The sequence below is a fragment of the Stenotrophomonas sp. LMG 10879 genome (assembly GCF_002750935.1).
GTDB lineage: Bacteria > Pseudomonadota > Gammaproteobacteria > Xanthomonadales > Xanthomonadaceae > Stenotrophomonas > Stenotrophomonas lactitubi_B.
Genome location: NZ_PEJT01000004.1, coordinates 284463 through 341296, shown reverse-complemented (window position 1 = coordinate 341296; position 56834 = coordinate 284463). Strand labels below are relative to the sequence as shown.

Sequence of the window (56834 nt, the reverse complement as noted above, 5' to 3'; positions counted from 1 at the left end):
TTGCTGGCCGGCGGTGCATTCGCCCTGTTCGGCCGCGCGCCCACCGTGGAAGTGGACACCGCGCCGGCCGTGGCCATCCAGCAGGGCAGCGCCAGCAGTTCGGTGCTCGATGCCAGCGGCTACGTCGTCGCCCGGCGCATGGCCACGGTGTCGGCCAAGATCACCGGCAAGGTGCGCGAGGTGATGATCGAAGAAGGCATGCGGGTGGAACAGGGGCAGGTCATGGCCACCCTGGACCCGATCGATGCCGACGCGCAGCGCAGCCTGTATGCCTCGCAGCTGCAGGCCGCACGCAGCCAGGTGGTTGGCCTGGAAGCCCAGCAGAAGCAAGCCGCCGCCGAGGCCAGCCGCCTGCAGGCACTGGTCGGCCAGCAACTGGTCTCGCGTTCGCAGTACGACCAGGCCGTGGCCCAGCGTGACAGCCTGCGTGCGCAGTTGGAAACCGCACGGCGCAACGTCAAGGTGGCCAACGACCAGCTGTCCATCGCCGATCTCGGCGTGGACAACAACATCGTGCGCGCGCCGTTCTCCGGTGTGGTCACCGCCAAGGCCGCGCAGCCCGGTGAAATCGTCTCGCCGCTGTCGGCCGGCGGCGGCTTCACCCGTACCGGCATCGGCACCATCGTCGACATGGAATCGCTGGAGATCGAAGTCGAGGTCGGCGAAGCGTTCATTGGCCGCGTGCAGCCGAAGATGCCGGTGGAAGCCACGCTCAACGCCTATCCGGACTGGAAGATCCCGGCCGAGGTGATTGCCATCATTCCCACCGCTGACCGCGGCAAGGCCACGGTGAAGGTGCGGGTGGCGCTGAAAGTGAAAGACCCGCGCATCGTGCCGGAGATGGGCGTGCGGGTCAGCTTCCTGGAACAGGCGCAGCCGCAGGCGGCCAGCAAGCCACAAGGCGTTCGCGTGCCGGGCGGTGCCGTGGTCCAGCGCGAGGGCGTCTCGGTGGCTTTCGTGCTGGGTGACCAGAACCGCGTGCAGCAGCGCACGGTCGAGGCCGGCCAGGCGATGGGCAAGGACCGCCAGATCCTCAAGGGCGTGAGCGCGGGGGAGTCGGTGGTGGTCAACCCGCCGGACACCCTGCGCGATGGCGCCAAGGTGCAACAGAAACAAGCGCAGTAACGGTCTGGCGCCCACGGGCGCCGCCGGCAGCACCGCTCGACGCACGCCTGCGGCCTCCGCCGGTGCGCTTCCCCGTTTCCCGCCTTCCGTGGAGAACCACCCATGTCGACCCTGGTTTCACTGCGCAACATCACCAAGACCTACCAGCGTGGCCCCGAGAAAGTGCAGGTGCTGCACGGCATCGACCTGGATATCGCCAGCGGCGATTTCGTCGCGCTGATGGGCCCGTCCGGTTCCGGCAAGACCACCCTGCTCAACCTGATCGGCGGGCTGGACAACCCCACGGGCGGCGAGATCAGCATCGAAGGCGAGCGCATCGACCAGATGAGCGGCGGCCAGCTGTCGACGTGGCGCAGCCATCACGTCGGCTTCGTATTCCAGTTCTACAACCTGATGCCGATGCTGACCGCGCAGAAGAACGTGGAACTGCCATTGCTGCTGACCCACCTCAGCGCGGCGCAGCGCAAGCGCAACGCGGAGATCGCGCTGACCCTGGTCGGCCTGGCCGACCGCCGCAGCCATCGCCCCAACGAATTGTCCGGCGGCCAGCAGCAGCGCGTGGCGATCGCCCGCGCGATCGTCTCCGACCCGACCTTCCTGATCTGCGACGAACCGACCGGCGACCTCGACCGCCAGTCCGCCGAAGAGATCCTGGGCCTGCTGCAGCAGCTCAACCGCGAACACGGCAAGACCATCATCATGGTCACCCATGACCCGAAGGCCGCCGAGTACGCCACCCACACGGTGCACCTGGACAAGGGCGAGCTGGCCGACGCCCCGCTGGCCCACTGACGGAGGCCACAGCGATGAAATACTTCTCGTTGGTATGGGCGCAGCTGTTCCGCAGCCGCACCCGCACCCTGTTGACCCTGTTGTCGGTGGTGGCCGCGTTCCTGCTGTTCGGCATGCTCGACTCGGTCCGCGTGGCGTTCTCGTCCGGTGGCAGTGTGGAAGGTGCCAACCGGCTGGTGACAGCCTCGCGCCTGTCGATCACCCAGTCGCTGCCGATCCGCCTGGAAGCGCAGATCCGCCAGGTCAGTGGCGTGCGCGATGTCACCTACGGCATGTGGTTCGGCGGCATCTACCAGGACCCGAAGAACTTCTTCCCCAACTTCTCCGTGGCGCCGAACTACTTCGATGTCTACCGCGAACTGCAGATCGACCCGGCGCAGCTGCAGGACTGGCAGCAGACCCGCACCGGTGCGATCGTCGGCGAGACGCTGGCCAAGCAGTTCGGCTGGAAGGTCGGTGACACCATCCCGCTGCAGGCCACCATCTTCCCGCGTGGCGGCAGCAACGACTGGCCGCTGGAACTGAAGGGCATCTACCGCTCGAAGGATCGCGCGTTGGCGGCCAATGAAGAACGCCAGTTGATGATGAACTGGAAGTACTTCGATGAATCCAACGACTACATCAAGAACCAGGTGAGCTGGTACACGGTGACGCTGGACAACCCGGATCAGTCGTCGCGGGTGGCGCAGGCCATCGATGCGATCTCGGCCAACTCCGACCACGAAACCAAGACCCAGACCGAGTCGGCGTTCCAGCAGGCCTTCGTCAAGCAGTTCGCCGACATCGGCATGATCGTCACCTCGATCATGGGTGCGGTGTTCTTCACCCTGCTGCTGTTGACCGGCAACACCATGGCCCAGGCGGTGCGCGAGCGTATTCCGGAACTGGCCACGCTGAAGACGCTGGGCTTCAAGGACAGCACCGTGCTGACCCTGGTGATGGTCGAATCGGTGCTGCTGATCGGCCTCGGTGGACTGCTCGGCATGGGCCTGGCGGCGTTGATCCTGCCGGCCATCAGCCCCAAGAGCATGGGCATGCTGCCACCGCACGTTCCCACGCCGACCTGGCTGGTGGGCATCGTCCTGATCGTGGTGATCGGCATCGTGGTCGGGCTGCTGCCCGCACTGCGTGCCAAGCGCCTGAAGATCGTCGACGCGCTCGCCGGCCGCTGAAGAGGACACCGACATGAACAAGCTCAAGAAGTGGCTGGGAAACGCGGTGACCGTGCTGTTGCTGGCCGTCGGCCTGGCCGTGTGGATCGGCCTGCCGTGGATCGGCGTGCTGGCCATCGCGGTGCTGGTGGGGTTGTGGCTGGCGCTCACCCGCAGTGGACGGCTGGCGCTGGCCGCCACCCGCATCGGCATTGCCAGCCTGCCGCAGCGCTGGGGTGCGTCCTCGGTGATCGTGGTCGGCATCGCCGGCGTCGTCGGCGTGCTGGTGGCGATGCTGGCGATGGGCGAAGGCTTCCAGGCCACGCTCAACAACACCGGCGATGACACCACCGCGATCGTGCTGCGCGGCGGTTCGCAGGCCGAGACCAACTCGGTCATCACCCGCGAACAGGTCCCTACGCTGTCCACGCTGCCCGGCATCACCCGCGATGCGCGGGGGCGACCGCTGCTGTCGCCGGAGCTGTCGCAGGTGGTCAACCTGGTGTCCAAGGCCGATGGTACCGACGTCAACGCGCAGTTCCGCGGCGTCGGCCCGCAGGCCTGGGCCGTGCATGACAAGGTCAAGATCGTCGAAGGCCGCCGGTTCGCCGCCGGCCTGCGCGAGATCGTGGTCGGCCAGGGTGCCAAAAGCCAGTTCCGCGACATGGACGTTGGCAAGACGCTCACCCTGGGCAACCAGACCTGGACGGTCGTGGGTGTGTTCGCCACCGGCGATGCGCATGATTCGGAACTGTGGACCGACGCCGACACGCTGGCCACCACCTATCAGCGCAGTGCCTGGCAGTCGATCAGCGTGCGCACCGATGGCAAGGCCGGCTTCGAGCAGTTCAAGGCCGCGGTCGCCGCCGATCCGCGCCTGAAGCTGGACGTGGAAACCACGCGTGTCTACTACAGCAAGCAGGGTGGCGGGTTAACCAAACTGATCGACATCCTCGGCAAGGTGATCGGCACCATCATGGCCGTAGGCGCCGTGTTCGGCGCGCTCAACACCATGTATGCCGCCGTGGCCACGCGCGCGCGCGAGATCGCCACCATGCGTGCGATCGGCTTCCGCGGCCTGCCGGTGGTGACTGCGGTGATGCTGGAAACCATGCTGTTGGCGCTGCTGGGTGGCCTGTTGGGGTGTGCGGTGGCGTGGTTGTTGTTCAACGGCTACAGCGTGTCCACCATCGGCAGCAACTTCAGCGCGGTGGTGTTCAAGTTCCATGTTTCGCCGGAACTGCTGTGGAGCGGGCTGAAGTGGGCGCTGGGCATCGGCCTGGTGGGTGGATTGTTCCCGGCGCTGCGTGCGGCACGGCTGCCGATCACCACGGCACTGCGCGAGACCTGAGCACCACGCATTGATGGAATGAGCGTTGCGCAGGGGACGGAGCGAAGGCTCCGTCCCTTTTTCGTTTTGCGCGCCATCCACGTATGGCGTGGATCTACTGCGCGGCTATCCACGCATGGCGTGGATCTACTGCGCGGCTATCCACGCATGGCGTGGATCTACTGCGCGGCTATCCACGCATGGCGTGGATCTACTGCGCGGCTATCCACGCATGGCGTGGATCTACTGTGGGCTATCCACGCATGGCGTGGATCTACTGCGCGGCTATCCACGCATGGCGTGGATCTACCGATGTGGCGCGTGCGGGATCCAGTAGATCCACGCCATGCGTGGATGGATGCATGCCCACTCGCATCGCTACAGATTGCGCAAACACCGCCGCTATCGATGCCTCTGCCCATCGCAGACACAACGCGCGTGACGTTGCGCACAGTGCACCTGTGGATTGTTGGTTGCGATTCATTTTCGCGGCGTTACAGCGCGCGCGGACAAACAGTTACCGATGAAAACACTCTAGAATCCGGCCCCCACGTTGGTTTGCAGCACCCCACGCGTCCATAGAACGGACGCATGTTTTTTCTGAAACACGAGATTTCACGGATGTCCCTGAAGACCACCCCGCTGCGCAACGCGATCGTCATCGCGCTGGCCGCCAGCTGCACCACGCCCGCCTTCGCACAGGAAGCCGGCGATACCCCCACCAACCTCGACCGCATCGAGATCACCGGCTCGCGCATCCGCCAGGCCAGTGTCGAGACCGCGCAGCCGGTGGTGGCACTCAACCGCGCCGACATCGAGAAGAAGGGCTACGTCAACGTTGCCGACATCCTGCAGGACGTCACTGCAGCCGGCGCACCGAGCCTGAGCCGTTCGTCCTCGCTGAGCTCCTCGCGCGATTTCGGCGGCATGTATGTCAGCCTGCGCAACCTCGGCCCGGAACGCAGCCTGGTGCTGATCGACGGCCGCCGCATGGGCGTCAGCGCCGGCGGCTACTCCGACCTGGCCTCGATTCCGTCCGCCATCGTCGAGCGCGTGGAAGTGCTAACCGACGGCGCTTCGGCACTGTACGGCTCGGACGCCATCGCCGGCGTGGTCAACATCATCACCCGCAAGAACTTCGACGGTGGCGAAGCCAGCGTCTATGTCGGCCAGTACGGTGAAGGCGACGGCCAGAAGCGCTCCTACAGCGCCACCTTCGGCAAGACCTTCGACCGCGGCTGGTTCAGCGTCGGTGCCGAGCGCACCAAGGAAGACGAAATCCTCGGCGATGCGCGCGAGTTCAGCCGTTACCCGGGTGGCCCGCGCCACGCCGACGACGTCGACGCGCTGAGCCCGACCACCCAGTGGGGCACCGTCACCGTCGGTGGCAAGCCGCTGACCGTTGGCCCGGGCGGCGACCCGAGCAGCGCTGGCAACTTCCACACGCCGAACCCGGCCGACGGCGCCAACGCCAAGACCAACATGAGCCTGCTGAGCGGCCTGGAGCGCACCTCGGTGTTCGCCAACGGCGGCTTCTCGATCACCGACAACCTGCGCATCGTCGCCGACGCGCTGTACAGCAAGCGCGAGTCGACCAAGCACCTGGCCGGCTACCCGTACTCGGTCTCGGCTGCGCAGTCGCGCAACGGCACCCGCGCTGCGCTGTCCAAGGACAGCACCTTCAACAAGTGGGGCCAGGACGTGCTGTTCTCGCACCGCACCGAAGAGCTGCCGCGCGGTACCGAGAACACGCTGGAAACCAAGCGTGCCAGCCTCGGCCTGGAAGGCAGCTTCGAAACCGGTTCGCGTTACTGGGACTGGAACGTCAGCTACATGTACAACCGCAATGAAGGCGAGCGCGTCGGCACCGGCAGCATGTACCAGCCGCACGTCAACCTGGCCGTCGGCCCGTCCTTCATGGACGGCGACGTTGCCCGCTGCGGTACGCCGGGTGCGGTGATCGCCGGCTGCGTGCCGTGGAATCCGGCCGCGCCGATGGGCTACACCGGCCCGGGCTCGCTGGGCAACCAGGATGTGCAGGACTACCTGTTCACCCGCTTCGTCGACAAGATGCGCAGCACCACCAAGGTCGCCAGCGCCAACATCTCCGGCTCGCTGTTCACCCTGCCGGCCGGTGACATCATGGGCGCGATGGGCTTCGAGCACCGCAGCGAAGAAGCCAGCTACACCCCGGACCTGATGGTGCAGAAGGGCCAGATCGCCGGCACCACCGGCCAGCCGACCCGTGGCGATTACTCGCTCAACGAGGTCTACCTGGAAATGCAGGTGCCGCTGCTGGCCGACATGGCGTTCGCCCGCGAGCTGTCGCTGGACCTGGCCGGTCGCTACACCGACTACAACACCTTCGGTTCGACCACCAACAGCAAGTTCGGCCTGAAGTGGAAGCCGATCGACAGCCTGCTGGTGCGCGCCACCTACGGCACCGGCTTCCGTGCACCGACCGTGGACGATCTCTACGGCGGCGCAGTGTCCAGCCGCGATTCGTTCACCGATCCGTGTGATACGAAGTTCGGCATCGCCGCCAGCAGCCCGACCGTGGCGGCACGTTGCCAGGCGCTGAACGTGCCCGCCAACTTCCGTCAGCAGACCGGTTCGGACGGCAACCTTGCCAACCGCCCGGGCCAGCAGGCCACCTCCGATTTCAACTCCGGTTCCAACCCGGAACTGAAGCCGGAAACCGCCAAGACCTGGACCGTCGGCCTGGTCTACAGCCCGGAATTCGTGCAGGGCCTGGACGTCAGCCTGGACTGGTGGAAGATCCGCATCGACAACGCCATCGTCGGCGAGTCGGCCACCGACATCCTCAACCAGTGCTACGTGCAGGGTGTGGATTCGGCATGCGGTCGCTTCACCCGTTCCACCGCTGCGGCCACCCGTGGCCAGGTCTCGGCACTGGATCGCTCGCTGGTCAACGCCGGCTACCGCGAAACCGCCGGCTATGACATCGGTGTGCGTTACCGCCTGCCGGAAACCGCGTACGGCAAGTTCGCCATCAACTGGAACACCACCTACACCGACTACCTGGAGCAGCGCAACGACAGCGCCGCCACCACGCCGGTGGAACAGCGCGTGGGCTGGGCCGGCGACTTCCGCGTGCGTTCGACCTTCAACCTGGATTGGCAGTACGGCAACCTGGGCATCGGCTGGACCGCCCGTTACTACTCGGGCATGAAGGAAGCCTGCTCGTACGATCTGGGCGGTGGCCCGGACTGCAACATGGCCGACTTCGTCTCGCCGTATACCGACGCACAGCCGAGCCGCAAGGTGGGTTCCAACACCTTCCACGACCTGCAGGTGCGTTACAGCCTGCCGTGGGATGGCACCGTGTCGCTGGGCCTGAACAACGTGTTCGACCACCAGGGTCCGATCATGTACAGCCAGCCGAACAGCAGCTTCACCTACTACGGTGGCTTCGACATCGGTCGTTTCATGTACATGAAGTACCAGCAGCGCTTCTAAGCCTGCAACCGCGTTCCCGCCACCGCCATCTCTCTCCTGGCGGTGGATGGAAGCAGAACGGCGCCCCTCGGGGCGCCGTTCTTTTTTTGCGGGGTCGGATCCCTGCGCATCGCGAAGGGCTCTGACCCCATCGCTTTTCCAGGGTTCCGGGGTCAGAGCGCTCCGCGTTGCGCAGGGATCCGAGCCCGCGCCGCGCGCATCGTGCGGATGTTGTCGGCGACGAACAGGATCAACCCGGTCCAGATCGCCGCAAAACCAATCGCCTTGCCGGTGTCGAAGGCCTCGTGGAAGAAGAACACACCCAGCAGCAGCTGCAGGCTCGGCGCGATGTACTGCAGGATGCCGACCAGCGACAGTGGAATGCGCTTCACCCCGTAGGCGAAACCGATCAGCGGCACCGCCGTGACCACGCCACCGAAGATCAACAGCAGATCGTTGCCCCAGCCCCAGCCACCGAAGAAGCCGCCGCCATGGCCGTTCTCGGCCCACAACGCAAAGCCCAGCGCCGGCAGGAACAGATACAAGCTTTCCACCCCCAGCCCCGCCACCGGGTCGACCGACACCAGTTTGCGCAGCAGGCCGTACAGGCCGAACGAGCAGGCCAGGCCCAGGGCGATCCACGGCGGCGTTCCCGCATCGATGGTCAACCAGGCCACGCCCACCGCAGCGATGGCCACGGCCACCCATTGCACGCGGCGCAGGCGCTCTTTCAGCACCAGCACGCCCAGCAGCACGTTCACCAGCGGGTTGATGAAGTAGCCCAGGCTGGTCTCGATCACGTGACCGGCGTTGACCGCCCAGATGTACAGGCCCCAGTTGAAGGCGATGGTCAGGCTCGATACCGCCAGGATCGGCAGCGCGCGCGGTTGTGCGGCGATCTTCTTCCACCAGCCCAGCCGCGAGGCGATCAGCAGCCAGGCCACCACCAGCACGGTGCTCCAGATGATGCGGTGGGCGATGATCTGGAACGACGGCACCTCATTCAGCAGGTGCCAGTAGACCGGTACCAGCCCCCACAGCACGAAGGTGGATGCGGTGACCAGCAGGCCCCGGCGTTGTTCTTTCTCGTCCATGCTCATCGCTTGCGTGTCCTTGCCATCGTCAGTACCACCACACCCAGAAGTATCACTGCCATGGCCAGGAAGTCGCGCCAGCCGAAACGTTCGCCGTTCAACGCCGCACCCAGCAGCACCGCAATCACCGGATTGACGTAGGCATAGCTGCCGGCCAACGCCGGGCGCACGTTCTGCAGCAGCCAGACGTAAGCGGTGAACGCCACGATCGAACCGAACACGCACAGGTAGGCCATCGCCAGCAGGCCACCGGTATCGGGCAAGGTGGTGGGGCGCTCACCGACGACCAGGCCGATCAGCACCAGCAGCGCGCCACCGCAGATCATCTGCCCGGCGGCCGTCATGAACGGACCCGGCAGGTCCTGCCCGCGTGCCCACACCGAGCCGAACGCCCAGCCGACCGGTGCGATCAGCAGCAGCACCAGCCCGGTGGGCGATGCGGTCAGGCTGCTGCCGGCGTTGAGCCAGACCACGCCGACGAAGCCAACGGCGATGCCCAGCCATTCGCCCCTGCTGGCGTGCTGGCCGCGCAGGGCCGAGAACAACGCCATCCACAGCGGCACCGAGGCCACCGCCGTGGCGGCCAGGCCGGATGACACCTCGCGCTCGGCCAGCACCACCATGCCGTTGCCCAGTACCAGCATGGTCACGCCCATGATGGCCAGGTTGCGCCACTGCCGCAGGCTCGGCCGCGGCATCTTCCAGAACAGGCGCAGCGCCAGGTACATCACGCCGCCGGCAATGATGAACCGGCTGCCGGAGACCATCGTCAGCGGCAGCGCGCCGCCATGCAGGGCCTTGGCGATACCCAGGTAGGTCGAGCCCCAGACCACGTAGACCAGCAGTAATGCCAGCACGACAAGGCCGCCCCGTGGGGCAGCCGCAGACGGAACGGGGGGAGCCGACATGACACACCAGGGAGCCGGGGGAAGACGGATTTTAGGACGTTTTGGTTATGGTCCGGCAGCCCATGTGGTGGCACGCTGTCATCCATCCATGTCCCGCCCGCCCTTCCGGCACCCGGCGTTGACGTGGGATGCAGTACTCAGGAGGCTGGCCGGCAGCGCACTGCGCGCCCCTGGCACCGATCTTTCCCGCATGGACGCACCGCATCGAGGAATTCCACCCAGATGAGCACCACGTCCCAACCCGCCGTACCCGCCAGCGATGGCGCCGCCCTGCGGCGTTCCATCTCCAACACTCTCAAAGGCTCCGCCGGCAACCTGGTGGAGTGGTACGACGTCTACGTGTACTCGGTGTTCGCCGTGTACTTCGAATCGCAGTTCTTCTCGCCTGAAGACAAGAACTCCACCATGTACGTGTGGGCGATCTTCGCCGCGACCTTCCTGATGCGCCCGATCGGCGCATGGTTCTTCGGCCGCTTCGCCGACCGTCATGGCCGTCGCCTGGCGTTGACCGTGTCGGTCACGCTGATGGCCTTCTGCTCGTTCATCATCGCCATCACCCCCACTGCTGCCAGCATCGGCATCTGGGCGGCGATCATCCTGCTGTTCGCGCGCCTGCTGCAGGGCTTCGCCACCGGTGGCGAGTACGGTGCCAGCGCCACGTACATGTCCGAGGCCGCCATTCCCGGCCGCCGCGGCTTCCTGTCCTCGTTCCACTACGTCACCCTGGTGGGCGGCCATGTGCTGGCCCAGCTGACCCTGTTCGTGATGCTGACGTTCTGGGCCAAGCCGGAAATCTCCGAGTGGGGCTGGCGCATCGCCTTCGGCATCGGTGGCATCGCCGCGGTAGTGGTGTTCTGGCTACGCCGTGGCATGGACGAGTCGCTGTCGGAATCCTCCATCGAAGCCGCACGCGAGGGCAAGGACAAGAAGTCCGGCTCGATGTACGAACTGTTCGTGCACCAGTGGCGTCCGCTGCTGCTGTGCTTCCTGATCACCGCCGGTGGCACCATCGCCTTCTACACCTACTCGGTGAACGGCCCGAAGATGATCCAGAGCGCGTTCGCCGGCAACGATCCGATGACCGGCACGCTGATCAACCTGGGTGTGCTGGCCTTCCTGATGGTGTTGCAGCCGGTAGGCGGTTGGCTGTCGGACATCATCGGCCGCAAGAGCCTGCTGGTGTTCTTCGGCGTGGGTGGTGTGCTGTACAGCTGGTACCTGATCACCCAGCTGCCGCACCAGCACGATGCCACCCTCGCCTTCCTCACCCTGGCACTGGGCTTTGTCATCCTCACCGGCTACACCTCCATCAATGCCGTGGTGAAGGCAGAGCTGTTCCCCACCCACATCCGTGCGCTGGGCGTGGGCTTCGGCTATGCGTTGGCCAACTCGCTGTTCGGCGGCACCGCGCCGCTGTTGTACCAGGGCGCATTGAAGACCGGCCACGTGGACTGGTTTGCCATCTACGTCACCGCGACGATCGCGGTATCGTTGGTGGTCTATGTGTTCTTCCTCACCAACAAGGGCCCTAACTGGCTCGACGGCACCCGCAAGTAAGCGCGCCGTAGTGATCGCGGCCACCGGTGCAATGCCGGTGGCCGCCGCTTTTCCTGCCACGCCGCTGGTGTGGCTCGCACTGGGTCTGGGCGCAGCAACCCTGCTGGCATGGCTGATCCGCCGGCCCGGCGCCCAGGCGAGTTGGCCACGTATCGGCTTCGGCATTGCCCTGCTGGCGTTCTGCGCCGCACTGCTGCTGCAGCTGGCAGCGGATCTGGGCAGCGGTGCCAGCTCACTGCATCTGCGTCTGAGCCGGGGTAGCAACCCGGCTCCGGTGGCCGGCCTGCGCACGATGGTGGCCTGCTATCTGGCCGCGCTTGTGGTTGCCGGCTGGGGCGCCTGGAAGCTGCTGCGGAAGACGTGATGGTGCCGGCCGCTGGCCGGCATCTGCGCGTCACTTCGGAAGATTCATGAGGTTGCCGGCCAGCGGCCGGCACTGCCGTGCGTTTACCGGCGGGCGGCTTCGCTCTTCTCGCGGGCGCCGTGGAATTCCGATTCCTTCTCCCACTGCGGCCAGCGACGGCTGTTGGCCAGCTCCGCGCCCAGGTCGTAGACCAGCAGGGTATCGGCTGCGTGACCGGCCGGATCCCAGCTCGGCGTCCACGCATCGCAGGCCTGGTGATAGCAGTCGGCAAAGTACTTCTCGCGCAGCGCGCGGCCAGCCTCGACACCGCCGTCCAGCTTGTCCAGGCCCGGGCCGATGGTGATCGCCGGCACGCCCAGGCGGGCGAAGGCGAAGTGGTCGGCACGGTAGAAGAAGCCGGCTTCCAGATTCGGGTCCGGGCTGTAGCTACGGCCACGGGCCTTGGCCACGCGTTCCAGGTCGCCTTCCAGCGACACCCGGCCCTTGCCCCACGACGCGATGTCACGGGTGGCACCATCCGGGCTGAACATCTCGATGTTCAGTACCGCAGCGGTCTTGTCCAGCGGCGCCAGCGGGTGCGCAGCGTAGTAGCTGGCGCCCAGCAGGCCCTTCTCTTCGGCGGTCAGGGCGACGAAGTACAGGGTGCGCTGCGGCTGCGGGCCGGCGGCGAACACCCGGCCCAGTTCCAGCACGGTGGCCACGCCGGTGGCGTTGTCGATCGCACCGCGGCGGATGCGGTCGCCCTTGGCGTCGGCCTGGCCGATGCCGAAGGCATCCCAGTGCGCCGAGAAGATCACCGCCTCATCGGCGTGCTCGCCGCCGGGCAGTTTGGCCACTACGTTGCGGGTCACCACCTGCTCGCGCTTGAGCGCGAAATCGACGCTCAGCCTGGCGTTGTCCAGCGCAACCGGACGGAAGTCCGCGCTCATCGCCCTGCGCTTCTCGGCATCGAAATCCAGGCCGGCGTCGGCGAAGATCGCCTCGGCCAGCTCGCGCTGCATCCAGCCACGCAGCGGCGTGTGCTGGGCCATCGCTTCGGCCTGGCCGCGCTCGATATCGAACAGCGGCGAGGTGCCCGAACTCTTCACCGTGGCCCAGCCATAGGCGGCCGGTGCGGTCTCATGCACGATCAGCACGCCTTCGGCACCACGGCGCGCGGCTTCTTCGAACTTGTAGGTCCAGCGGCCGTAGTAGGTCACCGCCTTGCCATCGAACGCACCCGGCGCATCGGCCTCGAAATCGGCGTCGTTGATCAGCATCACGGCGATCTTGCCGTGCAGGTCCACGTCCTTGTAGTCGTTCCAATGGCGCTCGGGCGCGTCGATGCCGTAGCCGACGAACACCAGCGGCGCATCCTTGATCTGCACGCGCTTGCGCGGCTGCAGGCTCTGCAGGGTCACGTCCACGCCATTGGCCAGCGCCCGCTTGCCGCCCTTCAGGGCGAGACTGGCCTTGGCCGGGCCATCCAGCTGCGCGCGCACCAGCGGCACCGGCTGCACCCAGCTGCCGTCCACACCACCCGGCTGCAGGCCGTAGCTGCGGAACTGCTCGATCAGGTACTGCACGGTGCGTTCTTCGCCTTCGGTGGCCGGTGCCCGGCCTTCGAATTCGTCCGATGCCAGCACGCGCACATGACGCGACAGCGCCTGCGGATCGATGCCGCCGCCGGGCAGGTCATTGGCCGCATGGGCCAGGCCACCGACGAACAGGCAGGACGACAGCAGCAACACGCGCATCGGGTTCACGGCAGTACCACGGCTAGCTTGGAAGTCACCAGAGTGTAACGTGGTCGTGACATCGCGGCGCAGCCTGGGCGCGTCATTCACGCGTGGCGTGGATCTACCGCGACGCGCGGTCCAGCCAGCAGGCCAGGCCTTGCGCGTTGAGTTCGATATCCATCGCCAGCACCTCGGTTACCGCAGCCTGGTCCAGTGCGCAGCCATGCTGCTGTGCACGCTCCAGGTACAACGCCTGCAGCGCGGCCAGCAGGCAGCGATGACGGTCGGGACGGCCGTCGCACTGGCGGCCGATGGCCGCCATCGCATCGATCTGTTCGAACAGATCCTCCGCCAGCTTTTCGACCTGTTCGACCCGACCGTAATGGGTCAGGTACATCGCCTGCGGTGCGTAGCCGAGCATGCGTTGGATCGACGCCTTCATCGCGTCCGGATCGAACTGCACCGGCGATGAGGTGGGGAAGATGAAAGCGCCCTGCGCACTGTCCAGTTCGCGGTAGGAGATACCGAAGGTATCGCCGGTGAACCAGCTGCGGCTGCGCGCATCCCACACGCAGTAGTGGTGCAGCGCGTGGCCCGGGGTGTGCAGCAGCACCAGCTCGCGGCCTGCCAGGTCGATGCGCTGGCCGTCGTCAGCCACCACCACGCGCTGCTCGGGAATCGCTTCGATGCGGCCATAGCTGCGCGCGATTTCCTCGGCGCCATAGACGGCGGTGGCGCCGGCGATCAGCCGGGTCGGATCGATCATGTGTGGCGCGCCGCGCGGGTGCAGCACCGCACGCGCATTCGGCAGCTGCTGCATCAGCAGGCCAGCGCCGCCGGCATGATCCAGATGCACGTGGGTCAGCAGCAGCCAGTCCACCGCCTCCACGCCCAGCCCGTTGTCGGTCAAGGCCTGCAGCATCGCCGGCACCGACAGGCCGGTACCGCAGTCGACGAACGCGGCACGGCCGTTTTCGATGATCAGGTAGGCGGCATCGAAATCAGGCCGTTGGAAACCGGTATCGATGGTGTGGATGCTGGGATCGGCGGTCATCGACGCGCACCTGGCAGGATCGGGAACAGACGCCCATGGTAGGCGCGCAGGCGGCCCGGGTTCGATGCGGCTTTGGTCGGAGGGAGCAATTCTGTAGAGCCGGAGCCCACGCTCGGCAGCCTTTCTGCCAGACATCAGCCGAGCGTGGGCTCGGCTCTACAGAGGGCACACGCGGGGCGCTACATCAGAGGCGCAACCAGCGCGGGCGCAGCAACAGGGCCATCACCAGCACCGCCAGGAACGCGCCATAGGCGTACAGCACCGCCAGCACCTGCGGCCAGATCGGTCCGGCGCCCGGCTGTACCAGACCGATGTGGTGGCCCCACAGCATCGCCACGATGCTCAGGGCGAGTGCCAGCGCCAGGGTGGCGCCATCGAACAGGCGTCGCCGCGCGGTACGCGGCTGGCGCGGAAACAGCCAATACAGGCTGCCCAGCAGAATGAACCAGGGCAGAAACAGCAGCAGCGACAACCAGGCCATTGCAGACTCCATGTCATCGCGCCAGGGGCGCGCCGACATCATGCCATGGCCGCAATGCACTGTAGAGCCGAGCCGATGCTCGGCTGCTTTTCCGCCAAGCCGAGCGTGGGCTCGGCTCTACATATGCAAAGCAAAGCCGAGCGTGGGCTCGGCTCTACAAAGGTGGTGCAGGTCAGGCCGCTTCGCGCAGCACCGCCAGCGCCGCCAGCACCGCATCGACCTCGGCTTCCAGCTTGAACAGATCGCTCTGCAGCTGGTCGCCCTGCTCGGCCTGCTTCAGCACGGCGATCAGCTGGCCGGCATCACGCGGCGAGTCGAAGCCCTCGCTCTGGATCAGCAGCGTGCCGTCACCTGCAGTCAGCTTGAAGTAGAAACGGCCATCCTTCTCGCGGTACTGCTTGAACAGCGGCGGCGCGGCGCGGGCTTCACCGGCATCTTCGCTGGCGATGTCGCCGGCATCGGACAGATCTCGCAGGCCCACCGCATGGCGCAGCTCTTCCAGCAGCGGTGCCGCCAGCTGCTCACGCAGCTGCTGGCCCCGGCGCTTGAGCAGTGCCTCGATCTTTTCCGGCTCGGCCATCAGCGCGTTGTAGCGCTCGCGCAGCGGCGACAGTTCGCTGTCGATGCGCTCGAACAGCTGCTGCTTGGCATCGCCCCAGCTGATGCCGTCGGCGAAAGCCTTGGCGAAGGCAGCGGTCTGCTCCGGGGTGGCGAACGCCTGGTACATCTGGAACAGCGCCGAACCTTCGGTGTCCTTCGGCTCGCCCGGTGCACGCGAGTCGGTCAGGATCGAGAACACCAGTTTCTTCAGCTCTTCGCGCGGCACGAACAGCGGAATGGTGTTGTGGTAACTCTTGCTCATCTTGCGGCCATCCAGGCCCGCCAGCGTTGCCACCTGCTCGTCGATCACCACGTCCGGCAGCGGGAAATACTCCTTGCCGTACACGTGGTTGAAGCGCTGGGCGAAGTCGCGCGCCATCTCGATGTGCTGGATCTGGTCACGGCCCACCGGTACCTGGTTGGCCTTGAAGATCAGGATGTCGGCCGCCATCAGCACCGGGTACATGAACAGGCCGGCGCTGACACCTGCGTCCTCGTCCTGGCCTTCCTCACGGTTCTTGTCCACCGCCGCCTTGTAGGCATGGGCGCGGTTGAGGATGCCCTTGCTGGCGATGGCGGTCAGGAACCACATCAGCTCGGTGGTCTCGCGGATGTCGCTCTGGCGGTAGAACCACACGTGTTCCGGGTCCAGGCCACAGGCCAGCCAGCTGGCAGCGATCTCCAGGGTCGCGCGCTGGGTGCGCTGCGGGTCCTGCGACTTGATCAGGCTGTGCAGATCGGCCAGGAAGAAGAAGCTCTCGATGTCCGGCGCGCGGCTGGCCGCGATGGCCGGGCGGATGGCGCCAACGTAGTTGCCCAGGTGGGGCGTGCCGGAGGGGGTGATGCCGGTAAGGACTCGGGTCGTCATGACTGCGTGCGGAAACCTTCTATGAACGGAGCCAGTTTACCGTGCGCACGGTCAACCCCGTCAGGGCCCCCGGCGCGTTCATTCACCCAACCCCGCTGGAGACGCCCGATGAAACGCCTGCTACCCCTGCTGCTGATCCTGCCCCTGGCCGGCTTCCGCCCGGCCCCGCTGCCCCCGCCGATGCCGCAGGACGGCCCGGTGCGCGTGGCCCTGGTCGACCGCGACCGCGGCACCGAGCTGCGCAGCTACCCGGCCGATGGCCAGCGCTGGGTGGCCGGTGAGCGCGGCCATCGCTATGCGGTGCGCCTGTACAACGACAGCCCGCGCCGGGTGCTGGTGGTGCTGTCGGTGGACGGCGTCAATGCCATCTCCGGCGAAGATGCCGATCCCTCGCAGACCGGGTACGTGCTCAACCCCGGCCAGCGCGCCGACATCACCGGCTGGCGCAAGACCCAGGACGAGGTGGCCCAGTTCGTCTTCAGCAGCCCCAGCGGCAGCTACGCCAGCCGCACCGGCCGCCCCGACAACGTCGGCGTGGTTGGCGTAGCAGTGTTCGAGGAAGCGCGCCGCTGGTACCCGCGTCCGCAGCCGATCCTGCGCGAGCGCGCCGGGCCGGCACCGGCGGCGGCCGAAGCCTCGGCGGCCGCCGACGCCAGCGCCAGCCGTATCGAAGGCTACTCGGCCAAGTCGCAGGCACCTGCGCTCGGCACCGGCCACGGTGCGCGCGAGAGTTCCTCGGTGCGCGATACCGATTTCGAACGCGCCACCCGCAGCCCGACACAGGTGCTGCAGCTGCGCTACGACAGCGCCCGCAACCTGCGCGCACGCGGCATCCTGCTCGATTCGACGTCGCGCCTGGACCGCCAGCCGCAGGCCTTCCCCAACCGCTACGTGCCCGACCCGCCGGCACGTTGATCGCCACACAGCACAACGCCCGCACCTTCCGGCGCGGGCGTTGTCTGTGGGGGCAGAACGCGGGCGTGCGGCGCCCGGTTACTTGTAGTCCGGATAATCCTTGTGCATCGCCTTCTCGAAATCGCGCACTTCGGTTTCTGCGCGATCCTTGGCCCAGCCATAGCGCTCCTGCAGGCGGCCGGCCAGATACTCGGCATTGCCCTCGGCCACATCGAAATCGTCATTGGTCAGATCGCCCCATTTCGCCTGGGCCTTGCCCTTGAGCTGGGACCACTTGCCGGAAATGATGTCTTTGTTCATTGCTGAGGCTTCCTTGGAATGCAACGGCGTTGTTACCGTGGCTGCAGCATCGCGCAGTGCACGTTGAAGCACGGTCAACCGGCCATGAAAACGCTGCTCACCTGCTTGAATGGTTCACTACGCATCCACACGCGGCGTCCACACCCGGCAATCGCGCATGAAAAAGGCCGGGAAGATCCCGGCCTTTTCCGTACTGCGCACCACCTCAGGCTCAGTTGCCCTTGGCAGCATCCTCAACCTTCTCACCAGCCTTCTGCACGTCCTTGCCGGCACCGGCAACGGTGTTGCAACCGGCCAGCAGGGCCACCGAAAACATCGACAACAGCATCAGGGCAACTACGCGCTTCATGGGCTTCTCCTTGGGTTTGCCGCTACCCCGCTCAATCACGGGGTTCGGTTGTATTGATCGGGGCGGCAGGCTGGTTGAAGCCAACACTGCCGCGTGAGGTGCAATCTGGCGGCAGGGGCGTGGAGCGCGTGTGAACGGTTCGTCCAACCGTTCAGGCTGGACCCTCTCAGTCGCGCATCAGGGTCGATTTTCCGAACAGGCTTTCCACCAGGTCCACGGCCAGTTCGGCGGTGCTGTTGTGGTTGTCCAGCAGCGGATTGAGTTCAACGATATCCAGCGAGCCCATGCGCCCGCTGTCGGCGATCATCTCCATCACCAGCTGCGCTTCGCGGTAGTTCACCCCGCCCGGCACGGTAGTGCCCACGCCCGGGGCGATGCTCGGGTCAAGGAAATCGACATCGAAGCTGACGTGCAGGTGGGTGTTCTCATCGATGCCGGCCAGCGCCGCTTCCACGGTGCGCTTCATGCCGTTCTCGTCGATGTAGCGCATGTCGTAGACATCGACCTTGTGGGTCTTGATCAGGCGCTTCTCTTCCGGATCCACCGAACGGATGCCAATCTGGTGCATCTGCGAAGGCTTGATGGCCGGCGAGGTGCCACCCAGCCTGGTCAGCGCATCCGGGCCGAGGCCGCACAGGCAGGCCACCGGCATGCCGTGGATGTTGCCCGACGGGGTCACATCGCTGGTGTTGAAGTCCGAATGCGCATCCAGCCACAACACGCGCAGGTCCTTGCCCTGCTCGCGGCACCAGCGCGCGACGGCGGTGATCGAACCGATGCCCAGGCAGTGGTCACCACCGAGCATGATCGGCATGCGGCCGGCCTGCAGTTCGGCGTAGCTGGCTTCCATCAGCGCGTGGTTCCACGCCACCACTTCGTCCAGATGCCGGTAGCCCTGCACCGGCGCGGTCCACGGGTTGCGCGGGCCGTCCAGGTTGCCGAGGTCGCGCACGTCCACACCACGCACTTCCAGTGCTTCAGGCAGGCCAGCCACGCGCAGGGCTTCCGGCCCCAGCCGGGCGCCGCGATGGCCCGCCCCGATGTCGGTGGGGACGCCGATCAGGGTAACGGCGGGATGATGGGCCATGGGTGCCTCCTGCGAACGAAAAAGAAGCACAGTCTAGCCAGACGCATGTGACACCACTCGCGGCGGTGCAGCAGGGCCGGGCCACGGGTAGTGCCGGCCGCTGGCCGGCAACCATTCTGCCCTGAGGGTTCGCGGAGTCTGCCGGCCAGCGGCCGGCACTACCCCATCGTGATCAACGATGCCGTATCGGCGTCACGCTCTGTATCCGGCCGTTGTTGCTCATCATGCACAGGAAACGGCCATCGGGATAATCGATGATCAGTTCCTGGTAATCGGTTCCGACCGGTACTTGGGTCACGAGCGTGCCCTGCGCGCCTTTGCTTGCGTTGCACGAACCGAGCGCGGTATCGCCCGCTGGCGCGTTGGCTGCAGCCTTGGACATGTTGCGGAACGTCGCACGGCAGCCACCGTTGACCCACACCGAATGCCGCGACAGGCCCCAGTTGCTGCCCTGCTCGCAACGGGTACGGCTGAGCTGGCGCACGATCTCCACATTGCCGCGCGTGTCCATGTCACAGGACACCTGGCGCTGGTCGGTGGATTCGCAGGTCACTTCCCGTGGCAGTGCCGCATCGTCATCGCGATCCTGATCCCGGTGATGCCTGCCGCCTTCTGCGGCCGCAGGCGTGCCGCCGCTGCTGACCTGGCAGATGCCGTTGGCGCCGCCGCGTCCGGTGTAACTGACCTGCGGTGTGCCGTCGTCGCCGGTGCTGATCGAAAGCGTGGTGCCGCTGTTGGCATCGCGCGCCTCGACGTAGCGATCATTGAAGCGCTTGAGTGTGGTCTCGCGGCCCTGCACGTAGACCGGCCCGCCTTCGTCGGCATGGACATCCAGCCCACCGGGGCAGCTGGCATTGAAGAACGGCACGGCGGCCATCGCCGGTGCTGTGAAGGCGCTGGCGAGCAGCGCGACGGTCAACGGCAAGCGGTGGCGGCGCATGGTCGGCTTCCTGGCAAGAGATGTGCGGAGGGCACCAGTATGGGGGCTGCCGGAGTCGCTCTGTCGTGAGGAACATCAAGCCACCGATCACCGGCCGCAGACCACCGCAAGCGGGCCAGCGCTATCATCGTGGCATCACACGGACGTCCGGTACACACGCATGACCGCCCTGCCCTTCGACCACGCGCAGCAGCAGCTGCTGGCGCTGCAGCAACGCATCCATGCGTTCAATCTGGACTGCGCGGCCGAGCATGAACTGGACATCCAGGACCCGGCAGGCCCGCTGTGGGCGGCGCTGCAGGAACGGGTGACCGTGGCGCCGTTGTACGGCGGCCTGCACATGGAGTTCTTCGGCAACCCATGGGAGGAACCGTTCGCGTGGACGCTGGCCTGCCTGTCCGATCAGCGCGTGGCCGATGCAGTCATGTCCCTGTCGTTCACCGGCCCGGATGAAGGGGCCAATGGCACGCGTGAGTGGGAGTTCACTGCCCTGCTGGACAGCGACGTGCGTTTCCCACGCCTGCGCTCGTTGTCGATCTCCCCCACCGCACCGGCCGACCACAACATGTCGCTGGTGCAGCGCGCGGGCACCATCATGGAAGAAGACGGCGAGATCGCCCGCTTCGTTTCCAAGGCACCGCACCTGAGCGAATTGGTGGTGCCGAACGCGCCGGACGCCGCCTTCTTCGAGGTGCCGCTGCCGCACCTGCACAGCCTGCACATCGGCGGCGGCTCGGACACCCAGCGCTTCATCGACAACATTGCCGCATCACGCAACCTGCCTGCCTTGGGCCTGCTGGATTTTTGCGAATCGACGGAGCTGCAATTCGTCTGGGCTGATGCCCGTGAGACCGATGCGGTCACGCCTTTCGCGGCCTATGAGCGCTTGTTCGCCAGCGATGCCTTCGCCGCCGTGCACACCTTTCGGCTGCGAAACAGCGCGCTGACGCTGGAACAGCTGCAGTCACTGCAGGCCATGCGCCCACGGTTGTCGTTCATGGTCATCCAGGCAGCGACAGGGGGCTATGTCAGTCATTTCGCCAAGGGTGTGTTCCCGTGGCGGCACCTGGTGCCGGGTGATCCGGGAACGCGTTGATCGGACACGAACAGTGCCAATTCACGCCACCTTCTTCACCTTCTTCGAAGTGGTCTTGCCTGACTTGGTTTTGGGCTTCGCCTTGACTGGCTTGCCGTTGCTGTCGACCGGCACCAGACTCAGCCGGAACCCAAGCGATCTGGCCAGCTTGCTGAGGTTGCCCATGGTTGGGTTTCCTTCTCCACGCATCATCTTGTAGAGCGTTTCGCGGGCGATTCCCGTAGTGCGTGCAAGATCTGAGATGTTCCGTGCTCTCGCCACGATACCCAGTACGGACGCGATGAAGGCCGAGTCATCGGGAGCCTCTTCCAGCGCGGCTTCGATGAAAAAAGCGATGTCTTATTCATCGCGCAGGTGTTCAGCAGCGTCCCAATCGCGCAGCTGTACTTTGTTGTTCATGACGGTCTGCCTCATCTTCTGTCGCGTATACGCTGCGGCCACTTGGTCAAAGCAGGCTGGCGAGCTTGCGGGCCTGCTCGATGTCGCGTGACTGGCTGTCTTTGTCGCCGCCGCACAGCAGGATGTACGTAATTCCCGCGCGCTCCGTGTAATAGATGCGGTATCCCGTGCCGAAGTCGATTTTCAGTTCGGCGATACCGCCGGCGAGCACACGGTGCTTGCCCGGATTGCCCAGCGCCAGCCGTGTAATGCGTGCAGCGATGCGCTGACGGCCCTGCTTGTCACGAGGTCACCAAGCCGTTGAGCCAACTGTTGAACCCAGTGGTTGCCTGAATTCTCGTCACATGTCCACCATATTGGACACATGCGACGGTCGCAACTCATGTGGGGGAACGCCACTGGACTGCTTGCACTGATCGTGGCCAGTGGATGGTGCCGCTTATCCGAATCGAACGGATGACCTACTGTTTACAAGACAGTTGCTCTACCAACTGAGCTAAAGCGGCACGGGGTGTAACGCCGACGGCAGCGCCGTGGTTTGGGAATTCTAGCGCAGTCGCGTGCATTCCAGCGACCGTTGCTGCGCGGCACCGCTGCGCTGCTGTGCCTGGGCCGGTTCGGCCGCAGCCCCCAGCTGCCCTTCCAGCCACCATTGGCCAGCATCGCCACTGGCCACCAGCCGAGGCTGGAAGCCGGCGGCCTGCACCGCAGCCATGCGCCGCTCGGCGCCTTCGCGGTTGCGGTACTGGCCCAGCGCAATGGCGTTGGTCCCTTCGCCCTGGCTGATGATGTAGTAGTCGCTCAGCCCGGCGGCGACGATGCGCTTGACCGTGGCCTGCGCGTCATCGCGGCTGGCGGCGGCGGGCAGCAGCACGCGGTAGCGGGCGCTGCCGCTGGCGGCGGGCTGCTCGCGCAGGCGCACCTGGCCCAGCAGGTTGCCGGCACGGCTCTGTGCGGCGGTGGCGGCGGCACGGTCCGCGAACGGACCCAGCGCCAGGCAGCGCGGCGGTGCGGCCGGGGCTGCGGGCTTCCCGGCCACCGGTTCCGGTGCTGGCTTGGCGATGGTAGCGACCGGCTCGGGCGTCTTCACCGGTTCGACGGATTTGCTGGCCGATGCCGCCGGTGCCGGCGCAGGCGCAGGCGCAGCGGCCACTGCGGTAGCCGGCGCGGCCTCACGCTCCACCAGTGCTTCCGTAGGTGCCGCTGCTGAGGCCTGCGCGGCCACGGCCGCATCGGTCCCGCCGGGCAGCCAGCGCAGTTCGGCCACGCCGGTCGGGTGCGGCGGCAACGGCGCACGCGCCGGCTCATCGCGCAGCAGCCACCAGGTGGCGACACCAAGATTGAGGATCGCCAGCACGACGATCAGGGCACGGGTCAGCATGCGCCGATACTAGCCTGCGGGCTGGTGCACCGCCCAGCGGGCGAGGCCATCCAGCACCAGCGACGGGTGGTAGTCGGCCCCGTCCAGCAGCGGCATCAATGCCGGCGCGCCACCGCCATGCACCAGCAGCGACGGCATCACGCCCAGCAGTGCCTGCGCTTGGCGGGCACTGCGTTCGACCAATGCAACGGCAGCACCATCGCAGCCCGACGCCAACGCGTCGGCAGTGTCGTTGGCGAATTCGCTGTAGTCACCACCGCTGGCCGGCAGCTGCACCGCGCGCGCGTGCAATGCCTCGCGCATGGTGGTCGGCGAGGCGGAAATACGTCCACCGTGATGCTGGCCATCGGCATCAAGCAGGTCGATGGTCAGGGCGGTGCCGACACCGACCACCAGCACCGGCCGTTGCGCCTTGGCGGCGGCAAGCAGCGCCAGGAAACGGTCGACACCGAATTTTTCCGGCTTGGCGTAGGCAATGCGTACGCCTGCACACTGGGCGCTGGTGCGCACCACATGCACGTGCTCGAAGCGGCGCTGCAGTTGATCCAGCATGGCGCTGGTCAGCGACGGCGCGGCGACGCTGGCGACAAACGCGGTTTCACCACTGGGCAGGCTGTGCGGCGGTTGCCCGGCCATGCCTTCGGCACCATGCGCCCAGGCTTGTACGTCGCCAGCACGGTCGCCATGCAAGGGGGCAAACTTGAAACGCGAATTGCCCAGATCGAACAACCAGTCGCTCATGCTTTTCTCACACTGACTTCGCCGGCATGCAGCAGTCGCTCGCGGCCATCGATGTCCACGCGCAGCGCGCCATCATCGGCCAGGCCCAGCGCGGTACCGTGCTGCCACTGGCCATCCAGCTGCACGCGCACTTCGCGTCCGGCCAGCATGTCGAACGCGGCATAGCGCGGCAGGAACGGCGCCAGCCCTTCGCGATCGAACTCTTCCAGCGCCGGCAGCAGGCGTGCCAGCACCGCGGCCACCACCGTGTTGCGATCCACCGATGCACCGGCCAGCGTGTCCAGGTCCACCCAGGGCTGGGTGATCTGCTCGGCGAAGGCCGGCGGCATGTGCACGTTGATGCCGATACCGATCACGGCGCGCGCCGGGCCGGCGTACTCGCCACCGCCCTCGGCCAGCAGGCCGACCAGCTTGCGGCCATCCACCAGCACATCGTTCGGCCATTTCAGCTGTGCCTGCGCATAGCCCAGGTCGTGCAGCGCTTCGGCCACGGCGACGCCAGCGACCAGGCTCAGGCCGGCCAAGCGGCCCAAGCCACCCTCGAACAAACGCAGCACCGACAGATACACATGCGCGGCCAATGGCGAGGCCCAGGTGCGGCCGCGACGGCCTCGGCCACCGGTCTGGCGCTCGGCCAGCAGGACGCTGACACCGCGCTGGGGCGCGCTGCAGCGCAGCAATTCGGCGTTGGTGGAGTCCACCGTCCAGGCTACCTGCAGGTCGTGCAGCAGCGCGGCGGCGTCCTTGGGCAGGCCAGCGCGGATGGTCTTGGCCTCCAGCAGGTCGACCGGCCGGGTCAGCCCGTAGCCCTCGCCCGCGCGCCCTTCCACGTCGACACCGGCGGCCCTAAGCCCTTGAATACGCTTCCAAATGGCGGCCCGGGTCTGGCCCAGCTCACGGGCCAGGGCGTCGCCGGACAGGCGACCGGCAGCGAGTTTGGCCAGCAGTTGGCGATCGTCCACGGCAGCTTCCACAAGGTCAGAACGGAATTATGCGGGAAAGCCGCCAGCGACGCCCGCCAGGCCCGGTTCCGGCGGGCTTCCAATCTGGCGCCGGGTTCGGGCTAGAATCGAGAGCTCACCCTCCCTTAACGTGGATGTCGTCAATGCGCCGTTATGCCCATTGCCTGATCCTGCTGACGATGCCCTTCGCGGCGTCTGCCACAGCAGCGCTTGATGACAGCCGTGGCGCCTGCGTCTATTCGGCAAGCGATGCGGCCTCGCAGCGCACACCGACCACGGCGCCTGCCGCAGCTGCCGCCAAGCCGGCACCGGTACGCCCTGCAGCTACCACCAGCAGCGGCGGTGGCGGTGACGACGATGTACTGCAGCGCATCCGCGCGCCGAAGTGGCACAGCTACCTGCCGGGTATGTTCCGCTGATCAAGACGTTGCTGCAGTGGCTGCGGCCCGCGCCGCGGCCGATCGAAGACGCACACTGGAACGATGCCTGCCACCGCGCAGCATGGTTACGCGGCCTGGACGACGAACGGCGTACACGCCTGCGCGCATTGACCACGCGCTTCCTGCATGAGAAGACCATCTCCCCGATCGGCGAACTGCAGCTGCAGCCGGCAGACGGCGTGCTGCTGGCCGCACTGTGTTGCCTGCCGCTGCTGGAGTTCGGCGAAGTGGGGCTGGAGGGGTGGTCGCAGTTGATCGTCTACCCCGATGCGTTCCGCGTGCATCGCAGCCACATGGATGCCGCCGGGGTACTGCACGAGTGGGATGACGAGTTGATCGGCGAGTCGTGGGACAGCGGTCCGTTGATTCTGTCGTGGGCCGATGTGCAGGCCGACCTGGCGGCACCGCATGAGGGCTACTGCGTGGCCGTGCATGAGATGGTGCACAAGCTGGATGGGCTGGACGGTGCGATGGACGGCACGCCGCCGTTGCCGCGTGCATGGCAACGCGAGTGGGCTGCGGACTTCCAGAAATCGTACGACGCGTTCTGTGCGCAGGTGGATGCAGGCGTGGAAACGCTGATCGATCCCTACGCGGCGGAAGCACCGGAAGAGTTTTTTGCGGTGGCCAGCGAGTACCACTTCTCTGCGCCGGACCTGCTGGCCGAAGCGTTGCCGGAAGTGGCTGCGCATCTCAAGCGGTTCTATGGCGAGCCGCCGAAGATCGAAATACGGTAGTGCCGGCCGCTGGCCGGCAGCCTGGCATTGCGAAGGCTTACGGCCCCGGCGGCAGCTGCACTTCGAAACGGGCGCCGCCCAGTTCGCTGGAACGGGACACCTGCAGCTCGCCGCGGTAATCCTTGATCAGGTCCTGCACGATCGACAGGCCGATGCCGTGGCCCTGTACGCGCTCATCGCCACGCACGCCACGCTGCAGCACCTTGCCGATGTCTTCCGGGGCGATGCCCGGGCCATCGTCATCCACCGCCAGCAGCAGGCCGGCGCGACGCGCATTCGGCGCGGGCAGCGGCTGCGCGGTCAGCAGCACGCGGCGCTTGGCCCACTTGAAGGCGTTTTCCAGCAGGTTGCCCAGCAGCTCCTGCAGATCGCCCGGTTCGCCGTGGAAGCGTGCGGCCGGGTCGATGTCGAATTCGCACAGCACGCCCTTCGACGCATAGACCTTCTCCAGGCCGCGCACGATTTCCTCGGCGTTGGATTCGATCGGCAGCGGTGCCGAGAACAGCTTGTGGCCCGACGAAGCCGCGCGTGCCAGCTGGTAGGACACCAGGTTGTTCATGCGCTGCAGCTGCACGTCCAGTTCTTCGCGCAGCGCGCCATCACCGGCACCGCTGTCCATCTGCGTGCGCAGCACCGCGATCGGCGTCTTCAGGCTGTGCGCCAGGTCGGCCAGGGTGTTGCGTTGGCGTTCGAGATTCTCACGCTCGCCCTCGATGAAGGCATTGATGCTGTCGGTCAACGGCTCCAGCTCGCGCGGGTGGCGCTCGCTCATGCGTTCGGTCTCGCCGCGCTGGACCTTGGTCAGCTCGGTGATCACCCGCCGCAACGGACGCAGGCTCCACTGCAGGATGACCGTCTGCAGCAGCAGCAGGATCAGGCCGATGCCGCCCAGGTAGAACCAGACCCGGCTGCGGAACACGCGCAGCTGCGCACCCAGCGCGCGCGAGTCTTCCATCACGTAGATGGTGTACGGGAATTCCGTGGCCGGGTCGGCGTCGGCATCCCACACCAGGCCCAGGCCATAGCGGTACACCGAGCCCTGGCTGCCGTCGATCTGGATCATCGGCAGCGGGCCTTCAAACACTTCCTGGCGCGGGGCCAGCAGGCCGCCGCCGACGGTGGGCAGCATCGGGCCTTCGGCGGACATGGAATTGCCCTTGCCGTCAGGCATCACCACCTGCAGGTAGAGGCCGCTGCCGGGCACGTCGAAACGCGGATCCGGCGGCTGCTCGCGGATGTACAGCGAGCGGTCGCGGGTGAAGTCGATGCCGGCCGCATAGGCGGTGGCATAGTTCTTCAGGCGCTCACGCAGGTTCGCCTTCGCCGTGTCGGCGAAGGCGGCATCGAGCGCGTAACCGGCCAAGGCCAGGAACGCGACCAGACCCACGGACGCGGCGAACATCTGGCGCGCCTGCAGAGAGCGCGGCCGCCAGCGTCGGAAGAACCACAGACGGCCGGACATCGTTTATCGCCTGCTGAAGGCCTCAGCCCTCGTTGCGCGGAATCGCGAAACGGTAGCCACGACCGCGCACGGTCTCGATCGGCTTCAGTTCGCCATCCGGGTCCAGCTTCTTGCGCAGGCGGCCGATGAACACTTCCAGCACGTTCGAGTCGCGGTCGAAGTCCTGCTGGTAGATGTGCTCGGTGAGGTCGGCCTTGGAGACCAGTTCACCGGCATGCATCATCAGGTACTCCAGCACCTTGTACTCGTAGCTGGTGAGGTCGACGTTGCTGCCGGCCACGCTGACGGTCTGCGCTGCCAGATCCAGGGCGACCGGGCCGCATTCCAGGGTCGGCTTGCTCCAGCCTGCGGCGCGGCGCAGCAGCGCGTTGACGCGGGCCAGCAGCTCTTCCACATGGAACGGCTTGACCAGGTAATCGTCGGCGCCCTGCTTCAGGCCCTCGACCTTGTCCTGCCAGCTCGAACGCGCGGTCAGGATCAGCACCGGGAACTTCTTGCCTTCGTCGCGCAGGGCCTTGATCAGCTCCATGCCCGACATCTTGGGCAGGCCAAGGTCGATGATGCCGACGTCGAACGGGACTTCGCGGCCCATGTACAGGCCTTCTTCGCCGTCCTGCGCTGCATCGACGGCAAAACCTTCGCGCTTGAGCCGGGCTGCCAGGGTCTCACGCAGCGGGGCTTCGTCTTCGACCAGAAGGATACGCATGAACTCTCCCTAGTGTGCTGGGTGCGGCCCGGAGGCCTGTGGGTACGGGTTGATAGCAACAACTATCCCTGTTCAGGGGTTATCGCCGCGTAGTGATGACATATCCGACCGCGGCGTGCGCGGCTGTGAACGTGCCGGGGCGGGGTCGTCCATGTAGCGGACCCGACCGCGGTCGTCCATGTATTTGACCCGGTTGATGTCACGACCATCGAACGGCACCCGCTCGGCGCCCAGGATGTGGCCGCCGGTGGTGCGCTGCACGCGGCGCACGGCATCGGACAGCGAACGCTCGTTGCTGGCGCCACGGCCACCGCGCTCCATCATTTCAGCGCGTCCCTGTTCCCGCTGGGGGTCCTGCGCCAACGCCGAAGACAGCGGGGCAGCCGCCAGGACCACGAACGTGGCCAGGGCAAAACAGCGGTGGAAGGGAGCGGAAGACATCGATGCGATCCTAGCCGAGCACGGCGATTCGTTCAAAAGTCGTAAATCCGGGCACCGGAATGGAACCCGGCGTTTTACAAATCTTTTGCAAATTCTTGGTTTCGGGCGGTGAATCCGGTCTGAACTTTTCCGGATGCTCCAGCCCGTTGTTCAGCTAAGTGAACATTCGGGACGAAACGGCCGTCCTTGTCAAGTCAGGAATGTGACTGACGTCACGCAGCGGCACGGTCGGCTTCGCGTTCGGTGACCGACAGTGCCTGCTCGATCAGCGTCCAGTCGGCGCCGGGGCGATGGGCGCCCTCGCTCAGCACCTGGCGGAATGCGCGGCCACCGGGCTGGCCATGGAACAGGCCGAGGATGTGGCGGGTGATGTGCTTCAGGGCCAGGCCTTCGCCCAGGCGGGCGTCGATGTACGGACGCAGGGCGCGCAGCAGTTCACCGCGCGGTCGCAGCGACGCGCCGGTATGCAGGGCCTCCAGCTGATGCAGCAGGTAGGGGTCGTGGTAGGCCGCGCGGCCGAGCATCACGCCATCGACGTGCGCGGCCTGCGCCTGCACCGCCTCGATGCTGGCCAGGCCGCCATTGAGCACCACCGGCAGCGCCGGGCGCTCCTGCTTCAGGCGATAGGCCCAGTCGTACTTCAACGGCGGAACCTCGCGGTTCTCCTTCGGCGAAAGGCCCTTCAGCCAGGCATTGCGGGCGTGCACCACCACCATTGCGGCGCCGGCATCGACCTGACGGTCGACGAAGCTGGCGAATACGTCATAGTTGTCGTCCTCGTCCACGCCCAAGCGGCACTTCACCGTCACCGGGATGTCCACCGCCGCGACCATGGCCGCTACGCACTCGGCCACCAGCACCGGCTCGCGCATCAGGCACGCGCCGAAACGGCCGGCCTGCACGCGGTCGGACGGGCAGCCGCAGTTGAGGTTGACCTCGTCGTAGCCCCACTCGGCCGCGATGCGCGCGGCCTGCGCCAGCAGGGCCGGATCGCTGCCACCCAACTGCAGCGCCAACGGCTGTTCGCTGGCATCGAAACCGAGCAGGCGCTGACGATCACCGTGGATCACCGCGTTGGCGTGCACCATTTCGGTATACAGCCGCGCGCCCGGCGCCAGCAGGCGGTGGAACACCCGGCAATGGCGATCGGTCCAGTCCATCATCGGGGCGACGGACAGACGCAGGGAATCAGCGTAACGGGCGGTGGCGGACGTCATCGGGCGGTTGATCGTGGAGACTGGCATTGCCAGTGAGATCAATAGTTTACACCGGGCGGATGAATGGCGGCGGGCCGCCGGGAATGGGGCCCGGGTTGCCGCTGCCGGCCTTGGGTGGGGATACTCGGTACGCGCGTTCCTGCTGCACCGAACCTGTTGGAAGGGAAGCCACAATGAAATCGACTGGATCCTCGCCGGCGGGCGTTGGCCTTGCCTGCCTCACCCTGCTGGCGGCGCTGGCGCTGGGCAGCGGTTGCAGCAGCGTCCGCGACGCGCGCATCGCCGAGATCAAGCCCGGCCCACGATGCGACTTCACCGAGGGCGCCACGTTCGACAACCGGCCGTCCTACCTGTCGGCCGGACAGGAAAATGCGCCCATCGGTGCGCTTTCCAGGCTCTTTGGCGTGTACGACAAGGGCATCCACCAGGTCACGCTCCGTCAGCAGACGAGCCGGCTGGTGGCCCGCTTCCATGCCGCCGATGGCGCCCGCATCGAGGCCGAAGACAGCGCTTCCAGCAGGAGCTACAGCGCTGAGGGAGACCAGCTGGTCATCAACCGGTGGTCATCGTGCAAACCGGGCGAGGCCGGCGCCGGCTGCGTCTGGTCGCGCGTGGAGCTGTCCTGCACGGTGGACAACGATCTGGTGGTGAAACAGGTGGGCGGAGGTGCGGTCCTGCTGGCCCTGATCATCCCCATGGGCCAGCGCAGTACCCAGTTCGGGGTGTACCGGCGGATCGCCCCTGCAGAATGATCTGCAGAAGGCTCCGGGTTCGACCCGGAGCCCCTGGGCACAGTGCGGCGGGCTTACAGGCCGCGGTTGCGCACCTGATCCTGCTGCTGATCCTGCACACGCTGGTTGAACTGGACATCCAGCTCTTCGGCCTGGCGGGTGCTGGCCTCGACCGACTGCGACACGGCCTGACGGCTGTCGACGAAGGTGCGCTGCGCGGCCGGGTCGCCGACGTTGCCCTGCACGGCGAACAGACCGCTGCCATCCGGGCGCGCGACCACGTGGTCGATCTGGCGCATGCCGGCGACCTTGCTCTCGTAGGCCAGCTGGCCGGCGGCACGTTCGGTTTCCTGCGCGTTGGCGAACAGCGGGCAGAGCCCGGCCTGCACGCGCTGCTGTTGCAGCACCTGCAGTTTCTCCAGCGCCTGGTTGAAGCGCGGATTCTCGGCGTGCGAAGGATCGCGCATGCTCGGGGCCGCCGGTGCGGTCGGTGCAGTCGGTTCGGTGCGTGCCGGGGCGGCGGCGGTCTGCGCGCCGGCTTTCACTGCAGCCGGGTCGTCCAGGCGCGCCAGGGTCTGGCGGCCGGCCTTGCCATCCTGCTCCAGGCCGTTGTTGGCCTGGAACTGCTTGACCGCTGCCAGCGTGTCCTTGCCAAAGATGCCGTCGGTGCCCAGCGCCTTGCCGTCGGCTGCGGTGTAACCCAGGGCTGCCAGCTTGCCCTGCAGCGCCTTGACCTCGTCGCCGCGTTCGCCCTTCACCAGCATGCCATCGGCCATCGGCGCCTGCTGCGTGGCGCGTGCGGCCTGCGCCGCTTCGGGCCCCTGCGCGTGCACCTTGCCACCGAGGGTGATGCGGTCGTTGAGCATGTCGCCGAGGTAGCGCCGGAACTGCGCCGGCTCCACTTCGATATGTGCGTGCACCGCGCCGGGTGACCCCACATCGGACTGGCGCACCAGCGGCGCACCGTACTCGACGAAATCGCCGGTCTTGTAGGGGATGGAGCCGACGGCGCCGTGCAACACCTGGCCCACCAGCTCGCGGCGGGCATCGCCGACCGGATGGCTGTAGATGCTGATGGAATTGGTGCCGTCCTTGTTGAGCTGGACGTAGCCGGCCACCGGACTGGGAATCATCAGGCTGCGCCCACCGGCACGGTCGGTCAGGATCAGGTCCTTCTGCACCAGCGGAATGCCGTTGGTGTCCCCACGCTTGCGCACGGCCTCCAGTTCACCGTCGACCATGTCTGCGGTGCGGTCAACCTTGCTGGCATCGCCAGCGCGCACGGCGGCCGCATTGGTGTTGGGATGGTGGATCTTCAGCTCGCGGAATGCGTCCTCGCCGCTGATGCCGTGGCGAAGGACGCGGTTGCTGCTGCCGTTGCCGAAGGGTTCCACTACGGAAATGCGCTCGCCACCGGGCGCTGCGGCGCCGGCAGGACCGGTGTGCTGCGGCGCTGCGGGTGGCGCAGCCCTCGTCGGAGCTGCCGGCGCAGTCGGCGCGGTCGGGGCAGCAGGCGAAGGCGCGGCAGGGCGATGCTGTGCGGCCTCGGCATCGATGGCGCGGCGCGTCTGTGCGTCGGCCATGCCGGTGGCCGGCAGATGGTGCTGCTGCTGGAAAACGTTGATGGCGTGCTGGCTGCCGGCCCCCAGGTAGCCATCGGCGGTGATCGCTTTGCCATGCGCATCGGTCAGGCCCAGCGCGGCCATGTCACGTTGCAGCGCGCGCGCCTCACGGTCGATCGCACCCAGCGTCGCAGGCCCCACCTTGCCATCGACCGGATTCAGACGATGGTCGCGCTGGAAGGCTTCGACGGCCTGCCGGGTTGCGGCATCGAACTGGCGGTCGGGGTGGATCGCCTGTACGCCTGCACCGCCGTACCCCAAGGCATGCAGGTTGTGCTCCAGCTTTTCCACCGCGCGGCCAGTAGAGCCCTCTTTCAGCACCTGCGGGCCACCGCCACCGTGCTTGTGCGAGCGCGCCTGTTCCAGCGCTACGCGGATGTCGGGGTCGTTGCCTTCGTTGGCCGGCGCGAAGTCGCGGCGACCCACTTTCAGATGCGCGCGATCCATCTCCGCCGAATGGCGGGGATAGGCCTCTTCATAACCAGCGGCGACGTCAGCGGCCGCCAGGCCGGCATAGTATTTCTTGTCCTGGCGGATCTCGGCCGCCTTGTCGCGCAGGTCCTGGTAGTCGCCGCCCCGCTTCAGCACGGCTTCCAGCTGCGGTAGTGTCCCCGGCAGCTGGTTGGCGGACTTGGCGATCAGCGCGATCGCTTCGAAACGCTTGTCTTCTGCAATGCCACTACCGTGCTTGTCCAGCATGGTCATGGCGATGCGGGTGGCGTTGCGCACCTGCGGGTAGTCCACGTGGGTGTGGATCCACTGCTTGCCTTCGGGCGACCCGGCCCAGGCGTTGATGCTGTCGCGGGTCGGGACATCGATGAAGCGGATCGAGGAGCGCTTGCCCTGGCCGTCGCCGTGGCTGAGCAGGTCGGCGCGCAGGTCGGCATGGTCGTTGGTGAAGGGCAGATGGTGCGCCTTGGCGTAGCTGCTGGCCTGCTGGATGACCGCGTCCACGTAGGTCGTCTCGCCGGGCTTCAGCGCACGCTCTTCGGTGGCACCCAGCGGCCATTTGCCACGCTGGCCGAAGTCGACCTGGATGGTCCCCAGCGAATAGCCACTGTTGGCGGCCACCGCGCTGACCGTGCCCCACTTCGGCTCATCCAGTCCCTTGGTGATGCCGGCGATGCTGAGGTGGTACGACGATCCGCCACCTTCGGTGCCGCGTCCGACGGCGAAAAACACCGCGCCGGCGGTTGCGTCCAGGTTACGGGTATCGATGTTGTTTGGCATGGCTCACTTCCTGATCCGTGGAGGGATGACCGTATTGCGGATTACGAACCGATCAGGCGCAGGTAGGTTTCCAGCTGATCGGCGCGCGCGCGCAGGCGCTCGGTGTCATTCAATTTCTGTTGCAGGTTGCCCGGCTGCGAATCGTCGTACAGCGCGGTTTCCAGTTCGCCATCGCGCTGGCGCGACTGCAACCACGCCCGTTGCGCGGCCAGCAGATGTCCCTTGGCCGTGGCGTCGAGGCGTTCCTGCAACTGCTGGTACGCCTGGTTCAACCGGCGGTCCTGCCGGTCCGATTCGCTGGACAGGCAGGCGGCTTCTTCGATGATGCCCTGCGCGCGGCCTGAGCACGCCTGGTAGGTCGCGCTCAGCGCGGATGCGGCATGCACCTGGCCGGTGCACAGCACCGCCATTGTCGCCACCACAATGCCCAAGGTCCTGCTCGCCATGGTCTGCTTCCTACCGGTCAATGCTTCGATGCGCTGCACACGCCGGAGGCCCCGTCAGGGGGCCAGCATGCGCTTCTGCAGTTCCACTGCGCGATTGGCGTAGCGGTTGATGCGGCACGACTGCGCGTCCAGCGCCTGACCCACGCTCTCCGTGGCCGCACTGCAGCGCTTGTCGGTGTCCTCGGCCCAGTTCGCCTGCTCGTCCATCCAGCGGTCCTTGGCCGGGCCGTCGGGGCTGTCCATCAGCCGCGCGACCTGTGCTTCCAGCAGCGCTTTGTGATGGGCGAGCTCGGTGGAGTCGCAGACTTCCAGCTGGTCGTCCATACCCCGGGCATCCTGCACGCAACGGGTGTATTCGGGCCGCAGTGTTGCCTGGGTATAGGAGGTATCCGGGGGCCCACTCTGCGCGAGCAGTTGATCGGCACGATTGGCCACGCGGAACAAGCGGCATTCCTGCGCCTTCTGCAGGTCATCCACCCCGGCAGTGGCCGCAGCGACGCAATGGCGATCGGTATCACTGCGCCAGGTCGCCTGGGTGGCCAGGAACGCATTCTTCGCCACCGCATCAAGCCCGGCGACGACCTTGCCGGCAACCTCCTGCAGGCGCCCTTCCTGATAGGCCAGTTCGTCCTTGCCGCAGGCCTGCAGCTTGCCCGCATCCTCCACGCCATCCACGCACCAGCCATAGGCCGGGCGCAGGCGACCGTCCGAGTAGGACGCATCGGGGTACCCGGAGGAATCACCAGGCGCTGGGCCGGGCGAGGCTGTCGGCGATGCCGCGACAAGCGGTGCCGGGGTGGGTGCGGCTTCGGCCGATGCAGGGGAAGAAGGTGCCTGGCAGGCGGTGAGTGCCAGGCACAGGGCCAGCACCTTCCAGTACCGACGGCCGGAGGCGATCTGTTCATTGCCCCGACGGGCATCCATTGCCTGCATTGCCTGTATCTCCCTTGCGTGTCGCCAGCGGTCGCCGGCCGGGAGGGGCCGTCCATCGGCCCCATCACGGGGGCAATCCTACGACAGCGGCGGTTTCAGATGGCTGACTGGATTCAGCTTGCGCGGACGGCGTCGCAGAAATCGCCTTGCCAGGCCGAGGCATGGAGCCCCGGCACAGACCGCGACAGGGCGCGCGGTCAATGTGCGCCGCCGCGCCCTCCCACCTGTTCGATCAGCGTCTGGCTGGCGGCGTTGAGGCCGACAACGTTGACCTCGGCACCGTGCGCGGCCAGTTTTTCCTGCGCGCGTTGCAGCGCGGCGACGGCAGTCAGATCCCACAGGTGGGCTTCGCGCAGGTCGATCTCAACCTTCTGTGCCACGCGTTGGTAATCAAACGCCGCACCCAGCTGCCCGGCGGAGGCAAAGAACACCTGGCCGCGCACGCGGTAGACCTGCGTGCCACCGGCCTCCTCGCACTGCACATCCAGCATGCGGCCGACCTTGCGCGCGAAGAACAGCGCCGACAACAGCACGCCGCTGAGCACGCCCTTGGCCAGATCGTGGGTGGCCACGGTGACCACCACGGTCAACAGCATCACCGCCGACGAGCTGCGTGGATGCGTGCTCAGGTCGCGCAGCGAGCGCCAGCTGAAGGTGCCGATGCTGACCATGATCATCACCGCCACCAGTGCGGCCATCGGAATCTGCCGCACCAGGTCGCTGCCGTACACCACCAGCACCAGCAGCAGTACGCCGGCCACCAGGCAGGACAGGCGCCCGCGGCCACCGGAGGTCACGTTGATGACCGACTGGCCGATCATCGCGCAGCCGGCCATGCCGCCGAGGAAGCCGGTGACCGTGTTGGCCAGGCCCTGGCCGACGCATTCGCGGTTGCGCTCACTGGGCGTCTCGGTGATGTCCTCGACGATCTGCAGGGTCATCATCGATTCGAGCAGGCCAACTACGGCCAGCGTGGCCGACACCGGCAGCAGAATGCGCAGGGTTTCCCAGGTGAGCGGCACATCGGGCAGCAGGAAGTGCGGCAGGCTGTCCGGCAGCTGGCCCATGTCACCGACGCTGCGCACGTCCACATCGAAGCCGATCACTATGGCCGTGAGCACGACGATGGCAACCAGCGGCGACGGCACGGCGCGGGTGATGCGCGGCAGCAGGTAGATGATCGCCAACGCGGCGGCGCACAGCACGTACACGGTGGGGCCGCGGCCGATCAGCTCGGGCATCTGCGCCAGGAAGATCAGGATGGCCAAGGCGTTGACGAAGCCGGTGATGACCGAGCGCGAGACGAAGCGCATCAACGAGCCGAGTTTGAACAGGCCGGCCACTACCTGCAGCAGGCCGGCCAGGATGCTGGCGGCGAACAGGTACTGCAGGCCGTGATCACGAACGAGATCGACCATCACCAATGCCATCGCACCGGTGGCAGCGGAGATCATGCCCGGCCGGCCACCGGCGATGGCGGTGATCACGGCGATGGAGAACGCGGCATACAGGCCGACCTTGGGGTCGACGCCAGCGATGAGCGAGAAGGCGATGGCCTCGGGAATCAGGGCCAGGGCGACAACGGCACCGGACAGCAGATCACCGCGGAGATTGCCGAGCCATTGCTGGCGCAGGGGATAGGACGTTTGCATGGAAAAGCTCCGCGCACACGCGGGCGGGGCCACGTGGCGCTGCAGTGGAAAGACACGGGTTCCTGAGCCGGATGGGCCGGCTGCCGATGGGCGGCAAGGGTCAGGGTGGCGTGATCACTGCAGTGCGTCGTCGGAAAGCGTGGAGGGGGCGGAGTTTACTGCAGCCGATGACCCGGAGGTAGGCCAGACTGCGTGAAAGGCAGCGGAGCGTGGCTCCGCTCTACAATGCTGCATGGTCACGGCCCCGCCCCGCTACTTCGATACACGCACCGAACAGGGCGTGCTGCGCCTGTCCATCGTCGGCTCGCTGCTGTTGGCTGCAGCGGCGGTGGTGTTCGGCCTGCTGGCCAACTCTTCGCTGATCATCTTCGATGGCATCTACGGACTGATCGACGTGGTGATGACCTGGCTGTCGCTGCTGGTCGCGAGGCTGATCGCGCTGTCCACCCAGACCGACGCCCTGCAGTCGCGCCTCAACCAGCGCTTCACCATGGGCTTCTGGCACCTGGAACCGATCGTGCTGGGAGTGAGCGGTACGTTGATGATCGGCGCAGCGTTGTACGCGCTGGTCAACGCGGTCGATGCGCTGATGTCGGGTGGGCGGCAGATCGCGCTTGGTCCCGCGATCATCTTCGCGGCGCTGTCGATCGTGGCCGAGAGCGCGCTGGCCTGGTTCGTGCTGCGTGCCAACCGGCGCATCGGCTCGGAGTTCATCGCACTGGATGCGAAGAACTGGGTGATCGCTGCGAGCATGTCAGCCTGCTACCTGGCGGCCTTCCTCGGCGGTGTGCTGGTCCACGGCACGTCATGGGCATGGGTCGGACCGTACATCGATCCGGCCATCCTGGCGTTCGTCTGCGTGCTGGTGATGATCGCGCCGCTGGGCACGGTGCGGCGCGCACTGGCCGGCATCCTGCTGGTCACGCCGCCGGAACTGCAGGCGCACGTCGATGCGGTGGCGCGGGGAATCGTTGCAAAGCACGGCTTCGTCGAACACCGCAGCTACGTGGCCCAGGTCGGCCGTGGCGAACAGATCGAGCTGTTCTTCGTGGTGCGCGAGGACGACCCGCCGCGGCCCCTGCTGGAGTGGGACCACCTGCGCGACGAAATCGGTGATGCGCTGGGCGAATCATCACCGGACCGCTGGCTGACCATCATGTTCACCACTGACCGGGAATGGACGATCTAGGCCGACAGGACGTTCAATCAAGTTTTTCAGACGTTTTGTAACCCAACGTGTGCAGAATCCGGGCAAAGTAGGCTCCAACGCATTACCCACCCACTGACCAGGAGCATCCCGATGTCCATCGAAAAGGTTCTGTACACCGCCCAGGCCACCTCCACCGGCGGCCGTGAAGGCCGTTCCGTGTCCTCCGACAACGTGCTGGACATCCAGCTGTCGACCCCGCGCGAGCTGGGCGGCGCTGGCGGCCCGGGTACCAATCCGGAACAGCTGTTCGCTGCCGGCTATTCGGCCTGCTTCCTCGGCGCACTGAAGTTCGTCGCCGGCCAGGCCAAGGTCGCACTGCCGGCCGACACCACCGTGACCGGCAAGGTTGGCATTGGCCAGATCCCGACCGGTTTCGGCATCGAAGCCGAACTGACCATCAACGTGCCGGGCGTGCCGCGCGAGCAGGTGGAAGAGCTGGTGCAGAAGGCGCACATCGTCTGCCCGTACTCCAACGCGACCCGCGGCAACATCGACGTGACGCTGATCGTTGCCTGATGCAACGAGGGGTCAGATCCCTTTGCCATACGCAGAGGGCTCTGACCCCGTTGCGGTGTGTCTGGGGTCAGAGCCCTTTCGCGTTGCGAAAGGGATCCGACCCAAAAAAATGGGCGGATGCCGGTCGAAACCGGGCATCCGCCCATCCCACCTCGGGTGGCCCCCCGGCACGTGGCCGGGAGCGCATTCGCTTGCGTAGAGCCGAGCCCATGCTCGGCTGATCCATCCGGCGCCGCGATGCGCGCTGGAAAGGCAGCCGAGCATGGGCTCGGCTCTACACGTCCAAGCCCTATTTCTCGCTGGTGATCAGCTGCACGACGCTGGAGAAATCCAGCTTGCCGCGGCCGGCCTGGTGGTTCATCGAGTACAGGTTGCGGGCCACTTCACCCAGCGGAATCGAGGCGCCGACGCTCATCGCCGCTTCCACCGCCAGGCCCATGTCCTTCAGCATCAGGTCACTGCCGAAGCCACCGCTGTAACCGCGCGAAGCCGGTGCATTTTCCAGCACGCCCGGCCACGGGTTGCACACTTCGGTGGCCCAGCTGCGGCCGGTGCTGACCGCCATCATCTGCGACAGCACCTTCGGGTCCAGCCCGTGTGCCACGCCGAGCGCGATGGCTTCGCCGGTGACGGCCATGATCACGCCCAGCGCCATGTTGTTGCACAGCTTGGCGACCTGGCCGGCGCCGCTGGCGCCCACATGGAAGATGTTCTTGCCCATCGCCTGCAGCACAGGGCGGGCGCGTTCCAGCGCGTCCTCTTCACCACCGACGATGAAGGTCAGCGTGCCGGCCTGTGCGCCGGCAGTACCGCCGGACACCGGTGCGTCGATCATCTGCAGGCCACGTGCGGCGGCCGCTTCGGAAACCTTGCGCGCGCTGGCGGGGGCGATCGTGCTGCAGTCGATGACCAGCGCACCGGCGGGAATCGCAGCAAGGATGCCATCGTCGCCCAGATACACACCTTCGACGTGGCGGCTGGCCGGCAGCATCGAGATCACCACCTCGGCGTCGGCAAGCGTCTCGCGTGCCGACGGCGCGGCGCTGGCGCCTGCATCGACGGCGGCCTGTACGGCGGCCGGCACCAGATCGAACACGCGCACGGTGTGGCCGTTCTTGACCAGATTGGCGGCCATCGGGCCACCCATGTTGCCCAACCCAATGAATGCAATGCAGCTCATGCCAGGCTCCTTTCAACGACAGGGGTGCCCAGGTCGGCCAGCGGATGCGCGGCGTCGGCCCAGGGAGAAGCGAAGAACGTATCGGCCCATGCGCGGCTGGCATCGACCAGTGTGGCCGGGTTCCACGATGGAGTGCGGTCCTTGTCGATCAGCAGCGCGCGGATGCCTTCGGCGAAATCGCCATGCGCGGCGCAATGCAGGGCCGTGATGTATTCCAGCCGGTACACGCTGGCCAGATCCTGGCCGGCGCTGCGGCGCTGCAGTTCGAAGGCCAGCCGTGCCGAACCCGGCGCACCGGCGTCAAGGGTCTTCTGTGCGGCCTGCAACCAGGCATCATCGGTCTGCAGGGTGCTGATGCGTTCGACGATGGCGGCGAGATCATCGCCTTCGCACAGCGCATCGACTTGCGCGGCATTGGCCAGGAGCGGGCCGGTAGCCGCGTCGCTGGCGAACGACAGCAGCAGCTGCGACAACCGTTCATGGTTGCGTGCGGCATCGGCCGACCACGCCACCTGCAGCAGCGCATCGAACACCGCGCTGCGGCGCTCTTCGGCCACGTGCACGTCAGCCAGGCCGGCATAGATCGCATCGCCGGGGTTGAGCAGCGCACCGGTCAGGGCCAGGAACAGGCCACCGTTGCCCGGCACACGCGGCAGCAGCCAGCTGCCACCCACGTCCGGGAACAGGCCGACCGTGATTTCCGGGAAGGCCAGCTTGGAACGCTCGCTGACCACGCGATGACTGGCACCGGACATCAGGCCGATGCCGCCGCCCATCACGATGCCATGGCCCCAGCACAGGATCGGCTTGGCGTAGGTATGGATCAGGTAGTCGACGCGGTACTCGACGTCGAAGAACTCGGCGGCGTAGTCGTTCTCGCGGATGTCCGTGTGGCCGGCCTCGCGGTAGGCGAGCATGCTCTGGTACAGGCTGTGCAGGTCGCCGCCGGCACAGAATGCCTTTTCACCCGCGCCCTGCAGCACCACCATGGCGATGCCGTCGTCGTCGGCCCAGGCGTTGAGCTGCTTCAGCAGCAGGTGCGCCATCGGCAGCGAGAAACCATTGAGCGTACGCGGCGCGTTGAGCGTGGCGATGCCGATACGCGCGCCGTTTCCAGCGGCGCGCTCTTCGAACAGTACCGGTGCTTCGGCAGCGTTCGTGTCGACCGCGGTCATGCGTTCTTCCACTGCGCGGCGCGCTTTTCAAGGAAGGCACTCACGCCCTCGACCTGATCGGCGGTGTCGAACAGATCGACGAAGGCCTCGCGCTCGGCCACCAGCGCCGAGGCATGGGTGCCGGTGCGGGTGGACTGCACCAGGGTCTTGCAGGCGGCGATGCTGGTCGGACTCTGCTTGCCAGCCTTCTTCGCCCATTCCAGTGCCAGTGCCTTGGATTCGCCCTTGCCGACCTTTTCTTCGGCAAGACCAATCCGCACCGCGGTCTCGGCGTTGATGCGCTCGCCGAGCAGGATCATGCGCTTGGCCCAGCCCTCGCCGACCAGGCGCGGCAGGTTCTGGGTGCCACCGGCGCACGGCAGCAGGCCAACGGTGGCCTCCGGCAGCGCGACCTGGGCGTGGTCTTCGATGATGCGCAGGTCGCAGGCCAGCGCGCATTCAAGGCCGCCGCCCATGGCGTAGCCGTTGATCGCAGCGATCGACACGCCACGGAACGCGGACAGCGCCTCGAAGGCTTCACCGAAACGGCGCGCGGCCTCACGTGCAGCAGCCTTGTCGCCGGAGGCGAACTGGTTGAGGTCGGCACCGGCGGAGAAGAACTTCTCGCCATCACCGGTGATCACCAGCGCGTAGATCTCGCGGTCTGCGTTGAGTGCGCCCACCAGATCGCGCAGCGCCGACAGGCTGTGCACGGTCCAGGTATGCGCGGGCGGGTTGTGCAGGGTGACCACGGCGGTGTGGCCATCGGCCTCGACCTTCAGGCCCACGTGCTCCTGGGTACGCCAATCCTTCATCGCAGTTCCTCTTCGGTGTTGAGCAGGTGACGGGCAACGATCACCCGCATGATCTCGTTGGTGCCTTCCAGGATCTGGTGCACGCGGCTGTCGCGCAGCAGGCGCTCGATCGGATATTCGCGGATGTAGCCGTAGCCACCGTGGATCTGCAGGGCTTCATTGCAGATGTTGAAGCCGGCATCGGTGGCGAAACGCTTGGCCATCGCGCACCACACGTTGGCATCGCTGGCACCGGCATCGAGCTTGCGTGCAGCGGTATGCACCATCTGCCGCGCCGCGACCAGTTCGATGGCCATGTCGGCCAGCTTGAACTGCAGTGCCTGGAATTCGGACAACGCCTTGCCGAACTGGCGGCGCTCGCCCATGTAGCGGCGCGCGGCATCCAGCGCACCCTGCGCAGCACCCAGCGAGCAGGCGGCGATGTTGATGCGGCCGCCATCGAGCCCCTTCATCGCCAGCTTGAAGCCGCCACCTTCCTCTCCCAGAAGGTGGCTGACCGGCACGCGGACGTTTTCGAAGGTGATGCCGCGGGTGGGCTGGCTGTTCCAGCCCATCTTCTCTTCCTTGCGGCCGTAGCTGATGCCCGGCAAGTCGGCCGGCACCGCGATCGCGCTGACTCCGCCTGCACCGGCACCGCCGGTACGTGCCATCACCACCAGCAGTTCGGTGGCGCCGGCACCGGAAATGAAGGCCTTGGCGCCATTCAACACGTAGAAATCGCCATCGCGCACGGCGCTGGTCTTCAGCGAGGCCGCATCCGAACCGGCACCCGGCTCGGTCAGGCAGTACGAGGCCAGCTTGCTGCCCGAAGACAGGTCATTGCCCCACGCATCGCGCAGCGCCGGCTGGCCCCACTTGGACACCATCCACGAGGCCATGTTGTGGATGCTGATGTAGGCCGCGGTCGACGGGTCGACGTTGGCGAGCTCCTCGATGACGACGGCGGCGTCCAGTCGGCTCAGGCCGCTGCCGCCCACTTCCGGGTCCATGTACAGACCGCAGAAGCCCAGTTCACCGGCCTTGGCGATCGCCTCGCGCGGAAAGATGCCCTCCGCATCCCATCGCGCGGCGTGCGGCGCCAGTTCGGCCTGTGCGAAGTCACGCGCCGCTTCGCGGTACGCCTGCTGCGCTTCTTCCTGTTCCGTCGTCATCGAGTGGCTCATGGCTGCTCCCTGCTGTTACTTCAGGCTGATCGTGGTGTTGACGCCGTGGCTCAGCGTCTCGTCGTCGAACCAGCGCGCGGTGACGGTCTTGGTCTGCGTGTAGAACAGCACCACCTGCTTGCCGTACGGACCCAGGTCGCCCAGCTTGGAAGCGCGCGAACCGGTGAACGAGAACAGCGGCACCGGCACCGGGATCGGTACGTTGATGCCGACCTGGCCGACGTCGATGTCTTCCTGGAAGCGGCGTGCAGCGGCGCCGGACTGGGTGAACAGCGCGGTGCCGTTGCCATTCGGGTTGCTGTTGACCATGGCGATGGCCTCATCCAGCGTTTCCGCTTCGAGGATGACCAGCACCGGCCCGAAGATTTCTTCCTGGTAGATGCGCATGTCGGTGGTGACACCGGCAAAGATGGTCGGGCCGACGAAGTTGCCCTTCTCGAAACCATCGACCTGCGGCTTGCGGCCATCGAGCACCAGCTTTGCGCCCTGCTCCACACCCGAGGCGATCAGGCCTTCGACGCGATCACGGGCGCTGCAGGAAATGACCGGGCCGACGTCGGTGCCGGCCACGGTGCCGCCGCTGACCTTCAGGGTCTTGGCCTTCTCCACCAGGTCCTGCACCCAACCGCGCGCTTCACCGACCAGCACCAGGGTGGAGGCGGCCATGCAGCGCTGGCCAGCCGCACCGAAGGCAGCACCGACCATCGCGTTGAGGGTCTGCTCCTTGTTGGCGTCCGGCAGCACCACGGCGTGGTTCTTGGCGCCCATCATGCACTGCACGCGCTTGCCGGCCAGCGAGGCGCGGTTGTACACGTGGGTGCCGACGCGGGTGGAACCGACGAACGAAACGGCCTTGATGTCCGGGTGGTCGCAGATGGCGTTGACCACTTCCTCGCCACCGTGGACGACGTTCAGCACGCCCTTCGGGATGCCCGCTTCCAGGGCAAGCTCGACCAGGCGCATGGTGACCATCGGGTCCTGCTCGGACGGCTTGAGGATGAAGGTGTTGCCGGTGGCAATGGCCATCGGGAACATCCACAGCGGGATCATCGCCGGGAAGTTGAACGGGGTGATGCCTGCGCACACGCCCAGCGGCTGCATGATGCTGTAGGTGTCGACACCGTTGGCCACGTTGTTGGCCAGTTCGCCCAACTGCAGGTTGCCGATGGCGGCCGCATGCTCGACCACTTCCAGGCCGCGGAACACATCGCCTTCGGCGTCCGGCAGGGTCTTGCCCTGTTCGGCGGTGAGGATGTGCGCCAGCTCGCTCATGTTTTCGCGGATCAACTGCTGGTACTTCAGGAAGATGCGCGCGCGGGTACCGATCGGGGTCTTGCGCCAGGTCTTGAAGGCTTCCTTGGCGGCGGCCACGGCGGCGTCGACTTCACCCGTGGTGGCGAACGGCACCTGGGCCAGCACGTCCTGGGTGGCCGGATTGATCACGTCCTGCCAGTGGGAGGTGGCCGATTCAACGAACTGGCCATCGATCAGCATGCGGATACGGGGCGCTGCAACAGTCATGACGACAATCCACGGGGTGCGAATGATGCTTGGCATTATTCACAGCACGCACCTCGATTTCCGGCCTGAATCCGCTTAATCTGGCCAATGCCCGCCACGATTCCTGTTAATTCTGTGAATTATTCAGCCCCCCAGCGCCAACTTGGTCTGCGTCTGCTGCGCCTGCGCGAGCAGCGCGGCTACAGCCAGGCCGACCTTGCCCGCGCACTGGGGCTGTCGGCCAGCTACCTGAACCAGATCGAGCGAAACAAGCGCCCGCTGACGCCTGCGGTGCAGAAGAAGCTGGGCGAGGTGTTGGGCGATGTTTCCGCCCTGTTCGACGACAATGAGCCCGCCGCGCTGCAGGAGTCGCTGGGCGAAACCCTGCGCGACCTGGGCCTGGCCGACGTCAGTGCCACCGAACTGCGGGCGCTGGCCGGCAACCTACCGCAGGTCAGCCGCGCGTTGCTGGACCTGCACCGCCGCCACCTGGCATTGCGCGAGCATGCCGCCGCGCTGGAATTCCAATTGGGCGAGCCGGGCGCAGGCAGCACGCTGCCGGCCGGTGACCAGGTGCGCGAGTTCTTCAACCGGATGCACAACCACATCCCCGAACTGGATGAACTGGCCGAGCAGCTGTTCGCCGAATGGGGGCTGGCGCCGGGACACGTGGCACCCCGGCTGCGCCAGTTGCTGGCCGATCGCCACGGTGTGCTGGTGGAAGTGGCCGCGCTGCAGGCCGGGCGCGAGAAGCGCCAGTACGATGCCGGCAGCCGTACGCTGTGGCTGCCCGATTACCTGGAACCGGGCCAGCAGGCGTTCCAGATGGCGGTCGAGCTGGCGCTGCGCGGCTACCTGCCGCAGATCGATGCGGTGATCGCGCGCACCGGCTTCAGCGACGAGGCCCGCATCGCGCAGGCGCGCATCGGCCTGTCCAACTATTTCGCCGGCGCTCTGGTGATGCCGTACATGCGCTTCCTGCGCGCGGCCGAAGCCAGCAGCTATGACATCGAGCTGCTGGCGCACCAGTTCGGCGTGGGATTCGAGGCGGTCTGCCATCGCTTGAGTACGCTGGCACGCCGCAGCGCACCCGGCCTGCCATTCTTCTTCATCCGCGTGGACCGCGCCGGCAATGTCTCCAAGCGCCACTCGGCCACCGATTTCCACTTCTCGCAGGTGGGCGGTTCATGCCCGTTGTGGATCGTCTACGAGGCGTTCAACCAGCCCGGACGCATCCTCACCCAGACCGCGCGCATGCCTGATGGCCGCCGTCATTTCTGGCTGGCACGGCAGGTCAGCAGCGGCCCGGTGGGCCACGGCCAGCCACGCAAGACCTTCGCGGTGGCACTGGGCTGTGACCTGCAGCATGCGGACAGGCTGGTGTATTCGCTGGGGCTGGACGTGCAGAGCCCGGGTAATTCAGTGTCGATCGGGCCGGGCTGCCGGGTGTGCCCGCGCGAGGACTGCATGCAGCGTGCGTTTACCCAGTTGCCGGGAAGGTAGGGTTGGTTCGGCAGGGCTGCGCCCTGCACCTGCTTCAATCCAAGGCAACAGCAGAAGCAACAGCGGGCATTCCGTGGGATGGCGGGGTGGGTCCCGCCGCTGTTGGTGGGTGTCGACCTTGGTCGACACGGTAGATCCACGCCATGCGTGGATGCGCTTCGATGAATTGTCGACTATTCGATTTCGGTGGAGATGCATCCACGCATGGCGTGGATCTACTAAACCTTCCGCGCGTAGGCTGCATCCCACTGGGGATGCCCGCCCCGGAGACCGCCATGTCCCTGCTGCGTCCCTGCCTCGCCCTGCTGCTTGCTGCCGTCGCTGCGCCGGCATGGGCGACCTTTTCGATTGCCGCCTGCAACGAGGCCGGCGACTGCGGCGTGGCGGTGGCTACCCACAACCTCGCCGTCGGCGGTGTCGGCGTGCCGTGGGCGCAGGCGAAGGTTGGCGCGGTCGCCAGCCAGTTCGAAACCAACCCGACCTACGGCTCGAAGGGGCTTGCACTGTTGGCCAAAGGCCGTGCGCCGGGGCAGGTGCTCAAGCAGTTGTTGGACGAGGATGGCGACTTCGATGGCACCACCATCGCCGAGCGCCAGGTCGGGCTGGTCAGTGCGCGTGGCGGCAACGCGCAGTACACCGGCGCCACCGCACAGCAGGCCGATTGGGCGGGTGCCGTTGGCGAGGGCCAGGTGAGCGTGCAAGGCAACGGACTGGCCGGGCCGGAGGTGCTGGCGGCGATGCAACGCGCGTTTGCGGCCACCCACGGTGAGCTTGCCGCGCGGCTGTTGGCCGCACTGGAAGCAGGACAAGCGGCAGGCGGGCAACGCAGCGGGCAATGGTCGGCGGCGCTGCTGGTGCGCACGCCGGGCGGCGACTGGCAGGACACCGACCTGCGCGTGGATGCCGACCCGCGCGCCGTAGCGCGATTGCGCGAGCTGTACGACATGCGGCTTTCAAATGACGCGATCATCCGCGCCGAGCAGCAGTGGGAACGCGGCGATGTTGCGGCTGCGCGCGCATCGCTGGCCACATCGCTGGCGCTCGCGCATGGCTGGGACCGCACATGGGCGCGTGCCGCGCGATTGGCAATGTCGCACGGTGAAACCGCATTGGCCCGCGAATACCTGGCGGGATTGCGCGCGCTCAACCCGGAATGGGTGAAGCAGGAGTTGGCCTTGCCGTTGTACTCGCCATTGCGGGGCGATGCGGTGGTCGAGGCGTGGCGATAGACGGTAGCGCCGGGCCATGCCCGGCGAGCGCAGCGGTACGAAAGGCCGCCGGGCATGGCCCGGCGCTACCGGACAGCGATCAATAGATCGGCGTCACCTTCATCTGCGGCAACGGCCGTGGCGAGCCGTCGGTGAGGTCGGGGCCAAGATCATCCCAACTGCGGCCCTGCTCCACCATTAACCCCCACAGCTGCTGCGATGCCAGCCGCTTGTCTTCCGAGCCCAGCTTGTAGGACGGCGGTGGCGGCGCGCCGGTGGCCACCATCGCATAGGCCGCGCGATAGGCCAGCACCTGCTGCGCCGGATCATCGGTGCGCGAAATCTCCAGCGTATAGCGCTGGTAGGCCGAGGCCAGGTTGCGCCAACGGATCCAGTAATGGTTCTCGAACGAGAACGAACAGAAGCGTGCGCCGGCCAAGCTGCCCTTGTCGGCGATGCGGGTCAGCACCTCCTGTGGCATGTCCAGGTTCATGCCGCCCTCGTCGCCCTGCAGGCTCACATGCACGATGCGGTCACGATAGCCGGGCGCGCGCGCCTGCAGCAGGTCGCGCCAGTTCTGCATGGTGGCCACCACCGCAAACAGGAAGCGGCCCAGTTCGCCGGCCGCCAACGGCGTGGCAATGGACTGGTAGTGCCGCTGCCATCCATGGCGGTTCTCGGTGGGCAGGAACACCGAGCGTTCCAGCGCCTGCCGGCTGTCGCTCTCGCGCTGCACCGGCTCGGGCCGTTGCGGATAGACCAGATTGATGGCGAAGGTCGGCCAGCGCGGCAGCGCCGCATCGAACAGGTGGATCGGGAAGTTGCTGCTGATGCCGCCATCGGAGAACCAGCACACCCGGAACGCGGTGATCACCGGACCGCAGGCCTGGCCTGCACTGGTCAGGCCTTCCATGCTGTCGGCCACGTTGTGCCCGGCCTCGCTTCCCGTGGTCGACGTCGGCTCGCAGCGACGCTCGCGACGCGAGGGCTCATGCAGCGGCACCGCGCTGATCAGCAGCGGGAAGCTGAGGCTCATGCGCGTGGCCACCAGTACCGGCAGCGACGCGCCCTGCGGCAGATGGTAGTAGTTGCGGCCTTCAACCTCACGCGGTGGGCCGGCGCGGTCGACCATCCACTGCACCACGCTGGCCGGGAACAGCTGCTCGAACTCCTCGCGCAGGAACCAGAACTGCGCACCGCCCAACGGCAGCGTGCGCGGTTCGTTGTGCGACACGCAGGTGGTGATCATCTGCAGGGTGATCGCATGCGGGCTGTCCGGCTCGCCCGCATAACGCGGCGCGTCGTGCAGATCGGCGAAGGTCAGCGGTGCATTCATCGGTTTGCCTGACAACTGCTGCAGGCTTTCATGCAGCCACTCGGTCAGCGCCGGCGTGCCTGCGTTCCGGCTCAGTCCACTGCAAAGCCCCAGCAGGTTGCGTCGCGCCACCCGTGCCACGCGCAGCGCCGCCCCGGCTACACCTGCACCATAGGCACACAACAGCGACGGCAGCAGGGTCGCCGCCACGCCGCTCCAGCCACCGCCCCACCAGCCCAGGCCAAGCAGCAGTGCCAGCGACACCAGCACTTCCAGCGGCGCGATCTGGAAAACCGCGATGGCCAGGCACAGCAGCTTGCGCGGCCAGCCGGCGTTGCCGGTCAGCACCACCAGCAGCCGATACGCAGCGCGTGCGCCAGCGGCGGGTTGAAACAGGCTGTAGATGAATCCACGCCGCGACAGCTGTGCCGACACCGCTGAAAGGCCGCCATATCCCGCATCACCCGGCAGGTGTTCCCCCAGTTGCTGGCGGCGGTCGCCGTATGCCGCAGCGGCGGCCACGGCAGCGGCGATCGCACCGGCCGAGGTACCACCGATGCTCTTGAAACGGTATTCGCGGGCCAGTGCGAGCACCGCGTTGGGATACACGATGCCGCTGGTGATGCCGCCTTTCATGACCAGATCGCAGTACTTGTCTGCCACTACCCTTCCCCCGCTTGCCAACGGCGCGCCGCAGCGCGTATTGCCATCCCTGGACCGGTGAGACCTGCCTGTCATTGCCATAGCGCCTGGACGTCGGGCACGGGAACGTGTGAAAGATTCCCATCCAACGCCAGGAATGCAGTATGACGTGGCGCCCTCTCACTGCCTGAGACCACCGCCGCAGTTGTGCAGGCACGTCGCCGGCAGGCAGCCGCCATGCCGTGCTGGCAGCTGTCTGGCACCACTGGCGGATACTTGACCGGCGGCACCGAAGGCGTAGCATCTGCAGCAAGCCAAGGGACAGACCCTTCGCTGCCACAACGACATGAGGGATTCTCATGGAATTCGACTATCTCGTCTTCATCGGGCGTTTCGAGCCCTTCCACAACGGCCATGCCGCCGTTGCCCGCCTTGCCCTGAGCAGGGCCCGCAAGCTGATCTTCCTGGTCGGCTCTGCCGATACCCCCCGCAGCCTGCGCAATCCCTGGACCGTGGCCGAACGCGCCGTGATGATCCAGGCCGCCCTCGATGGCAACGCCGATCGCCTGCTGATCCAGCCACTGCGTGACCACCTGTACAACGAAGCCCAGTGGATCGCCAGCGTGCAGCGTCATGTGGCCGAAGCCCTGCGCAACGATGGCGCCGCATCCGATGCGAAGGTCGGCCTGATCGGCATGGACAAGGATGCTTCCAGCTACTACCTGCGGGAATTCCCGCAATGGCCGCTGGTCGATGTGCAGCACACCGCAACGTTGTCGGCCACCGAGCTGCGTCGTTACCTGTTCGAAGCCGGCGACGTGGATTTCCACGGTGCACTGCTGATGCTGCGCGGCAATGTACCGGCACCGGTGTACGACATGCTCGAGGCGTTCCGCAGAAGCTCGCCGGCCTACGCGCAGCTGTTGGCCGAGTACCGTTTCATCGAGCAGTACAAGGCCGCCTGGAAGGATGCGCCATACGCACCGACCTTCGTCACCACCGATGCGGTGGTGGTGCACTCGGGCCACGTACTGCTGGTCCGCCGTCGTTCGGCACCGGGCAAGGGCCTGTGGGCGCTGCCCGGCGGCTTCGTCGGCCAGGAACAGGGCCTGCTCGACAGCTGCCTGCGCGAACTGCGCGAGGAAACCCGGCTGAAGATTCCACTGCCGGTGCTGAAAGGCTCGCTGAAGGGCCAGCAGGTGTTCGACCACCCCGAGCGCAGCCAGCGCGGCCGCACCATCACCCATGCCTTCCACTTCGAATTCCCCGCTGGCGAACTGCCGGCGGTGCGCGGTGGCGACGACGCCGACAAGGCGCGCTGGATTCCGGTCAGCGAGGCGCTGGACATGGGCCCGCAGCTGTTTGAAGACCACCTGCACATCCTGGAGTACTTCCTGGGCCGGGGCTGATCGCACTGGACCCTGCAGAACCCGTTTTCCCCACCGGCGGACAGACCGCCGGTGCCACTCGACGCGAAGGAGCTTCCGTCATGCATTACCTCGATAACCTTCTCCTCAACACCGACAGCTACAAGGCCAGCCACTGGCTGCAGTACCCGCCGGGTACCGACGCCACGTTCTTCTACGTGGAATCACGCGGCGGCCTGCACGATCGCACGGTGTTCTTCGGCCTGCAGGCGATCCTCAAGGATGCCCTGGCACGGCCGGTCACCCACGCCGACATCGACGACGCCGCAGCGCTGTTCGCCGCGCATGGCGAACCGTTCAACGAAGCCGGCTGGCGCGATATCGTCGACCGTCTCGGCGGCCATCTGCCGGTACGCATCCGCGCCGTACCCGAGGGCAGCGTGGTGCCCACGCAGCAGGCGCTGATGACCATCGAGTCGACCGACCCCGCCGCCTTCTGGGTGCCGTCCTACCTGGAAACCCTGCTGCTGCGCGTGTGGTACCCGGTCACCGTGGCGACCATCAGTTGGCATGCGCGGCAGACCATCGCCGCGTTCCTGCAGCAGACCAGCGATGACCCGCAGGGGCAGCTGCCGTTCAAGCTGCACGACTTCGGCGCACGTGGCGTCTCCAGCCTGGAATCTGCCGCACTGGGTGGTGCTGCGCACCTGGTCAACTTCCTCGGCACCGATACGGTATCGGCGCTGTGCCTTGCACGTGCGCATTACCACGCGCCGATGGCGGGCTATTCGATTCCGGCCGCCGAGCACAGCACCATCACCAGCTGGGGCCGCGAGCGCGAAGTGGATGCGTACCGCAACATGCTGCGCCAGTTCGGCACGCCCGGTGCGATCGTAGCGGTGGTGTCGGACAGCTATGACATCTACCGCGCCATCAGCGAACACTGGGGTACCACCCTGCGCGAAGAAGTGATCGCTTCCGGCGCCACCCTGGTCGTCCGCCCCGACTCGGGCGACCCGGTGGAGGTGGTGGCCGAAAGCCTGCTGCGGCTGGATGCCGCGTTCGGTCACACGATCAACGGCAAGGGCTACAAGGTGCTCAACCACGTCCGCGTCATCCAGGGCGATGGCATCAACCCGGACACGATCCGCGCGATCCTGCAGCGCACCACCAATGATGGCTACTCGGCCGACAACGTGGCCTTCGGCATGGGCGGCGCACTGCTGCAGCGGCTGGACCGTGATACGCAGAAGTTCGCACTGAAGTGCTCGGCCGCGCGGGTGGACGGTGACTGGATCGATGTCTACAAGGATCCGATCACCGATGCCGGCAAGGCCAGCAAGCGCGGCCGTATGCGCCTGCTGCGCCGCTTGGACGACGGCAGCCTGCACACGCTGCCGCTGCCGGCCGATGGCGATGACACCCTGCCGGCCGGCTTCGAGGATGCGATGGTGACCGTGTGGGAGAACGGCCGCCTGCTGCACGACCAGCGCCTGGATGACATCCGCGCCCGGGCCGCTGCCCAGCGTTGAGGACCCATCCACGCATGGCGGGGATCCCGCTGGGGGTCAGAGCCCGTTGCGGGCAACGGGATCCGACCCCTGGGCCTTGACCGGCGCCGCCAACGCGTCCACCGTGGGCGCGCCGAAGGTATCCCTGCCGTGGTCTGGATGACGACAGGGATTTAAACGGGAATCCGGTGAAGGCGCCTCGCGCGCCCATTCCGGAGCTGCCCCGCAGCGGTGAATGGAAACGAATCCTGCCAACAGCACTGGGCTCGCGCCTGGGAAGCGGCAGGTAGTAGGTGGGCTGCGGCCCGTGTCCATCAGCCCGAATACCGGCCCCGGCCGGGGGACTCGACCGTCCCCTGACTCGACCTGGAATCTCCGCGGGGAGGTTGCCGGGGCCATCGTCGTCCTGCGCGTGCAGGTGGCGTGGCCGCGCGCGTCCTGTTCACGGTTTCCGGCCAGACCCGCTGCTGCCCACGCCCAGATGCACCCGACGATGACCGAGCTCCAACGCCCCACCCTGACCCTTCCCGACAACGGCCAGCGCCTGCTGCTGCACTCGTGCTGCGCGCCATGCTCGGGCGAAGTGATGGAGGCGATCACCGCCTCCGGAATCGACTACGCGATCTTCTTCTACAACCCCAACATCCACCCGGTGAAGGAGTACGAGCTGCGCAAGCAGGAGAACATCCGCTTCGCCGAGCAGCACAACATTCCCTTCATCGACTGCGACTACGACACCGACAACTGGTTCAGCCGTGCGCGTGGCATGGAGAATGAACCCGAGCGCGGCATCCGCTGCACGATGTGCTTCGACATGCGTTTCGAGCGCACCGCGCTGTACGCACACGAACACGGCTACGACACCATCAGCTCCTCGCTGGGCATCTCGCGCTGGAAGAACATGGCGCAGATCAACGACTGTGGCGTGCGCGCCGCCTCGCATTACGAAGGCCTGCAGTACTGGGACTACAACTGGCGCAAGGGTGGTGGTGCCAGCCGCATGGTCGAGATCAGCAAACGCGAGCAGTTCTACCAGCAGGAATACTGTGGCTGCGTGTATTCGCTGCGCGATGCCAACCGCCACCGTCGTGAGAACGGCCGCGAGCGCATCAAGATCGGCCTGCTGTATTACGGGCAGGACAACGACGCCGCCAGCAGCGATTGACGTGCGCGCGAGGGGCGGCCACGCTGGTCGCCCCTCTTCCGTTGTACCGGACCTGCCATGACCGCCCTGCCCGCTGACGTCGCCCTGCTGGTGATCGACCTGCAGCCGGACTTCATGCCCGGTGGCGCCCTCGCCTGCGAACAGGGCGATGCGCTGGTGGCGCCGATCACGGCACTGCTGGCCGAGCGCCGCTACCGCACCGTGGTCGCAACCCAGGACTGGCACCCGGCCGACCATGCCTCGTTTGCCAGCCAGCATCCGGGGCATCTGCCGTTCGAAGCGATCCTGCTGCACGCACAGCCGCAGACCCTGTGGCCGGACCACTGCGTGCAGGGCAACGCGGGCGCCGCACTGCACCCGGGCGTGGACTGGACCGTGGCCGACCTGATCCTGCGCAAGGGCACCCGCCAACAGGTGGATTCGTACAGCGCCTTCCGCGAAAACCACGGTCCCGACGGCACGCGCCCAGCGACCGGACTGGCCGGCTGGCTGCACGAACGTGGGATCCGCGAGGTGCACGTGTGCGGGTTGGCACGCGATTACTGCGTGCTGTGGAGCGCGCAGGACGCGGTGAAGTCCGGCTTCCGGGTGAAGTTCCTGTGGGAGCTGACCCGCCCGGTGACCGATGCCAACGACGGCATGGTGCGCGAGGCCCTGGCGAAGGCGAGGATTGCGATCCTGTAAGCAGCATGTCGCCTCTGCCGCTTGTGTGCCTGATTCGCAACCTGCAGAATCGCGCCATCCAGCCCTCCAAGTACGCCCCCCAACAGATCGCGGGACGGCCGAACCGAGGGCTTTTCATTGGATGACGCCAGGAGGGCAAAGGTATGCCGACGGCAGTTCTCATTGATGGCGGCTACTTCATCAAGCGCTTTCGCCGCATCGAGCCCCACAACGCTTACAACGCCCAACGCGCCGCCGAGGTCGCCCACCGATGGGCCATCGCCCATCTGAAGCATGCAAGTGGCGAGCGACGGGACCTCTATCGCATCTTCTTCTACGACTGCCCGCCGTTGCGCAAGAAGATGCACAACCCGATTTCCGGTCTGTGCATCGACTATTCGCGATCCGACGAAGCGCTGTTCAGAACCAGCCTGCACGAGGCACTGAAGCAGAAGCGGAAGGTCGCCCTGCGTCTTGGCCATCTCACCGACTTCAGTTCGTGGACGACCGGGTCACGAACCTTCGACGACCTGCTCAAGGGAAAGCGAACGTTCGGCGATCTTCAGGCCGACGAGCTGCAACCGAATGTGCGGCAGAAAGGCGTGGATATGCGCATCGGCATCGACATCTCGTCACTCGCCCTCAAGCGTCAGGTCCGCCAGATCATTCTGATGGCGGGTGATGCTGACTTCGTGCCGGCCGCGAAGCTCGCCCGGCGTGAAGGCGTCGATTTCGTGCTGGATCCGATGTGGTCATCCATTCCCAAAGGGCTGATGGAACACATTGATGGCGTACGCTCCACCTGCCCCAAGCCATTGGAGCAACAGCGGGCGCATCGCGGGCAGTTGCCGCGTGCCATCCCGGGAACCGCCAGCGCTACCTGAACACCACCGTGCGGTGCCCGTTGAGCAGGATGCGGTGCTCCACGTGCCGGCGTACCGCCCGCGCCAGCACCTGCGATTCGGTATCGCTGCCCAGCCGCACCAGTTCCCTCGGGGTCATCGCGTGGTCCACGCGGGCCACGTCCTGTTCGATGATCGGGCCCTCGTCCAGGTCTTCGGTGACGTAGTGTGCGGTGGCGCCGATGATCTTGACCCCGCGCGCATGCGCCTGGTGGTACGGCTGTGCGCCCTTGAAGCTGGGCAGGAAGCTGTGGTGGATGTTGATTGCCCTGCCCGCCAGCGCACGGCACAGCGTGGGCGAAAGAATCTGCATGTAGCGCGCCAGCACCACCAGATCGATGCGCTCGCGTTCGACCAGGTCGATGATCTGCTGTTCCTGCGCCGCGCGCGTGTCCGCGTTCACCGGCAGGTGGTGGAACGGCACCTGGTAGGACGCCGCCAGCGCCGCGAAGTCCGCATGGTTGGATGCCACCGCGGCGATATCCACCTTCAGCTGGCCGCTGTGTGCACGGAAAAGCAGGTCGTTCAGGCAATGGCCCTGCTTGCTGACCAGCACCAGCAGGCGTGGCCGGCGGCGACCGTCATGCAGCTGCCAGTCCATGCCGAAGTCCGCTGCCAGTGCGGCCATCGCGGTGTGCACGGTGTCCAGCGGCAGGCCCGCATCGCGGTCGAAGTGCACGCGCAGGAAGAAGCGACCGCTCTCCTCATCGCCGAACTGCTGGGCGTCGAGGATGTTGCAGCCGTGGTCGAACAACAGGCCCGACACGCGATAGACGATGCCGGTGCGGTCGGGACAGGAGAGGGTGAGGATGGAATCGGGGCGCATTGCCCGAGTGTAGGGCAGCACTGCGGCGTGGTGGACGATGGTCACCGATGCAACCGACTGCTTGGTACAGACCCAAGCGATACTTGGCCTTCCGCATGGCAAGCTGGTCGGTCATGAACCTGTTGCAGCTCATCCGCAGCTTCACCCGCACCGCAGAGACCGGCAGCATTGCCGCTGCGGCACGCACCCTTGGCATCAGCGCCACCGCCGTGGGCCAGAACATCAACCGTCTGGAAGCCCACCTGGGCGTACGCCTGCTGAACCGCAGCACGCGCCAGCTGGCGCTGAGCGAGGCCGGCACGGTGTACCTGGCACAGGTGCGGCATCTCGAAGCCGATCTGGCACGCGCGCAGGCCATGGTCACCGGCGACGTGGAACCGGCCGGGCCCCTGCGCATCGCCAGCAGCAGCGCGTTCGCCCGGCACGTGCTGGCACCGCTGCTGCCCTCACTGCAGCAGCGCTACCCGCAGCTGCAACTGGAACTGCGCCTGACCGATCGCGCCGTGCAGCACGGTGCCGAGGCGGTGGATGCAAGCCTCCGCATCGGCGCGCAGCTGGAGGACGGGCTGGTGGCGCGGCCCCTGGCACGCATTCCGTTCGTGTTCTGCGCATCGCCAGCGTACCTGCAGGCACACGGCACGCCGCTGGAACCGGCGCAGCTGGCCGCCCATCGCGGCCTGCTGCACCGCTTCCCCACCGACGGCCGGCCACTGCGCTGGGGCCTGCTGAAAGAGGGGCAACGCGTGGACGCGGCACTGCCGCCGAGCATGGTCTGCGATGACATCGATGCGCTGGCCGAACTGGCCGCTGCCGGAGCCGGCATCACCCGGCTGGCGGCGTTCGTGGCCGAGCCGTACCTGCGTGACGGGCGCCTGCAGGCGGTGTTCGGTTGCGGCAGCGACTGGCAGCCGGAACCGATGGACGTCTATTTCTGCGTCAGCGACCGCCGCGACTTCACCGCCAAGATCCGCGCGCTGTTCGAGCACCTGCAGGCCGGCCTGCCGCCGGCCTGGCGGGTGTAATGCTCAGCGCGGACTGAACACGCCGCGTGCATCGCGCGGCTCGCAGCGCAGGTACTGCGGCGCCGGCACCACGGTGTCACCCAGCGCAGCAGCGGCGTGCCACGGCCAACGCGGGTCGTACAGGATGCCGCGGGCCAGCGCGATGGCATCGGCCTGGTTGTGGCGCAGGATCGATTCGGCCTGCTCCGGCTCGGTGATCATGCCTACCGCGATCACCGGCATGCGCACCTTCTTGGCCTTGATCGCCGCCGCGAACGGCACCTGGTAGCCGGGGCCGACGCTGATCTTCTGGCGCTCGTGCAGGCCGCCACTGGAAACGTGCAGGAAATTGCAGCCGCGTGCGTCCAGTACCTGTGCCAGCGCCTCGCTCTGCACGATGTCCCAGCCACCCTCGACCCAGTCGCTGGCGGAGATGCGCACGCCCACGGCGACCTTGTCCGACACCGCGGCACGCACCGCGTCGAACACTTCAACCAGCATCCGCAGGCGGTTCGGCAGCGAGCCGCCGTAGCCATCGGTGCGGCGGTTGCTCAGCGGCGACAGGAACTGGTGCAACAGGTAGCCATGTGCGGCGTGAATCTCGATCAGCTCGAAGCCCAGGCGCTCGGCGCGCACCGCGCTGGCGGCGAAGGCGGCAACGACTTCGGCGATGCCGGCCTCGTCCAGTTCCTGCGGCGCCGGGTCGGTGGCATGGAACGGCAGCGGCGACGGTGCGACCGTGGCCCAGCCGCGGACATCATCGGCCGGCAGCTGGCCACCGCCCTCCCACGGGCGCGCCGTAGAGGCCTTGCGGCCGGCATGGGCCAGCTGCACACCCAATGGCATCGGCGACCAGCGGCGCACGCTGGCCAGCACCTGCGCCAAGGCCGCTTCGGTGCCGTCAT

The 56834-nt window shown here is 66.7% G+C and carries 53 protein-coding genes, 1 tRNA gene and 1 riboswitch (2 of these 55 cut by a window edge); of the genes, 22 read left to right on the top strand and 32 right to left on the bottom strand.

Going from position 1 to position 56834, the window contains the following annotated elements; translation table 11 throughout:
* The 5 genes from CR919_RS08500 to CR919_RS08480 all read left to right on the top strand — a co-directional run.
* Positions 1-1125: the 3' portion of an efflux RND transporter periplasmic adaptor subunit gene (locus CR919_RS08500; RefSeq protein ID WP_099819633.1), read on the top strand. The gene continues 123 nt to the left of window position 1, outside the view; only the last 1125 of its 1248 coding nucleotides appear in the window; its start codon lies beyond the left edge, outside the window; the stop codon is at positions 1123-1125.
* A 102-nt stretch (positions 1126-1227) separates the two neighbouring features.
* Positions 1228-1917 (top strand): ABC transporter ATP-binding protein, encoded by a 690-nt coding sequence (locus CR919_RS08495; RefSeq protein ID WP_025878346.1) that lies wholly within the window; start codon positions 1228-1230, stop codon positions 1915-1917.
* 14 nt (positions 1918-1931) lie between these two features.
* Entirely contained in the window at positions 1932-3089 is a 1158-nt protein-coding gene (locus CR919_RS08490) for an FtsX-like permease family protein (RefSeq protein ID WP_099819632.1), read from the top strand.
* Positions 3090-3102: 13 nt separating this feature from the next.
* On the top strand, positions 3103-4419 hold the full coding sequence (locus CR919_RS08485) for an ABC transporter permease (protein WP_099819631.1): 1317 nt from the start codon (positions 3103-3105) through the stop codon (positions 4417-4419).
* 600 nt (positions 4420-5019) lie between these two features.
* On the top strand, positions 5020-7878 hold the full coding sequence (locus CR919_RS08480) for a TonB-dependent receptor (RefSeq protein WP_099819630.1): 2859 nt from the start codon (positions 5020-5022) through the stop codon (positions 7876-7878).
* Positions 7879-8030: 152 nt separating this feature from the next.
* On the opposite strand, the gene rarD is transcribed toward CR919_RS08480, so the two are convergent.
* A complete protein-coding gene (gene rarD, locus CR919_RS08475) occupies positions 8031-8957 on the bottom strand; it encodes an EamA family transporter RarD (protein WP_099819629.1) in 927 nt (308 codons plus the stop codon).
* Positions 8954-9859 carry a drug/metabolite exporter YedA gene (yedA, locus tag CR919_RS08470; RefSeq protein WP_099819628.1) on the bottom strand — a complete coding sequence of 302 codons (906 nt, stop codon included), beginning with the start codon at positions 9857-9859 and terminating at the stop codon, positions 8954-8956. Before yedA ends, rarD begins: the two co-directional genes overlap by 4 nt.
* Positions 9860-10081: 222 nt before the next feature.
* Between yedA and CR919_RS08465 the strand changes: the two genes are divergently transcribed.
* Positions 10082-11416 carry an MFS transporter gene (locus tag CR919_RS08465; protein ID WP_099819627.1) on the top strand — a complete coding sequence of 445 codons (1335 nt, stop codon included), beginning with the start codon at positions 10082-10084 and terminating at the stop codon, positions 11414-11416.
* A gap of 31 nt (positions 11417-11447) precedes the next feature.
* Entirely contained in the window at positions 11448-11780 is a 333-nt protein-coding gene (locus CR919_RS08460; RefSeq protein WP_099819690.1) for a hypothetical protein, read from the top strand.
* A gap of 83 nt (positions 11781-11863) precedes the next feature.
* On the opposite strand, the gene CR919_RS08455 is transcribed toward CR919_RS08460, so the two are convergent.
* The 4 genes from CR919_RS08455 to CR919_RS08440 all read right to left on the bottom strand — a co-directional run bounded on the left by CR919_RS08455 (position 11864) and on the right by CR919_RS08440 (position 16501).
* Complete coding sequence (locus CR919_RS08455) at positions 11864-13516, bottom strand: M28 family metallopeptidase (protein ID WP_099819626.1); 1653 nt, start codon at positions 13514-13516, stop codon at positions 11864-11866.
* Positions 13517-13619: 103 nt separating this feature from the next.
* Positions 13620-14552, bottom strand: a complete 933-nt coding sequence (locus CR919_RS08450) for an MBL fold metallo-hydrolase (RefSeq protein WP_099819625.1) — start codon at positions 14550-14552, stop codon at positions 13620-13622.
* A gap of 184 nt (positions 14553-14736) precedes the next feature.
* A complete protein-coding gene (locus CR919_RS08445; RefSeq protein WP_099819624.1) occupies positions 14737-15033 on the bottom strand; it encodes a hypothetical protein in 297 nt (98 codons plus the stop codon).
* 172 nt (positions 15034-15205) lie between these two features.
* Entirely contained in the window at positions 15206-16501 is a 1296-nt protein-coding gene (locus CR919_RS08440; RefSeq protein WP_099819623.1) for a tryptophan--tRNA ligase, read from the bottom strand.
* Between the two features lie 108 nt (positions 16502-16609).
* Between CR919_RS08440 and CR919_RS08435 the strand changes: the two genes are divergently transcribed.
* Positions 16610-17416, top strand: a complete 807-nt coding sequence (locus CR919_RS08435; RefSeq protein WP_099819622.1) for a hypothetical protein — start codon at positions 16610-16612, stop codon at positions 17414-17416.
* A gap of 78 nt (positions 17417-17494) precedes the next feature.
* On the opposite strand, the gene CR919_RS08430 is transcribed toward CR919_RS08435, so the two are convergent.
* The 4 genes from CR919_RS08430 to CR919_RS08415 form a co-directional block, all read right to left on the bottom strand.
* Positions 17495-17716 carry a CsbD family protein gene (locus CR919_RS08430; RefSeq protein ID WP_025878332.1) on the bottom strand — a complete coding sequence of 74 codons (222 nt, stop codon included), beginning with the start codon at positions 17714-17716 and terminating at the stop codon, positions 17495-17497.
* A gap of 211 nt (positions 17717-17927) precedes the next feature.
* Positions 17928-18065: an entericidin A/B family lipoprotein gene (locus CR919_RS08425; protein WP_019661832.1), complete on the bottom strand. Its 138-nt coding sequence runs from the start codon at positions 18063-18065 to the stop codon at positions 17928-17930.
* A gap of 166 nt (positions 18066-18231) precedes the next feature.
* Positions 18232-19152, bottom strand: coding sequence for an arginase (gene rocF / locus CR919_RS08420; RefSeq protein ID WP_099819621.1), 921 nt, complete (start codon positions 19150-19152; stop codon positions 18232-18234).
* Between the two features lie 172 nt (positions 19153-19324).
* Positions 19325-20092 (bottom strand): DUF3011 domain-containing protein, encoded by a 768-nt coding sequence (locus tag CR919_RS08415; RefSeq protein ID WP_099819620.1) that lies wholly within the window; start codon positions 20090-20092, stop codon positions 19325-19327.
* 160 nt (positions 20093-20252) lie between these two features.
* Between CR919_RS08415 and CR919_RS08410 the strand changes: the two genes are divergently transcribed.
* A complete protein-coding gene (locus CR919_RS08410) occupies positions 20253-21188 on the top strand; it encodes a hypothetical protein (protein ID WP_099819619.1) in 936 nt (311 codons plus the stop codon).
* A 21-nt stretch (positions 21189-21209) separates the two neighbouring features.
* Here the strand turns inward: CR919_RS08410 and CR919_RS21410 are convergent, their stop codons facing one another.
* The 6 genes from CR919_RS21410 to birA all read right to left on the bottom strand — a co-directional run bounded on the left by CR919_RS21410 (position 21210) and on the right by birA (position 24671).
* Positions 21210-21524, bottom strand: coding sequence for an addiction module antidote protein (locus CR919_RS21410; RefSeq protein ID WP_343124857.1), 315 nt, complete (start codon positions 21522-21524; stop codon positions 21210-21212).
* Between the two features lie 109 nt (positions 21525-21633).
* The gene (locus CR919_RS21320) at positions 21634-21822 is read right to left on the bottom strand and encodes a type II toxin-antitoxin system RelE/ParE family toxin (protein ID WP_243379999.1); all 189 of its coding nucleotides are present in this window, start codon (positions 21820-21822) and stop codon (positions 21634-21636) included.
* A gap of 195 nt (positions 21823-22017) precedes the next feature.
* Positions 22018-22093 (bottom strand) — tRNA-Thr (locus CR919_RS08395).
* A gap of 41 nt (positions 22094-22134) precedes the next feature.
* Positions 22135-22968 carry an SPOR domain-containing protein gene (locus tag CR919_RS08390; protein WP_099819618.1) on the bottom strand — a complete coding sequence of 278 codons (834 nt, stop codon included), beginning with the start codon at positions 22966-22968 and terminating at the stop codon, positions 22135-22137.
* A gap of 9 nt (positions 22969-22977) precedes the next feature.
* The gene (locus CR919_RS08385) at positions 22978-23709 is read right to left on the bottom strand and encodes a type III pantothenate kinase (protein WP_089241444.1); all 732 of its coding nucleotides are present in this window, start codon (positions 23707-23709) and stop codon (positions 22978-22980) included.
* Positions 23706-24671: a bifunctional biotin--[acetyl-CoA-carboxylase] ligase/biotin operon repressor BirA gene (gene birA, locus CR919_RS08380; protein ID WP_099819689.1), complete on the bottom strand. Its 966-nt coding sequence runs from the start codon at positions 24669-24671 to the stop codon at positions 23706-23708. Before birA ends, CR919_RS08385 begins: the two co-directional genes overlap by 4 nt.
* A gap of 143 nt (positions 24672-24814) precedes the next feature.
* On the opposite strand from birA, the gene CR919_RS08375 reads away from it, so the two are divergent.
* The gene (locus CR919_RS08375; protein WP_099819617.1) at positions 24815-25090 is read left to right on the top strand and encodes a hypothetical protein; all 276 of its coding nucleotides are present in this window, start codon (positions 24815-24817) and stop codon (positions 25088-25090) included.
* A complete protein-coding gene (locus CR919_RS08370; RefSeq protein ID WP_165787250.1) occupies positions 25057-25848 on the top strand; it encodes a M90 family metallopeptidase in 792 nt (263 codons plus the stop codon). Before CR919_RS08375 ends, CR919_RS08370 begins: the two co-directional genes overlap by 34 nt.
* Positions 25849-25885: 37 nt before the next feature.
* On the opposite strand, the gene CR919_RS08365 is transcribed toward CR919_RS08370, so the two are convergent.
* The 4 genes from CR919_RS08365 to dusA form a co-directional block, all read right to left on the bottom strand.
* Positions 25886-27310, bottom strand: a complete 1425-nt coding sequence (locus CR919_RS08365; RefSeq protein ID WP_099819615.1) for a sensor histidine kinase — start codon at positions 27308-27310, stop codon at positions 25886-25888.
* Between the two features lie 22 nt (positions 27311-27332).
* Positions 27333-28016, bottom strand: coding sequence for a response regulator transcription factor (locus tag CR919_RS08360; protein WP_004136763.1), 684 nt, complete (start codon positions 28014-28016; stop codon positions 27333-27335).
* 72 nt (positions 28017-28088) lie between these two features.
* The gene (locus tag CR919_RS08355) at positions 28089-28457 is read right to left on the bottom strand and encodes a hypothetical protein (RefSeq protein ID WP_099819614.1); all 369 of its coding nucleotides are present in this window, start codon (positions 28455-28457) and stop codon (positions 28089-28091) included.
* Positions 28458-28669: 212 nt separating this feature from the next.
* Positions 28670-29701, bottom strand: a complete 1032-nt coding sequence (dusA, locus tag CR919_RS08350; RefSeq protein ID WP_099819613.1) for a tRNA dihydrouridine(20/20a) synthase DusA — start codon at positions 29699-29701, stop codon at positions 28670-28672.
* 146 nt (positions 29702-29847) lie between these two features.
* On the opposite strand from dusA, the gene CR919_RS08345 reads away from it, so the two are divergent.
* A complete protein-coding gene (locus CR919_RS08345; protein WP_099819612.1) occupies positions 29848-30426 on the top strand; it encodes a hypothetical protein in 579 nt (192 codons plus the stop codon).
* 53 nt (positions 30427-30479) lie between these two features.
* Here CR919_RS08345 and CR919_RS08340 read toward each other — a convergent pair whose 3' ends face one another.
* The 4 genes from CR919_RS08340 to CR919_RS08325 all read right to left on the bottom strand — a co-directional run bounded on the left by CR919_RS08340 (position 30480) and on the right by CR919_RS08325 (position 36288).
* A complete protein-coding gene (locus CR919_RS08340) occupies positions 30480-33257 on the bottom strand; it encodes a peptidoglycan-binding protein (protein WP_099819611.1) in 2778 nt (925 codons plus the stop codon).
* A gap of 41 nt (positions 33258-33298) precedes the next feature.
* Positions 33299-33703, bottom strand: coding sequence for a lysozyme inhibitor LprI family protein (locus tag CR919_RS08335; RefSeq protein WP_099819610.1), 405 nt, complete (start codon positions 33701-33703; stop codon positions 33299-33301).
* Between the two features lie 54 nt (positions 33704-33757).
* Positions 33758-34627: a lysozyme inhibitor LprI family protein gene (locus CR919_RS08330; RefSeq protein ID WP_099819609.1), complete on the bottom strand. Its 870-nt coding sequence runs from the start codon at positions 34625-34627 to the stop codon at positions 33758-33760.
* A gap of 206 nt (positions 34628-34833) precedes the next feature.
* Positions 34834-36288, bottom strand: a complete 1455-nt coding sequence (locus CR919_RS08325; RefSeq protein WP_099819608.1) for a SulP family inorganic anion transporter — start codon at positions 36286-36288, stop codon at positions 34834-34836.
* 232 nt (positions 36289-36520) lie between these two features.
* Between CR919_RS08325 and CR919_RS08320 the strand changes: the two genes are divergently transcribed.
* Positions 36521-37477 carry a cation transporter gene (locus CR919_RS08320; RefSeq protein WP_099819607.1) on the top strand — a complete coding sequence of 319 codons (957 nt, stop codon included), beginning with the start codon at positions 36521-36523 and terminating at the stop codon, positions 37475-37477.
* A 111-nt stretch (positions 37478-37588) separates the two neighbouring features.
* On the top strand, positions 37589-38014 hold the full coding sequence (locus CR919_RS08315) for an organic hydroperoxide resistance protein (RefSeq protein ID WP_004153735.1): 426 nt from the start codon (positions 37589-37591) through the stop codon (positions 38012-38014).
* Positions 38015-38303: 289 nt separating this feature from the next.
* Here the strand turns inward: CR919_RS08315 and mmsB are convergent, their stop codons facing one another.
* The 5 genes from mmsB to CR919_RS08290 are packed head-to-tail and all read right to left on the bottom strand — an operon-like array spanning position 38304 to position 43847.
* On the bottom strand, positions 38304-39194 hold the full coding sequence (mmsB, locus tag CR919_RS08310; RefSeq protein ID WP_099819606.1) for a 3-hydroxyisobutyrate dehydrogenase: 891 nt from the start codon (positions 39192-39194) through the stop codon (positions 38304-38306).
* Positions 39191-40369, bottom strand: coding sequence for an enoyl-CoA hydratase/isomerase family protein (locus tag CR919_RS08305; RefSeq protein ID WP_099819605.1), 1179 nt, complete (start codon positions 40367-40369; stop codon positions 39191-39193). Before CR919_RS08305 ends, mmsB begins: the two co-directional genes overlap by 4 nt.
* Entirely contained in the window at positions 40366-41163 is a 798-nt protein-coding gene (locus CR919_RS08300) for an enoyl-CoA hydratase (RefSeq protein WP_099819604.1), read from the bottom strand. Before CR919_RS08300 ends, CR919_RS08305 begins: the two co-directional genes overlap by 4 nt.
* Entirely contained in the window at positions 41160-42326 is a 1167-nt protein-coding gene (locus CR919_RS08295) for an acyl-CoA dehydrogenase family protein (protein WP_099819603.1), read from the bottom strand. The genes CR919_RS08300 and CR919_RS08295 overlap by 4 nt, the downstream gene beginning before the upstream one ends.
* A gap of 15 nt (positions 42327-42341) precedes the next feature.
* On the bottom strand, positions 42342-43847 hold the full coding sequence (locus CR919_RS08290; protein WP_025875748.1) for a CoA-acylating methylmalonate-semialdehyde dehydrogenase: 1506 nt from the start codon (positions 43845-43847) through the stop codon (positions 42342-42344).
* Between the two features lie 114 nt (positions 43848-43961).
* On the opposite strand from CR919_RS08290, the gene CR919_RS08285 reads away from it, so the two are divergent.
* Together CR919_RS08285 and CR919_RS08280 are read left to right on the top strand one after the other, a co-directional pair.
* The gene (locus CR919_RS08285; protein WP_099819602.1) at positions 43962-45329 is read left to right on the top strand and encodes a short-chain fatty acyl-CoA regulator family protein; all 1368 of its coding nucleotides are present in this window, start codon (positions 43962-43964) and stop codon (positions 45327-45329) included.
* 275 nt (positions 45330-45604) lie between these two features.
* Positions 45605-46558: a DUF1028 domain-containing protein gene (locus tag CR919_RS08280; RefSeq protein ID WP_099819601.1), complete on the top strand. Its 954-nt coding sequence runs from the start codon at positions 45605-45607 to the stop codon at positions 46556-46558.
* A gap of 79 nt (positions 46559-46637) precedes the next feature.
* Here CR919_RS08280 and CR919_RS08275 read toward each other — a convergent pair whose 3' ends face one another.
* Positions 46638-48515, bottom strand: a complete 1878-nt coding sequence (locus CR919_RS08275) for a patatin-like phospholipase family protein (RefSeq protein ID WP_099819600.1) — start codon at positions 48513-48515, stop codon at positions 46638-46640.
* 332 nt (positions 48516-48847) lie between these two features.
* Here CR919_RS08275 and CR919_RS08270 point away from each other — a divergent pair, with 332 nt between their 5' ends.
* The 5 genes from CR919_RS08270 (at position 48848) to CR919_RS08250 (ending at position 54084) form a co-directional block, all read left to right on the top strand.
* Positions 48848-49903 carry a bifunctional nicotinamide-nucleotide adenylyltransferase/Nudix hydroxylase gene (locus tag CR919_RS08270; protein ID WP_099819599.1) on the top strand — a complete coding sequence of 352 codons (1056 nt, stop codon included), beginning with the start codon at positions 48848-48850 and terminating at the stop codon, positions 49901-49903.
* An 80-nt stretch (positions 49904-49983) separates the two neighbouring features.
* The gene (locus CR919_RS08265) at positions 49984-51393 is read left to right on the top strand and encodes a nicotinate phosphoribosyltransferase (RefSeq protein ID WP_099819598.1); all 1410 of its coding nucleotides are present in this window, start codon (positions 49984-49986) and stop codon (positions 51391-51393) included.
* A 113-nt stretch (positions 51394-51506) separates the two neighbouring features.
* Positions 51507-51722: riboswitch (cobalamin riboswitch) on the top strand.
* 143 nt (positions 51723-51865) lie between these two features.
* Positions 51866-52537 carry an epoxyqueuosine reductase QueH gene (locus tag CR919_RS08260; RefSeq protein WP_099819597.1) on the top strand — a complete coding sequence of 224 codons (672 nt, stop codon included), beginning with the start codon at positions 51866-51868 and terminating at the stop codon, positions 52535-52537.
* 57 nt (positions 52538-52594) lie between these two features.
* Complete coding sequence (pncA, locus tag CR919_RS08255) at positions 52595-53221, top strand: bifunctional nicotinamidase/pyrazinamidase (protein WP_099819596.1); 627 nt, start codon at positions 52595-52597, stop codon at positions 53219-53221.
* Between the two features lie 143 nt (positions 53222-53364).
* Positions 53365-54084 (top strand): NYN domain-containing protein, encoded by a 720-nt coding sequence (locus tag CR919_RS08250; RefSeq protein ID WP_099819595.1) that lies wholly within the window; start codon positions 53365-53367, stop codon positions 54082-54084.
* Here CR919_RS08250 and purU read toward each other — a convergent pair.
* Complete coding sequence (gene purU, locus CR919_RS08245) at positions 54077-54928, bottom strand: formyltetrahydrofolate deformylase (RefSeq protein WP_099819594.1); 852 nt, start codon at positions 54926-54928, stop codon at positions 54077-54079. The two genes, CR919_RS08250 and purU, sit on opposite strands and share 8 nt — an antisense overlap.
* A 113-nt stretch (positions 54929-55041) precedes the next feature.
* On the opposite strand from purU, the gene CR919_RS08240 reads away from it, so the two are divergent.
* Positions 55042-55950 (top strand): LysR family transcriptional regulator, encoded by a 909-nt coding sequence (locus CR919_RS08240; protein WP_099819688.1) that lies wholly within the window; start codon positions 55042-55044, stop codon positions 55948-55950.
* Between the two features lie 3 nt (positions 55951-55953).
* Here CR919_RS08240 and CR919_RS08235 read toward each other — a convergent pair whose 3' ends face one another.
* Positions 55954-56834, bottom strand: partial view of an NADH:flavin oxidoreductase/NADH oxidase gene (locus tag CR919_RS08235; protein ID WP_099819593.1) — the 3' portion only. Its footprint extends 223 nt past the window's final position; the window shows 881 of its 1104 coding nt (coding positions 224-1104); its start codon lies beyond the right edge, outside the window; it ends in the stop codon at positions 55954-55956.

Coding starts and splice junctions, on each gene's coding strand:
- CR919_RS08430 (WP_025878332.1), bottom strand. CDS start 17,716: ATGAACAAAGACATCATTTCCGGCAAGTGGTCCCAGCTCAAGGGCAAG.
- CR919_RS08415 (WP_099819620.1), bottom strand. CDS start 20,092: ATGCGCCGCCACCGCTTGCCGTTGACCGTCGCGCTGCTCGCCAGCGCC.
- CR919_RS08450 (WP_099819625.1), bottom strand. CDS start 14,552: ATGACCGCCGATCCCAGCATCCACACCATCGATACCGGTTTCCAACGG.
- CR919_RS08330 (WP_099819609.1), bottom strand. CDS start 34,627: ATGGATGCCCGTCGGGGCAATGAACAGATCGCCTCCGGCCGTCGGTAC.
- rocF (WP_099819621.1), bottom strand. CDS start 19,152: ATGGCCCATCATCCCGCCGTTACCCTGATCGGCGTCCCCACCGACATC.
- CR919_RS08390 (WP_099819618.1), bottom strand. CDS start 22,968: ATGCTGACCCGTGCCCTGATCGTCGTGCTGGCGATCCTCAATCTTGGT.
- CR919_RS08385 (WP_089241444.1), bottom strand. CDS start 23,709: ATGAGCGACTGGTTGTTCGATCTGGGCAATTCGCGTTTCAAGTTTGCC.
- CR919_RS08435 (WP_099819622.1), top strand. CDS start 16,610: ATGAAACGCCTGCTACCCCTGCTGCTGATCCTGCCCCTGGCCGGCTTC.
- CR919_RS08460 (WP_099819690.1), top strand. CDS start 11,448: ATGCCGGTGGCCGCCGCTTTTCCTGCCACGCCGCTGGTGTGGCTCGCA.
- CR919_RS08485 (WP_099819631.1), top strand. CDS start 3,103: ATGAACAAGCTCAAGAAGTGGCTGGGAAACGCGGTGACCGTGCTGTTG.
- CR919_RS08495 (WP_025878346.1), top strand. CDS start 1,228: ATGTCGACCCTGGTTTCACTGCGCAACATCACCAAGACCTACCAGCGT.
- CR919_RS08250 (WP_099819595.1), top strand. CDS start 53,365: ATGCCGACGGCAGTTCTCATTGATGGCGGCTACTTCATCAAGCGCTTT.
- CR919_RS08280 (WP_099819601.1), top strand. CDS start 45,605: ATGTCCCTGCTGCGTCCCTGCCTCGCCCTGCTGCTTGCTGCCGTCGCT.
- CR919_RS08360 (WP_004136763.1), bottom strand. CDS start 28,016: ATGCGTATCCTTCTGGTCGAAGACGAAGCCCCGCTGCGTGAGACCCTG.
- CR919_RS08410 (WP_099819619.1), top strand. CDS start 20,253: ATGACCGCCCTGCCCTTCGACCACGCGCAGCAGCAGCTGCTGGCGCTG.
- CR919_RS08260 (WP_099819597.1), top strand. CDS start 51,866: ATGACCGAGCTCCAACGCCCCACCCTGACCCTTCCCGACAACGGCCAG.
- CR919_RS08490 (WP_099819632.1), top strand. CDS start 1,932: ATGAAATACTTCTCGTTGGTATGGGCGCAGCTGTTCCGCAGCCGCACC.
- CR919_RS08465 (WP_099819627.1), top strand. CDS start 10,082: ATGAGCACCACGTCCCAACCCGCCGTACCCGCCAGCGATGGCGCCGCC.
- CR919_RS08300 (WP_099819604.1), bottom strand. CDS start 41,163: ATGAAGGATTGGCGTACCCAGGAGCACGTGGGCCTGAAGGTCGAGGCC.
- rarD (WP_099819629.1), bottom strand. CDS start 8,957: ATGAGCATGGACGAGAAAGAACAACGCCGGGGCCTGCTGGTCACCGCA.
- CR919_RS08320 (WP_099819607.1), top strand. CDS start 36,521: ATGGTCACGGCCCCGCCCCGCTACTTCGATACACGCACCGAACAGGGC.
- CR919_RS08335 (WP_099819610.1), bottom strand. CDS start 33,703: ATGGCGAGCAGGACCTTGGGCATTGTGGTGGCGACAATGGCGGTGCTG.
- CR919_RS08440 (WP_099819623.1), bottom strand. CDS start 16,501: ATGACGACCCGAGTCCTTACCGGCATCACCCCCTCCGGCACGCCCCAC.
- CR919_RS08240 (WP_099819688.1), top strand. CDS start 55,042: ATGAACCTGTTGCAGCTCATCCGCAGCTTCACCCGCACCGCAGAGACC.
- CR919_RS08290 (WP_025875748.1), bottom strand. CDS start 43,847: ATGACTGTTGCAGCGCCCCGTATCCGCATGCTGATCGATGGCCAGTTC.
- CR919_RS08455 (WP_099819626.1), bottom strand. CDS start 13,516: ATGCGCGTGTTGCTGCTGTCGTCCTGCCTGTTCGTCGGTGGCCTGGCC.
- CR919_RS08265 (WP_099819598.1), top strand. CDS start 49,984: ATGCATTACCTCGATAACCTTCTCCTCAACACCGACAGCTACAAGGCC.
- dusA (WP_099819613.1), bottom strand. CDS start 29,701: ATGCCAGTCTCCACGATCAACCGCCCGATGACGTCCGCCACCGCCCGT.
- CR919_RS08445 (WP_099819624.1), bottom strand. CDS start 15,033: ATGGCCTGGTTGTCGCTGCTGCTGTTTCTGCCCTGGTTCATTCTGCTG.
- CR919_RS08425 (WP_019661832.1), bottom strand. CDS start 18,065: ATGAAGCGCGTAGTTGCCCTGATGCTGTTGTCGATGTTTTCGGTGGCC.
- CR919_RS08340 (WP_099819611.1), bottom strand. CDS start 33,257: ATGCCAAACAACATCGATACCCGTAACCTGGACGCAACCGCCGGCGCG.
- purU (WP_099819594.1), bottom strand. CDS start 54,928: ATGCGCCCCGATTCCATCCTCACCCTCTCCTGTCCCGACCGCACCGGC.
- CR919_RS08295 (WP_099819603.1), bottom strand. CDS start 42,326: ATGAGCCACTCGATGACGACGGAACAGGAAGAAGCGCAGCAGGCGTAC.
- CR919_RS08365 (WP_099819615.1), bottom strand. CDS start 27,310: ATGTCCGGCCGTCTGTGGTTCTTCCGACGCTGGCGGCCGCGCTCTCTG.
- CR919_RS08325 (WP_099819608.1), bottom strand. CDS start 36,288: ATGCAAACGTCCTATCCCCTGCGCCAGCAATGGCTCGGCAATCTCCGC.
- CR919_RS08305 (WP_099819605.1), bottom strand. CDS start 40,369: ATGACCGCGGTCGACACGAACGCTGCCGAAGCACCGGTACTGTTCGAA.
- yedA (WP_099819628.1), bottom strand. CDS start 9,859: ATGTCGGCTCCCCCCGTTCCGTCTGCGGCTGCCCCACGGGGCGGCCTT.
- pncA (WP_099819596.1), top strand. CDS start 52,595: ATGACCGCCCTGCCCGCTGACGTCGCCCTGCTGGTGATCGACCTGCAG.
- CR919_RS08315 (WP_004153735.1), top strand. CDS start 37,589: ATGTCCATCGAAAAGGTTCTGTACACCGCCCAGGCCACCTCCACCGGC.
- CR919_RS08355 (WP_099819614.1), bottom strand. CDS start 28,457: ATGTCTTCCGCTCCCTTCCACCGCTGTTTTGCCCTGGCCACGTTCGTG.
- CR919_RS08345 (WP_099819612.1), top strand. CDS start 29,848: ATGAAATCGACTGGATCCTCGCCGGCGGGCGTTGGCCTTGCCTGCCTC.
- mmsB (WP_099819606.1), bottom strand. CDS start 39,194: ATGAGCTGCATTGCATTCATTGGGTTGGGCAACATGGGTGGCCCGATG.
- CR919_RS08375 (WP_099819617.1), top strand. CDS start 24,815: ATGCGCCGTTATGCCCATTGCCTGATCCTGCTGACGATGCCCTTCGCG.
- CR919_RS08480 (WP_099819630.1), top strand. CDS start 5,020: ATGTCCCTGAAGACCACCCCGCTGCGCAACGCGATCGTCATCGCGCTG.